General features: G+C 65.3%; 36 protein-coding genes (1 of these 36 only partly in view). 22 read left to right on the forward strand and 14 right to left on the reverse strand.

What is annotated here, in order from left to right; translation table 11 throughout:
- Window positions 1-1,592 carry the 3' portion of a serine hydrolase gene (locus LK539_RS22725; RefSeq protein WP_227803346.1) on the forward strand. Its footprint begins 1 nt before the window's first position, so 1,592 of the gene's 1,593 nt are visible here — the last part of the coding sequence; the start codon is cut by the window's left edge — 2 of its three bases fall inside, at window positions 1-2; it ends in the stop codon at window positions 1,590-1,592.
- A 109-nt stretch (window positions 1,593-1,701) separates the two neighbouring features.
- Here the strand turns inward: LK539_RS22725 and LK539_RS22730 are convergent, their stop codons facing one another.
- Both LK539_RS22730 and LK539_RS22735 read right to left on the reverse strand, forming a co-directional pair.
- On the reverse strand, window positions 1,702-3,273 hold the full coding sequence (locus LK539_RS22730; protein ID WP_227803347.1) for a S1C family serine protease: 1,572 nt from the start codon (window positions 3,271-3,273) through the stop codon (window positions 1,702-1,704).
- Window positions 3,274-3,381: 108 nt separating this feature from the next.
- Window positions 3,382-4,176 (reverse strand): class I SAM-dependent methyltransferase, encoded by a 795-nt coding sequence (locus tag LK539_RS22735; protein ID WP_227803348.1) that lies wholly within the window; start codon window positions 4,174-4,176, stop codon window positions 3,382-3,384.
- A 392-nt stretch (window positions 4,177-4,568) separates the two neighbouring features.
- Between LK539_RS22735 and LK539_RS22740 the strand changes: the two genes are divergently transcribed.
- From LK539_RS22740 to LK539_RS22800, 13 genes are all read left to right on the forward strand, one after another.
- Window positions 4,569-6,203, forward strand: coding sequence for a TldD/PmbA family protein (locus LK539_RS22740; RefSeq protein WP_227803349.1), 1,635 nt, complete (start codon window positions 4,569-4,571; stop codon window positions 6,201-6,203).
- A 13-nt stretch (window positions 6,204-6,216) separates the two neighbouring features.
- Entirely contained in the window at window positions 6,217-7,551 is a 1,335-nt protein-coding gene (locus LK539_RS22745; protein ID WP_227803350.1) for a TldD/PmbA family protein, read from the forward strand.
- A 184-nt stretch (window positions 7,552-7,735) separates the two neighbouring features.
- Window positions 7,736-9,373: a TldD/PmbA family protein gene (locus tag LK539_RS22750; RefSeq protein WP_227803351.1), complete on the forward strand. Its 1,638-nt coding sequence runs from the start codon at window positions 7,736-7,738 to the stop codon at window positions 9,371-9,373.
- A 13-nt stretch (window positions 9,374-9,386) separates the two neighbouring features.
- Window positions 9,387-10,724 (forward strand): TldD/PmbA family protein, encoded by a 1,338-nt coding sequence (locus LK539_RS22755; protein ID WP_227803352.1) that lies wholly within the window; start codon window positions 9,387-9,389, stop codon window positions 10,722-10,724.
- Window positions 10,725-10,738: 14 nt separating this feature from the next.
- Entirely contained in the window at window positions 10,739-11,359 is a 621-nt protein-coding gene (locus LK539_RS22760) for a DUF4159 domain-containing protein (protein ID WP_227803353.1), read from the forward strand.
- Between the two features lie 3 nt (window positions 11,360-11,362).
- A complete protein-coding gene (locus LK539_RS22765; RefSeq protein WP_227803354.1) occupies window positions 11,363-12,367 on the forward strand; it encodes an AAA family ATPase in 1,005 nt (334 codons plus the stop codon).
- Between the two features lie 2 nt (window positions 12,368-12,369).
- Window positions 12,370-13,260 (forward strand): DUF58 domain-containing protein, encoded by an 891-nt coding sequence (locus LK539_RS22770; RefSeq protein ID WP_227803355.1) that lies wholly within the window; start codon window positions 12,370-12,372, stop codon window positions 13,258-13,260.
- On the forward strand, window positions 13,257-14,228 hold the full coding sequence (locus LK539_RS22775) for a BatA domain-containing protein (RefSeq protein WP_227803356.1): 972 nt from the start codon (window positions 13,257-13,259) through the stop codon (window positions 14,226-14,228). The genes LK539_RS22770 and LK539_RS22775 overlap by 4 nt, the downstream gene beginning before the upstream one ends.
- Window positions 14,212-16,203, forward strand: a complete 1,992-nt coding sequence (locus tag LK539_RS22780) for a DUF4175 family protein (RefSeq protein ID WP_227803357.1) — start codon at window positions 14,212-14,214, stop codon at window positions 16,201-16,203. The genes LK539_RS22775 and LK539_RS22780 overlap by 17 nt, the downstream gene beginning before the upstream one ends.
- The gene (locus LK539_RS22785; protein WP_227803358.1) at window positions 16,200-17,738 is read left to right on the forward strand and encodes a hypothetical protein; all 1,539 of its coding nucleotides are present in this window, start codon (window positions 16,200-16,202) and stop codon (window positions 17,736-17,738) included. The genes LK539_RS22780 and LK539_RS22785 overlap by 4 nt, the downstream gene beginning before the upstream one ends.
- Before the next feature lie 210 nt (window positions 17,739-17,948).
- Window positions 17,949-18,674, forward strand: a complete 726-nt coding sequence (locus LK539_RS22790) for a MotA/TolQ/ExbB proton channel family protein (protein ID WP_227803359.1) — start codon at window positions 17,949-17,951, stop codon at window positions 18,672-18,674.
- A complete protein-coding gene (locus tag LK539_RS22795) occupies window positions 18,664-19,083 on the forward strand; it encodes a biopolymer transporter ExbD (RefSeq protein WP_227803360.1) in 420 nt (139 codons plus the stop codon). Before LK539_RS22790 ends, LK539_RS22795 begins: the two co-directional genes overlap by 11 nt.
- Entirely contained in the window at window positions 19,080-20,438 is a 1,359-nt protein-coding gene (locus LK539_RS22800) for a hypothetical protein (protein ID WP_227803361.1), read from the forward strand. The genes LK539_RS22795 and LK539_RS22800 overlap by 4 nt, the downstream gene beginning before the upstream one ends.
- Before the next feature lie 31 nt (window positions 20,439-20,469).
- Here LK539_RS22800 and LK539_RS22805 read toward each other — a convergent pair whose 3' ends face one another.
- Entirely contained in the window at window positions 20,470-20,895 is a 426-nt protein-coding gene (locus LK539_RS22805) for a hypothetical protein (protein WP_227803362.1), read from the reverse strand.
- 102 nt (window positions 20,896-20,997) lie between these two features.
- Here LK539_RS22805 and LK539_RS22810 point away from each other — a divergent pair, with 102 nt between their 5' ends.
- Window positions 20,998-21,399: a DUF2750 domain-containing protein gene (locus LK539_RS22810; RefSeq protein WP_227803363.1), complete on the forward strand. Its 402-nt coding sequence runs from the start codon at window positions 20,998-21,000 to the stop codon at window positions 21,397-21,399.
- Between the two features lie 45 nt (window positions 21,400-21,444).
- On the opposite strand, the gene LK539_RS22815 is transcribed toward LK539_RS22810, so the two are convergent.
- Complete coding sequence (locus LK539_RS22815; RefSeq protein WP_227803364.1) at window positions 21,445-23,874, reverse strand: TonB-dependent siderophore receptor; 2,430 nt, start codon at window positions 23,872-23,874, stop codon at window positions 21,445-21,447.
- 262 nt (window positions 23,875-24,136) lie between these two features.
- Here LK539_RS22815 and LK539_RS22820 point away from each other — a divergent pair, with 262 nt between their 5' ends.
- The gene (locus LK539_RS22820) at window positions 24,137-25,366 is read left to right on the forward strand and encodes an alpha/beta fold hydrolase (RefSeq protein WP_227803365.1); all 1,230 of its coding nucleotides are present in this window, start codon (window positions 24,137-24,139) and stop codon (window positions 25,364-25,366) included.
- Between the two features lie 6 nt (window positions 25,367-25,372).
- On the opposite strand, the gene LK539_RS22825 is transcribed toward LK539_RS22820, so the two are convergent.
- From LK539_RS22825 to LK539_RS22865, 9 genes are all read right to left on the reverse strand, one after another.
- Window positions 25,373-26,149, reverse strand: a complete 777-nt coding sequence (locus LK539_RS22825; protein WP_227803366.1) for a spermidine synthase — start codon at window positions 26,147-26,149, stop codon at window positions 25,373-25,375.
- 156 nt (window positions 26,150-26,305) lie between these two features.
- On the reverse strand, window positions 26,306-26,914 hold the full coding sequence (locus LK539_RS22830; protein WP_227803367.1) for a glutathione S-transferase family protein: 609 nt from the start codon (window positions 26,912-26,914) through the stop codon (window positions 26,306-26,308).
- Between the two features lie 16 nt (window positions 26,915-26,930).
- Window positions 26,931-28,301 (reverse strand): PAS domain-containing sensor histidine kinase, encoded by a 1,371-nt coding sequence (locus LK539_RS22835; protein WP_227803368.1) that lies wholly within the window; start codon window positions 28,299-28,301, stop codon window positions 26,931-26,933.
- Window positions 28,298-29,635: a sigma-54 dependent transcriptional regulator gene (locus tag LK539_RS22840; RefSeq protein WP_227803369.1), complete on the reverse strand. Its 1,338-nt coding sequence runs from the start codon at window positions 29,633-29,635 to the stop codon at window positions 28,298-28,300. Before LK539_RS22840 ends, LK539_RS22835 begins: the two co-directional genes overlap by 4 nt.
- Before the next feature lie 26 nt (window positions 29,636-29,661).
- Window positions 29,662-30,894 (reverse strand): ABC transporter permease, encoded by a 1,233-nt coding sequence (locus LK539_RS22845; protein ID WP_227803370.1) that lies wholly within the window; start codon window positions 30,892-30,894, stop codon window positions 29,662-29,664.
- A 26-nt stretch (window positions 30,895-30,920) separates the two neighbouring features.
- Window positions 30,921-32,231: an ABC transporter permease gene (locus LK539_RS22850; RefSeq protein WP_227803371.1), complete on the reverse strand. Its 1,311-nt coding sequence runs from the start codon at window positions 32,229-32,231 to the stop codon at window positions 30,921-30,923.
- A gap of 12 nt (window positions 32,232-32,243) precedes the next feature.
- On the reverse strand, window positions 32,244-32,954 hold the full coding sequence (locus tag LK539_RS22855) for an ABC transporter ATP-binding protein (RefSeq protein ID WP_227803372.1): 711 nt from the start codon (window positions 32,952-32,954) through the stop codon (window positions 32,244-32,246).
- Between the two features lie 29 nt (window positions 32,955-32,983).
- Window positions 32,984-34,252, reverse strand: a complete 1,269-nt coding sequence (locus LK539_RS22860) for an efflux RND transporter periplasmic adaptor subunit (protein WP_227803373.1) — start codon at window positions 34,250-34,252, stop codon at window positions 32,984-32,986.
- Between the two features lie 154 nt (window positions 34,253-34,406).
- Window positions 34,407-36,182: a YbhB/YbcL family Raf kinase inhibitor-like protein gene (locus tag LK539_RS22865; protein ID WP_227803374.1), complete on the reverse strand. Its 1,776-nt coding sequence runs from the start codon at window positions 36,180-36,182 to the stop codon at window positions 34,407-34,409.
- Between the two features lie 157 nt (window positions 36,183-36,339).
- On the opposite strand from LK539_RS22865, the gene LK539_RS22870 reads away from it, so the two are divergent.
- Window positions 36,340-37,314 carry a hypothetical protein gene (locus LK539_RS22870; protein WP_227803375.1) on the forward strand — a complete coding sequence of 325 codons (975 nt, stop codon included), beginning with the start codon at window positions 36,340-36,342 and terminating at the stop codon, window positions 37,312-37,314.
- Window positions 37,315-37,385: 71 nt separating this feature from the next.
- Complete coding sequence (locus tag LK539_RS22875; RefSeq protein WP_229520915.1) at window positions 37,386-37,916, forward strand: hypothetical protein; 531 nt, start codon at window positions 37,386-37,388, stop codon at window positions 37,914-37,916.
- Here the strand turns inward: LK539_RS22875 and LK539_RS22880 are convergent.
- The gene (locus tag LK539_RS22880; protein WP_227803377.1) at window positions 37,903-39,615 is read right to left on the reverse strand and encodes a phosphoethanolamine transferase; all 1,713 of its coding nucleotides are present in this window, start codon (window positions 39,613-39,615) and stop codon (window positions 37,903-37,905) included. The two genes, LK539_RS22875 and LK539_RS22880, sit on opposite strands and share 14 nt — an antisense overlap.
- Before the next feature lie 364 nt (window positions 39,616-39,979).
- Here LK539_RS22880 and rpsL point away from each other — a divergent pair, with 364 nt between their 5' ends.
- The 4 genes from rpsL to LK539_RS22900 all read left to right on the forward strand — a co-directional run.
- The gene (gene rpsL, locus LK539_RS22885) at window positions 39,980-40,366 is read left to right on the forward strand and encodes a 30S ribosomal protein S12 (protein ID WP_027867278.1); all 387 of its coding nucleotides are present in this window, start codon (window positions 39,980-39,982) and stop codon (window positions 40,364-40,366) included.
- Between the two features lie 132 nt (window positions 40,367-40,498).
- Entirely contained in the window at window positions 40,499-40,969 is a 471-nt protein-coding gene (gene rpsG, locus LK539_RS22890) for a 30S ribosomal protein S7 (protein ID WP_159698381.1), read from the forward strand.
- A gap of 117 nt (window positions 40,970-41,086) precedes the next feature.
- The gene (gene fusA / locus LK539_RS22895; RefSeq protein WP_227803378.1) at window positions 41,087-43,192 is read left to right on the forward strand and encodes an elongation factor G; all 2,106 of its coding nucleotides are present in this window, start codon (window positions 41,087-41,089) and stop codon (window positions 43,190-43,192) included.
- Between the two features lie 90 nt (window positions 43,193-43,282).
- Window positions 43,283-43,406: GTP-binding protein (locus LK539_RS22900; RefSeq protein ID WP_227803300.1), on the forward strand; the 124-nt coding region annotated here is incomplete at its 3' end.

Here is a 43,406-nt window from a genome sequence, read left to right on the forward strand (position 1 = left end):
TGAACCGAATTGCAGCTGCGGTCCTGATCGCGTTTTCTACAGCCGGCGCAGTGTATGCGCAGGAAGCGGCGCCTACCGCCGCCGTACAAGCGCCGGCCTACAACCTGAAAGCCGATGTCGAACGCGTCATGAAGGAATTCGACGTCCCTGGCATCGCCATCGCCGTGGTCAAGGATGGCAAGGTCCTGGCCGCCGAAGGCTTCGGCGTGCGCAAGCGCGGCGAGCCGGCGCCGGTCGACGGCAAGACCATCTTCGAGATCGCCTCGAACTCCAAGGCCTTCACCGCCGCCGCCCTGGCCATGCTGGTCGACCAGGGCAAGCTGGCCTGGGATGACCCGGTGATCAAGCACCTCCCGGATTTCCGCATGTACGACGCCTACGTCACGGCCGAGATGACCATCCGCGACCTGCTGGTCCACCGTAGCGGCCTGGGACTTGGCGCGGGTGACCTGATGTGGTGGCCGACCACCAACTTCAGCACCGACGAGATCATCCACAACCTCCGCTACATCAAGCCGGCTACCAGCTTCCGTAGTGCTTACGCCTACGACAACCTGCTGTACATCGTCGCCGGCAAGATCATCGCCGCCAAATCCGGTAAAAGCTGGGGCGAGACCATGCATGAGTGGATACTGAAGCCAGTCGGCATGGCGAACACCACCACCAGCCTGGACGAGAACAAGCAGCTCGCCAACGTCTCGGCGCCGCACAGCAAGATCAATGGCAAGGCGGTGCCCGTGAAACCGATGCCGGTCGCGAACGCGGTCGGCGCGGTCGGCATCAACACCAATGCCGAGGACATCGCGCGCTGGATGCAAGTGCTGCTCGATAACGGCAAGATCGGCGGGGACAAGCGCCTGTGGTCGGACAAGCAGGCGCGCGAGATGTGGACCGCGCAGACCCCGATGACCATCAGCACGCCGCGCCCGCCGCTGGCGGCCACCAGGCCGAACTTCTACGCCTACGGCCTGGGCTTCCAGCTGCGCGACTACCAGGGCAAGCTGGTCGCCATGCACGGCGGCGCGCTGCAGGGCTTCTACACCCGCGTGCTGCTGGTGCCGGAAGCGAAGCTGGGCATCGCGATCTTCACCAATGCCGAAAGCGGCCCGTCGCTCAACGCGCTGCAGTACCGCCTGCTCGACCAGCACCTGGGGGCGGCGCCGACCGACTGGATCGGACGCATCGCCGACATCGACCGCGAGAACCAGGCCAAGGAAGCGGCCCGCGTGAAGGGCGAGGCGGCGTCGCGCGCGGCGGCGTCGAAGCCCTCGCTGCCGCTGGCCTCGTATGAGGGAGAGTATGAGGATGTCTGGTACGGCAAGGCGAATATCAAGCGCGTCAACAACAAGCTGGTGCTGTCGTTTGCAAAGACGCCGGACCTGACGGGGGAGATGGAGCACTTCCAGCACGACACCTTCATCGTGCGCTGGAAGGAGCGCAACTTCAACGCCGACGCCTACGTAACCTTCTCGCTGGACCACGACGGCAGCATCGAACGGGTGCGCATGAAGCCGGTGTCGACGGAGACGGACTTCAGCTATGACTTCCAGGATTTGCTGTTTGTGCCGGTGAAGAAAGAGAAGAAGAGCTGATGTGAAGCTGGTTGCCCGCGTGGGCAGGAGACCGTAATCTGGTCCACAGGACCAGATTACCCCTACGTAGGGTGGGCGGGTTTCCCGCCCACGCAGACACCGAAACGCCTTACTTCCCGCCCCACACCTTCATCATATCCTCCGACCCCTGCGTCCGAATCCCGTTATCCGACAGGATCCCTTCGGTCGCATCCAGCGCCGCCTTGCGCGGCAGGATCAGGTTCTCGCCGAAGCGCTGGTCGAACTTGAACACCACGAATTCATCCTTCAGGTCGCGCAGCACCGTCACCAGGTGGGCCAGGCTGCGGATCCTGGTGCCGTTCACCGATTCCACCACCGAGCCGAAGCGGTTGCTGTAGCCGGTCACCAGCTTGTGCGGGAAGAACGGGCCGCTGATCACCACCAGTTCCTCGCGCGCCGCATCGGGCGAATCGCCGCGCTGCGTCATCAGGGGGCTGTCGTTGAAGGCGTAGACGTTGGCCATCGGTGCGCTCGAGGCCAGGAAGGACAGGAACTCGTTGGTCGCGCGGGTGAACACCACTGGGCCGTACACGAAGTAGGACGGGTAGCCGCCGTTCAGGTCCGGAATCAGGAGCGGACGCGGGCCGCTGGTCGGCACCTCGATCTTGACCGGCTTGCCGCCGCGGATGACCGTCATCGGCACCTTGCCGTTCTTTGCCAGCTGCTGGATGCGGTACTGGAAGCGCACGCGCAGGTTCGCGCCCAGCTTGACCATGCCCTGGTTGTCGATCGGGTACTCGCCGATGTGGGTGATGATGTCGCCTTCCTTCAGCGGCCAGCTGGCGTCCGTCTTGTACGGACGGTGCACCAGCGCGCCTTCCACCGACTTGTCGATCTTCAGGTACTGGCGCAGGGCCGGGTTTTCCAGCGTCTGCACGCTGTCGTGCAGCAGCGGCTTGCCGTCGTAGCGGCCATCGGCCACGTCTTTCAGGAACAGCTCGATCTCTTCGTTCGGGATCACGTAGCCGATGTTCTGGGCATTGGCCGCCATCGAGAAGGCCAGGCCGATCATCTTGTCGCCCGCGATCACCGGGCCGCCGCTGTTGCCCGGGTTGATCGGCGCGTCGATCTGGATGCGCAGGCCCGAGCTGAACGAGCCGTAGCCGACGAACTCCACGCGCGAGACGATGCCGCGGGTGGTCGACAGCGAGTTGCCGCCCACCGGGTAACCGTAGGCGAACACCGCTTCGCGTACGTCCGGCAGCACGGCGGCGCGCTGTACCGGCGGACGCTTGTCGAAGAAGGATGGATCGTCCAGTTCCAGCACGGCCAGGTCAAGGCCGCGCGCCAGCGCGATCACCTTGGCCGACACCTTGTCGCCCGACTGGCTGGCCTGCACCTCGACCTGGCTGGCATAGCCAACCACGTGGGCGTTGGTCAGGATGCGCTTGCCCTCGATGATCACACCGGAGCCGGTCACGTCGGCCGGCGACTGCTTGGACCAGGGCTTGTATGGGTCCGGACGGCGTACGGTGGCGAAGATCTTGACCACCGAGTTCTCGATCGCCGGCAGGGCGGGCGCGGTGGTGGCGGAAGGCGTTGCGACGGCGGGTGACGGCGGGGTGCCCGGCGTCGGGCTTGGCGGCGGGGTGGTGTCTTGTGCGTGGACGAGGCCGGCCAGGGCGAATGCCACGGCGGCGGCGAGGCGTGCGGTTTTCATGGGTTCCTTCGGTCGGTACAAATAAGCGAGTGGCAAGAATATACACGCTCGCCGCCGAAGGAAATACACAAAATTTCACGATGGGGGAGGGCGACTCCCCCGCTGTGCTTACTGCTTGACGAACTTGAGCGTCATACGGTCGCTCTCGCCGATCGCCATGTACTTCTCGCGGTCCTTGTCCTTGTTGGCCAGTACCGGCGGCAGGGTCCATACACCCTTCTCGTGATCGGCCTTGTCCTTCGGGTTGGCGTTCACTTCCGACTTGCCCGCCAGCTTGAAGCCCTGGCCTTCCACCAGCTTGATCACCCAGGCTTCATGCACATAGCCGCTCGAGGCCTTGGCGTCCTGCGTCATCGCTGCCGGCAGGCGGTGGTCGACGATGCCCAGCACGCCGCCCGGTTTCAGGACCTTGTGGATTTCCTTGAAGGTGTTCTTCAGGGCGTCTTCGCCGTTGCCGACCCAGTTGTGCAGGTTGCGGAAGGTGAGCACCATGTCGACGCTGTTCGGAGCCGCGATCTGGTAGGTGGCCGGCGGTTCAAACACGGCTGGGACCACCTTGTCGTAGAGGGCCGGGGCCGCATCGAACTTCGCCTTGAGCGCCATGCCGCCGCGCTTTTCCGGCACGAAGGCCTGGCCTGCTGCGATCAGCTTGCCGTTCTGGCGCAGGTAGGGCGCCAGAATCTCGGTATACCAGCCGCCGCCCGGCGCCAGCTCCACCACCGTCATGTTCGGTTTGATACCGAAGAAAGTCAGGGTTTCGTAGGGGTGGCGCGCGGCGTCGCGGGCCTTGTTGGCGGCGCTGCGGTGTTCGCCCGCGATGGCGGCTTTCAGGGCATCGTCGGCCTGTGCTGCGCCGCCGAACAGGGTCGCGGCGATGCCAGCGGCCAGGATCAGTCGTTTCATCGGTTCGAGGTCTCCATGGTGATTGTGCGCGGACGGGCGGAACGCCGCCGCCGCGCTGATGATCGGTCAGGCTTTGCGGACAGTCAAGCGTTCGTCGCATATGCATATATCAGTCGTCGAGCTGTCCAGACAAGTGTCCGCCTTGGATGCCCGGACAGGTGTCCGGACACTTTGCGCGGACATCGGACGTCCACGAAAACAAACACTTGGAAAATGCTTTGACATGGCACAACAATTGCCTATTCAAAACGTCAAGTTACTGCTAAGGTTGGCAAGTTTGCCGAGGCCGCATCCAGCCCGGCAAAGACCCTTCATTGCGCCGTAAATACAAGAGCGGGCCGTGTTGTTGACTGGACCGCTGCCCCAGAAACAGGTTGATTTCAGGAGACACGATGGAACGCCGTACCTTTCTCAATTTCAGCAGCATGGCCCTCGCCTCGACGCTCGTGCCGTTCTCGCGCGCGATCGCCGCTGAAGAACTGCTCAGCTCCATGCCGACGGCCGCCAAGAAGGCGCTGGCCGACGTCGCGCTGAACGCCGCCACCAAGGCCGGCGCCAGCTACGCCGACGTGCGCATCGGCCGCTACCTGAACCAGTTCATCACCACCCGCGACCTGAATGTCGAGAATGTGGCGAATACCGAGTCGGCCGGCGTCGGCGTGCGCGTGATCGCCAACGGCGCCTACGGCTTCGCCGCCACCTCGGACATGTCGAACGACGGCATCGCCAATGCGGCGCGCCAGGCGGTCGCCATCGCCAAGGCCAACGCCAAGCTGCAGTCCGAACCGGTGCGCCTTGCACCAGTCAAGGGCGTCGGTGAGGTATCGTGGAACACGCCGATCAAGAAGGACTGGCGCACGGTGCCGATCAAGGAAAAGGCCGACCTGCTGATCGCGGCGAACAAGGCCGGCATCGAAGGCGGCGCGGCCTTCATGAATTCGATGCTGTTCCAGGTGAACCAGCAGAAGTACTTCGCTTCCACCGACGGTTCCTACATCGAACAGGACCTGCACCGCCTGTGGGCCCCGTTCCAGGCTACCGCGGTCGACAAGGCCACCGGCAAGTTCCGTTCGAGGTCTGGCTTAGGAGCTCCAGTCGGCATGGGCTACGAGTACCTGGACGCGCGCAAGGAGCACAAGCTCAAGGCCGCCGGCGGCGTCGCCACCCTGTACACCGGCTCCTACGACATCATCGAGGACGCGCGCGCCGCGGGCCGCGATGCCAAGGCCAAGCTGACCGCCAAGTCTGTCCTCCCGGGCAAGTACGACCTGATGCTGTCGCCGGAACACCTGTGGCTGACCATCCACGAAAACGTCGGACACCCGACGGAACTGGACCGCGTGCTCGGCTACGAAGCCAACTACGCCGGCACCAGCTTCGCCACCCTGGATAAATGGGAGTCGAAGAAGTTCAAGTACGGTAACCCGATGGTCAACCTGTACGCCGACAAGATCACCCCGGGCTCGCTCGGCTGCGTCGGCTACGACGACGAAGGCGTCAAGACCAAGAAGTGGGACATCGTCAAGGACGGCATCCTGGTCAACTACCAGGCCACGCGCGACCAGGCCCACATCATCGGCGAGAAGGAATCGCACGGCTGCTCGTACGCCGACTCCTGGAACTCGGTGCAGTTCCAGCGCATGCCGAACGTCTCGCTGGCGCCCGGCAAGAAGCGCCTGACCCCGGACGAGATGGTCAAGGACATCAAGAAGGGCATCTACATCGTCGGCGACGGCTCGTTCTCGATCGACCAGCAGCGCTACAACGCCCAGTTCGGCGGCCAGCTGTTCTACGAGATCAAGGACGGCAAGATCGGCCAGATGCTGGAAGACGTCGCCTACCAGACCAATACCCAGGAATTCTGGGGCAACTGCGCGGCCATCTGCGACGAGCGCGACTGGCGCATGGGTGGTTCCTTCTTCGACGGCAAAGGCCAGCCGCCGCAGATCAGTATCGTCTCGCACGGTTCCTCGACCACGCGCTTCAACGGCGTCAACGTGATCAACACCGCCCGCAAGATCGGCTGAGGAAGGGACCTTCATGAGCATCCTGACCCAAGACCAGACCAAGCGCATCACCGAGCGCGTGCTGTCGCTGTCGAAGGCCGACGAGTGCATCGTCGACATCAGCGGCAGCCGCATCGGCAACATCCGCTTCGCGCGCAATGCCGTGTCGACCGCCGGATTCGCCGACGACACCCGCATCCAGGTGCAGGTCGCCTTCGGCAAACGCCAGGGCACCGCCACCATCAACGAGTTCGACGACAAGTCGCTCGAGCGCGCCGTGCGCCGCGCCGAAGACCTGGCGCGCCTGGCGCCGGAGAACCCGGAGTTCATGCCTGCGATCGGCAAGTCCGCGTTCAAGCCGTCCGAGACTTTCTTCCAGCGCACCGCCGACATCGACCCGGAATTCCGCGCCCAGGCCGCCGCCTATGCGATGGAAGCCTGCCGCAAGAAGGGCCTGGTCGCCGCCGGCTTCTTCACCGACCGCGCCTCGTTCCAGAGCGTCGCCAACTCGAACGGCCTGTTCGGCCACCAGGTCGCGACCTCGCTCGACTTCACCTGCACCGTGCGGACCGAAGACGGCCGCGGCTCGGGCTGGGTCAAGCGCTCGGCGCGCGATGTGGCCAGGTTTGACGCCCGTGAGGCCGCCGACGTCGCCATCGAAAAGGCGCTGCGTTCGGTGGACGCCAAGGCGATCGAGCCGGGCCGCTACACCGTCGTGATGGAACCGGCCGCCACCAGCGACCTCCTGACCTTCATGCTGGGCGGCTTCAACGCCCGCATGGCCGACGAGGGGCGCAGCTTCCTGTCGAAGCAGGGCGGCAAGAACCGCCTGGGCGACAAGCTGTTCGACCAGCAGGTCAACATCTGGTCCGACCCGTGGGACAAGGACGTGCCGGTGCTGCCCTGGGACAGCGACATGCTGCCGCGCGAGCGCCTGCAGCTGGTGAAGGACGGCCGCATCAATGCGCTGAACTACTCGCAGTACTGGGCCAAGCAGAAAGGCCAGCGCGCCATCGGACGTGCCGGCAACGTCATCATGGCCGGCACCGACCGCACGACCGAAGAGCTGATCGCCAGCACCAAGAAGGGCGTGCTGGTGACCCGCACCTGGTACATCCGCATGGTGGACCCGCAGTCGGTGCTGCTCACCGGCCTGACGCGCGACGGCACCTTCTACATCGAGAACGGCAAGGTCAAACACCCGATCAAGAACTTCCGCTTCAACGAGAGCCCGGTGACCATGCTGAACAACATCGAGGAGATCGGCAAGCCGGTGGTGATCGGTGGCGACGAGGCGAACTACTCGATGCTGATCCCGTCGATGAAGGTGCGCGATTTCAACTTCACGTCGCTGTCGGACGCGGTGTAAGCGGGGATCGTTACAACAACCACTACAGCAACCTCCACCTGTAGCCTCAAGACCGTCATTCCGGCGAAGGCCGGAATCTAATTTTTCTCCGCAGTGTTAGCGCGGAACTTGGATCCCGGCCTGCGCCGGGATGACGGCTCAAGGGCTAACACAGGGGCGAACGCTAATGGAAAACTAGACACACATGGAACGTCGTAAATTCCTCCAGATAGGCGCCGGCACTGCCGGCGCCATGCTCGTCCCGGTCTTCGGCAATGCCATCGCCGCCGACGAGCTGATGGCCGCCATGCCGCGCAGCGTCAAGAAGGCGCTGGCCGACATTGCGCTGAACGCCGCCACCCAGGCCGGCGCGTCCTACTGCGATGTGCGCATCGGCCGCTACCTGAACCAGTTCATCACCACCCGCGACCTGAACGTCGAGAACATCAGCAACACCGAGTCGAGCGGTGTCGGCGTGCGCGTGATTGCGGGCGGCGCCTACGGCTTTGCGTCGACCAACGACATGAGCCCGGACGGCATCGCCAACGCGGCGCGCCAGGCCGTGGCGATCGCCAAGGCCAACGCCAAGCTACAGAGCGAGCCAGTGCGCCTGGCGCCGGTCAAGGGCGTGGGCGAAGTGGCCTGGGCCACCCCGATGAAGAAGGACTGGCGCAGCATCCCGGTCAAGGACAAGGCCGACATGCTGATCGCCGCCAACAAGGCGGGCATGGACGCCGGCGCGACCTTCATGACCGCCTCGCTGTTCCAGATCAACCAGCAGAAGTACTTCGCTTCCACCGACGGTTCCTACATCGACCAGGACATCCACCGCCTGTGGGCCCCGATCAACGCGACCGCCGTCGACAAGGCGAGCGGCAAGTTCCGCTCGCGCGCGGGCCTCTCCTCGCCGGTGAGCATGGGCTACGAGTATTTCGATGCCAAGGCCAGCGACAAGGTGCAGGCCGCGGGCGGCGTGACCACGCTGTACACCAACTCCTACGATATCGTGGAAGATGCGCGTCTCTCAGGAAAGCAGGCGCGCGAGAAGCTGACTGCCAAGTCGGTCGAGCCGGGCAAGTACGACCTGGTGCTGAGCCCCGAACACCTGTTCCTCACCATCCACGAAAACGTCGGACACCCGACGGAACTGGACCGCGTGCTCGGCTACGAAGCCAACTACGCCGGCACCAGCTTCGCAGGTCTGGACAAGTGGGAAACGAAGAAATTCAAGTACGGCTCCGAGCGCGTGAACTTCGTTGCCGACCGCACCACCCCGGGTTCGCTCGGCCTGGTCGGCTACGACGACGAAGGCGTGCGCGCCAAGAAGTGGGACATCATCCGCAACGGCATCCTGGTCAATTACCAGGCCACGCGCGACCAGGCCCACATCATCGGCGAGAAGGAATCGCACGGCTGCTCGTATGCGGACAGCTGGAGCACCATCCAGTTCCAGCGCATGCCGAACGTGTCGCTCGAAGCAGGCAAGGCGCGCCTGACCCCGGACGAGATGGTCAAGGATGTGAAAAAGGGCATCTACATCCTGGGCCGCGGTTCGTACTCGATCGACCAGCAGCGCTACAACTTCCAGTTCGGCGGCACGCTGTTCTACGAGATCAAGAACGGCAAGATCACCGGCCCGCTGGAAGACGTGGCCTACCAGGCCAACACCCAGGAATTCTGGAACGCCTGCTCGGCCATCTGCGACCAGCGCGACTGGCGCATGGGCGGCTCGTTCTTCGACGGCAAAGGCCAGCCGAGCCAGGTCAGCGCAGTCTCGCATGGTTCGAGCACCGCGCGCTTCAATGGCATCAACGTCATCAACACCGCACGCAAGATCGGTTGAGGGGGAGAACATCATGAAACAGCTGAACCAGGAACAAGCAAAACGCATCGCCGACCGCGTGATCGGTTTCTCGAAAGCCGACGAGTGCAGCGTCTCGATCGACGGCAACCGCACCGGTAACATCCGCTTCGCACGCAACAGCGTGTCGACCGCGGGCCTGACCGAAGACACCCAGCTGGCCGTGCGCGTCGCCTTCGGCAAGCGTACCGGTACCGCCGTCATCAACGAGTTCGACGACAAGTCGCTGGAAAAGGCCGTGCGCCGCGCCGAGGAACTGGCGCGCCTGGCGCCGGAGAATCCGGAATTCATGCCGGCCGTTGGCAAGCAGGAATACCTCACCACCAAGACCTTCGTGAGCTCGACCGCCGCCATCGATCCGGACTACCGCGCCGAAGTGGCCGCCGCCTCGATCGGCCAGGCGCGCGCCAAGAAGCTGGTTACCGCCGGCTTCTTCACCGACAGCACCAGCTTCTCCTGCGTGGCCAACTCGAACGGCGTGTTCGGCTTCCAGGAATTCACCGACCTGTCCTTCACCTGCACCGCGCGTACCGAAGACGGCCGCGGTTCCGGCTGGGTGACCCGCTCGGCCGTCGACGCGCGCCGTTTCAACGCCGCAGAAGCCGCCGAAATCGCGATCGACAAGGCCCTGCGTTCGGTCGACGCGAAAGCGCTGGAGCCGGGCCGCTACACCGTCATCCTGGAGCCGGCAGCGACCTCGGAAATCCTGGGTAACATGTTCAGCTCCTTTGGCGCGCGCGCCGCGGACGAAGGCCGCAGCTTCCTGGCCAAGAAGGGCGGCGGCAACCGCCTGGGCGAGAAGCTGTTCGACCAGCAGGTGAATATCTGGGCCGACCCGTGGAACCCGGACGTGCCGGTAGCGCCGTGGGACGGCCAGACCATGATCGCCCGCAAGCGCACCGACCTGATCAAGGACGGCCGCGTCGCTTCGCTCGGCTACTCGCCCTACTGGGCCAAGAAGACCGGCAACGTCGCTACCGCGAATCACGGCAACATGATCATGGCGGGCGGCACCAAGTCGCTGGAAGAGCTGATCGAAGGCACCAAGAAGGGCATCGTGGTCACCCGTACCTGGTACATCCGCATGGTCGACCCGCAGTCGCTCCTGATCACGGGCCTGACCCGCGACGGCACCTTCTACGTCGAGAACGGCAAGATCAAGCACCCGGTGAAGAACTTCCGCTTCAACGAGAGCCCGGTCACCATCCTCAACAACATCGATGAGCTTGGCAAGCCGCAAATCATCGGTGGCGACGAAGTGCCGTTCCAGATGGTGTTGCCGCCAATGAAGGTGCGCGACTTCAACTTCACCTCGCTGTCCGACGCGGTCTAAATGGCGCGCATTTGATGGCGAACTACGATTTCTACTTCACGCGCCTGAGCTACGAGTCGGGCGACTGGGACGTGGATATCCGTATGCCCAGCAACGTGCTGAACTCGCTCGTCGAGTACACCACGCTGCGGGTGGATCCGGCCGAGCGCGTGGTCGCCCTGTCGGATCCGAAGATGCTCCAGGCGCCGTTCTGCTACTTCGCGGGACACAAGCTGGTGCAGTTCACCCCGGCGGAGCGGCGCAACCTCGAAAAATACGTGCGCGGCGGCGGTTTCGTGTTCGTCGACGACTGCAACCACGACATCGACGGCCTGTTCGCGAAATCGTTCGAGGCCGAGATGGCGAAGATTTTCGGTGTGTCCGCGCTGAAGAAGATCCCGAATACGCACCCGCTGTATTCGTGCTTCTTCAAGTTCGACGGACCGCCTACCACCGGCGGGGAACTCAATGGCTGGGGCGACGACCTGGTGCACGAGTACCTGAAGGCGATCGAGTTCGGCGGGCGCATCCGCCTGCTGTACTCGAACAAGGACTATGGATGCGAGTGGGACTACGACTTCCGCAACAAGCGGTTCCTCGCGGTCGACAACACCCGCTTCGCAGTCAACATCATTCAATATGCGTTGGGAGCCTGAGCAGTGTCGGAACGTGATGCGGTAGCGTGGAGTGAGAAGGAAATCGCCGACCTGACGGCGAAAGTGGGCGCGCTGAAGGCAAGCATGGCGCGCGTGATCATCGGCCAGGAAGACGTGGTCGACCTGCTGGTGACCTGCCTGCTGGCCGGCGGCCACGCGCTGGTCGAGGGCGTGCCGGGCCTGGGCAAGACGCTGCTGGTGAAGTCGCTGGCGCAGGCCACCGACATGGAGTTCCGCCGCGTGCAGTTCACGCCGGACCTGATGCCCTCGGATATCGTCGGCACCGAGATCCTGGAAGAAGACACCAGCACGCGCCAGCGCGTGTTCCGCTTCCAGCAGGGCCCCGTGTTCACCCAGGTGCTGCTGGCGGACGAGATCAACCGTGCACCGCCCAAGACGCAATCGGCCCTGCTCGAAGCGATGCAGGAGCGCGCCGTCACCTTCGCCGGCACCACCCATAAACTGCCGCGCCCCTTCTTCGTGCTGGCCACGCAGAACCCGATCGAGCAGGCCGGCACCTATCCGCTGCCGGAAGCGCAGCTCGACCGCTTCCTGCTGCGCATCGACGTGGTCTACCCGACCGAGGACGAAGAAGTGCTGATGGTCTCGCGCACCACCCACGCGGGCCTGGACGACGCCCAGCCGGCAATGGATGTCGCCACCCTGCTGCGCCTGCAGCAGCTGGTGCGCGACATCGAGATCGGCGAGCACCTGCTGCGCTACGCGACGCGCCTGGTGCGCAACACCCGTCCAGCCCTCACCACGGTGGCGGCGGTGAAACAGCACATCGGCTGGGGCGCCGGCCCGCGCGCCGGCCAGGCGCTGGTGCTGGCCTCGAAAGCCCGCGCCCTGATGCAGGGCCGCCTTGCGGTTACCCGCGACGACATCCAGGCCATGCTGCTGCCGGTGCTGGCGCACCGCGTGCTGCGCAACTTCGAAGCCGAAGCGGACGGCATCGCCATCGCCGACATCCTGCAATCCCTGCGTAACGAGATCCGGATCGATTAATCTTGTCGCTGGCGAAGACCGCGCTGATCGCGCACACGCAGAAGCTCGACCTCGTGATCCGCCATGTGCTGGCGGGGCTCGGCCACGGTATCCATGCCGGGCGCGAGCGCGGGGCGGGCGTCGAATTCTCGGAATACCGGGCTTATGCGCCAGGGGACGAGTGGCGCCGCGTCGACTGGAAGCTCTTGGGGCGCGCCGACCGCTATTTCGTGCGCGAGGCGGAGCGCGACAGCCACGTGGCGGTCTGGCTGGTGCTGGACGCCAGCGCCTCGATGCTGGAACCGAGCCGCGAGGTCGAGGGCGTCGACAAGCTGGCCTATGCGCGCACGCTGCTCGGCTGCGTCGCCGCCATCGCCCAGCGCCAGGGCGACGCCTTCGGCCTGGTGATCCTGAACGAGGGCAAGGTCCAGTTCATGCCCGCCCTCCGTGGCCCGCGCCAGTTGCAGCGCGTGCTGCTGCAACTGAGCCGCGTGCAGGCGGCGGGCGAACTGCCGGATGCCGACACCTTGCGCGCCAGCCTGCACTTTGCCCAATCCCCCAGCGTCATCTTCGCCGCCAGCGACCTGCTGGACTGGCCGTCACCGCTGTCGCAGGCCCTGGTCCGCCTGCGCGGCATGCGCCACGACGTGCGCGTGCTGTGCCTGCAGACCCAGGCGGAAGTCGACGCCAGTTTCGCTTCCAACCTGGCCTATCGCGACCCCGAGCAGGATGCGGGCGTCTATCGCTTCGGCGCAGATCTGAAAGAGGGCTACCGCCACAACCGCGAGCAGCATTTCGCAGAAGTGAAGGCGAGCTGCCGCAAGAGCGATATTCCCTTCGTCGCGGCGCGCATCGAGCAGGCGCCGGGTGAAGTCCTGCGCCTGTGGTTGCGCCGTCCGGGGAGCCGTCCATGAACGCCATGTGGTGGTTTGCTCTGCCGATCCTGCTGCTGCCGATCTGGTGGCACCGCCGCAAGCGCGAGCAGCACAAGGCCGAGGTACTTGCAACCAGCCGTTTCCTGCCACGCGCCGAACCGCGCCAGACGCGCGCCTGGCGTTGGAAGGACGTCATCCTGCTGCTGGTGCGCTGCCTGCTGCTGGCGACAGCCATTGCCTGGCTGGCCGACCCGGTCATGCCCTGGCGCGGCGATACGGTGATCGTTGCTGCCGGTACCGATGCCAAATGGGTTGAGCAGCAGGCTGCCCAGGCGGGCCTGGCCAAGGCCGACCGCTTGAGCATGCCGGCCGCGCAGACGATCGGCTGGCTGCGCGCCCACGAACGCGAATGGCGTCCGGAGGCCCGTCTGCTGGTGCTGGGCGACGTGTCGATGCCGGCCCTCGTGCCGGAGTTCGGGCGCCGGATCGAACTGCGCACGCTGGCACGCCCGCCTGAGAAAGCCGAGCGCCGCGTCCACATCGCCAGCGAGCGTCCGGACCAGTGGCGGCGCGTGTTTGCTGCCGAAGGGATCGCGATCGACGAGGCACCGGGCGCGACAACTTCGCTGATCGTCTGGGACCGCAGGGATGCGCCGCCACCGTCGCTGCGCGCGCCGCTGTGGCTCCTTACCGATACCGCCGCCTTCCCCGAACTGGCCAAGGCGCCGCAAGTGGATGGCCTGCGCTACGCCGACAGTGCGCGTGGCCGTCTGTGGCATTCGGAAGCGTGGCCGCCGAAGAACCCCGATGCCGCCCGCGCCCTGCTGGACAACTGGCAACGCCTGCACGCTGGGCCGCCGGCCTACACGGCGCCGTCACGCTTGTTCGAAGCGTCGCGTTCCATCCATGCGCCCGAACCGAGCGGTGCGCTGCGCGGCATCCTGATGGCGCTGCTGGTGGCATTGTTCGTACTCGAAAGGATCCTGACGCATGCAAGAAGGCGCTGAGATCGTCCGGCGCGTCTGGCGCGCCGCCCAGCTGCGCCGGCTGCCGTTGTGGATCGCCGGGGCCCTGCCGTGGCTCGTCATCCGATCCGCCCCGGGGCTGATCGCCTGGGTCATGTGGTGCGCCTGGGACTGGGCTGTCCTGCGCCGCCGCGTCAGCTTCGAATGGACGGCCTGGCTGGACAGCGCCGTGCCAGAGATGGAAGACAGCAGCGCGCTGATCGAGCACGCGGCCACGCCCGTGGCCCAGCTGCAGCGCCGCCGCCTTCTCGATCGCCTCGACGCCAGCGTGAGCGCCCCGCAGTTGCGCACCATCGCACGCGAGCGCGTGAAGCTCGGCGCGCCGTGGCTGCTGGGCAGCCTGGTAGCCGCCGCTGTGGTCTGGTACGCAACGGCTGCGTCCTCGCAGGGCGGTGTCGCTGCCTCTCCTGGCAAGGCGCAGGCCGCGGCTGCGGCGCCTGCCGCCGCACAGCTCGTCGTGCGCACCGCGCCACCGGGCTACACCGGCGTCGCTGCGCTGGAAACCGCACCGAAGGACCTGCAAGTGCCGGAGCAGACTGTCGTCACCTGGTGCCTGAAAGACCCTTCCAGCGCCGAGCAAGCGATCGAGGTCAGCAACGGCCAGGTGCTCAAGCCGGGCAAGGAATGCGCCCGCTGGACCGCCACGGAATCGGTGTTCTGGCGCTGGCAAGGCAAGCGCTACACGATCAAGGTCATTCCCGACCAGCCGCCGGAGATCACCATCACGGCGCCGACCCAGATGGTGCAGGAACTGCCTGAAACCGCCACCAATGCCCAGATGGGCGTGAAGGTGACGGACGACTACCTGATCACCCGCGCCACGCTGCACATGACGCTGGCGCGCGGCAGCGGCGAGAACATCCGCTTCACCGACCGCGAAATGCCTCTGCCGGCATCGCCCGGTCCGAAGCAGCGCAACTGGGCCAAGAACTGGTCGATCGCGGAGCTGGGCATGGAGCCGGGCGACGAACTGTACTTCTTTGTGCGCGCGACGGACAACGCGGCGCGTGCGCACACGGTGCAGTCACCGACCTACACGCTGCGCCTGCCGGCGCCGCCCGAGCAGGCGGAAGAAGAGAGCGCCGCGATGCCGGTGCTGGTCAAGCCGCAGAGCCTGCGCAGCCAGCGCCAGATCATCATCGATACCGAGCAGCTGGTCGCCGACATGCGCAGCACGAAGATGAGCGAGGAAGCGGTCCGCGACCGCAGCCAGAAGATCGCCAACGACCAGGGTGCGCTGCGCCGCCGCTACGGCCAGTTCCTGGGCGAGGAATCCTCGCTGTTTTCGGACGGCGAGGACGATCACGACGACCACGGCGGCCAGGAAGGCGGTGGTAGCAACCAGGACATCCTGCACCAGTACGGCCACGCCCACGACGAGGCGGAAAACGCCACGCTGTTCGACGAAGAGACCAAGAAGGTGCTGCGCCGCGCACTGTCTGCAATGTGGGACGCCGAAAAGGCCCTGCGTGCGATCACACCGAAGGTGGCGCTGCCGCCCGAGCACAAGGCCCTGGAGGCGATCAAGGAACTGCAACAGGCCGAGCGCGTCTACCTGCACAAGACCGCCTTCGTGCCCCCGCCGATCAAGGAAGAAAAGCGCATGAGCGGAGACATGGACGGCACCGCCAGCTATCGCCGCGAGCAGGGCGGCCCGGATAAACGCGTGCCGGAAGACGTCAGCCTGCTGGTCCAGGCACTGAACGGCGACGGCCCGTTGCCGGCCCTTTGGACCCGCACTGCGCACGACTGGGTACGCAGCCGCCTGCAGGACGACGACCAGCGCCTGGCGGCCCAGACCGCAATCCAGGACGTGGCTGACGGCTGCGTCCCCTGCCGCCCGGTGCTGCGCGCCTGGCTGCGCCAGGGAGCAGGGCAGGGCCAGGTACTGCTGCAGGCCAGGCCGACCGTGGAGACGCCGTTTGTGCGCGCATGGCGTGAAGGAGTCAAGCCATGAATGCATGGATGAGTACCGATGTGTTGCTGGCGCTGATCGGTGTCGCCGGCGTGGCCAGCGCCGCGCTGTATGCGCGCCGCCGCCAGTGGATCGATGCGCTGCTGGTGCTGGTCGCCGCGGTGGCGCTGGGCCTGTTCGCAGCCGGCATCCGCTTGCCGGGCGATGCCGGCCGCACCCTCACCCTGGACCCGGACGCACCTGCGCCCATGCTGGAAGGGGTGCGCGCGTTTGCGGTGAAGGGCGATGGCCTGCGCGCGGCGCAGTGGAATGACCTGCCGGCGCTGCCACTACAATGGCAGCGTCCCGAGGGTGGCACCCTGCGCCTGCACTACCCGCGCCAGCTCGCGCTCGGCCGTAGCTTCACGCTGCGCGTGCAGCGCGACGACAAAACGGAAGCACGCCTGCAGCTGCTGGGCGAGAATGGCCAGGTCATCGCGGATGCGCGCGGCACCGGCGACCTGAGCGTCAGCTGGACGCCGCCGCTGGCCGAACGCCTCGTGCTGAAGGCACGCCTGCAGGACGCCGCCGGCAAGACCATCGCCGAAGGCCCGGTGCCTTTGACCATCCATGAACCGAGCATCCTGCAGGTACAGGGCCGCTTCGGCGCGCCTTCTTTCGACCTGCGCACCCTGAACGAACTGCTGGCCGGCAGCGGCGCGCTGCTCGACTGGCAGGTGGTGCTGGGCCGCGCCATCACGCGCACCGAACTGCCCTTGGAAGAGATGAAGGCGCCGAACCTGCTGGTCATCGACGCCGCCTGGTTCGAACGCGCGAGCAGCGCCGAGCGTTCCGCGCTGCTGGGCCGCGTGGCAGGCGGCCTGCCCTTGCTGGTGCTCGGCGCGAACGCCAACGATCCTGGCGTCTGGTCGCGCACGCTGGGCCTGCAGCTGCAGGCGCAGCCGTCGGACAGGAAGATCGACACGCCCTTCGAATTGCCGGTAGCGCCGCTGAATCCGGCCGCACGCGAAGCGGGCGAGTGGAGCGGCACCGACAACCTGGTCTGGACGCGCAACTGGCAGAAGGGCCGCATCGCCTGGCTCGGCGCCAGCGAATGGCACCGCCATGCGATCAGCGAGCCGCAGGCGCTGGCGCTGTGGTGGCAAGGCGTGCTGGACCGCGTCGGCATCGACGTTTCGAAAGAAATCGAATGGTTGGAGCCGGAAGAACTGCCGCTGCCGGGACAACGCATGGAGCTGTGCGCCCGCGGCGTGAAAGGCGATGTCAGTTTCCCTGAGCTGAAGCTCACCCGCACCTGGGCTGCGCGTACCGATAGTGCCTGCGTCGCCGTGTGGCCGGAGAAGGCGGGCTGGCTGCAGGTGAAGGATGCAAAGGCGGGCACACACGCCGTCTACGTCTACGCGCTGGGCGACTGGCCGCAGTGGCAGGCCGCCCAGCGCCGCGACGCCACGGCCCGCTATGCGGCCCGGACGCCGGACAAGGCATTGGAAGGCGTTGCACGCGCCTTCCCGGCCTGGCCCTTCGCGTTCGCCTTCGTTCTGGCGATGCTGCTGCTCTGGTGGCGCGAACGCCGCTGATCGGCTATCGGCCAAAACGCCTCTCTCTCCTATTTTCGCGAAAGTCCCGTCTCAAGGCCGACAGGTACACCTTTTGCGCGCGTTGCCTCCCGGTCGACTTGACGGGGGCAGGACAACTCATCCCTACTGGGTAGAAATTTTGCTACTTCAAGGAATGATATGATGCTAGGATGTGGAAATGATAATTGCTTGATATAGGAGTATGCAGCGATGCTCAGGACCATTCTTGCGTTGTCGGCCTTGCTGGGCACGGCCTCCACGGCTCATGCGGCGGAGATCAACTTGATCGAACAATTGCAGGAGGGCGGCGCGGCGATTGTCGTGACACTGGGCCTGTCGGTGCTGTTTGTCGCGGTCAGCATCGAGCGCTTGCTGCACCTGCGCACCAGCGCTGTCGTGCCAAGGGGCCTTGCCGAGAATGCCCGCGCATTGTCGGCATCGCTGGATACGGCAACGCTGCAAGCCACCGCGCAAGAGAGCAACAGCACGCTGGGCCGGATCATTGCGTACATGCTTGCGCATCGCGGCCAGTCCCATGCCTGGGTCAGCAGCGGGGCGGGCGACATCGCTTCCCTGGAACTGCGTCATCACCAGCAGAAGTTCTATGCCCTGTCGATCGTTGCCACCGTGGCGCCCATCGTGGGCCTGCTCGGGACCGTGCTGGGCATGATCGATTCCTTCAATGTGATCGCCTATGCGGAAGGGATGGGCAATCCCGCGCTTCTTGCGGGCGGCATCTCGAAAGCCTTGATCAACACGGCCGCCGGACTGGCCGTGGCACTGCCGGCACTCGGCATGCACCACTTCTTCAAGCACCGCCTGGCTGTCCTCAGCCTGGAGCTGGAGAAGCAGGTGAATGGCTTGCTGCACGAATGGTTTGCCCCGGCCGCCGTGGCGGGAGCTCCCAGCCTGCAAGTGGTGCAGCATGCGCATTGACCTGGGCGCGGATGATCCGCCGGAGATCGGGCTGATCGCCCTGATCGACTGCATCTTCTTCCTGCTGATGTTCTTCATGATTGCGACCTCGTTCAAGCAGCCGGAAGCCGAGAAGCAGATGGAATTGCCGGTGGTGCTGCCGGCTGCCCAGATGAGTCTTGATCGCGCGAGCGCGGCGCCGGCCCCGCTGGCGATCGGCGTCGACAGCAAGGGCAAGCTCTACCTCGACGGGAAGAAGGTCACGGTGCAGGAATTGCATGATCGGCTGAAATCGGAAGCGGCCGCCAATCCGGCGCGCCCCATCCGCATCGACGGCGACGAAATGGCGCGCTACCAGGACATCATCCACGTCCTCGACCTGTGCCAGTTCGAAGGCTTTACCAAGATCGCCATGCACACCCGCCAATGACGACCGGCTTCAGGATGGGTTCATCCCGCTGGTGCCTGCTGGTGTCGGTCGGCGTGCATGCAGCCCTGGCGGCCTGGCTCTACCATGTGGGCAATGTGGAGCTCGTGCGGCGCCAGGATACCGAGGTGGCGGAAAGTGTCCGCGCCACGGCGCAGGCCCGCATGGCCCGGCGCGTGGACGACCTCCGGAAGATCAAGGAGCTGCTCGAGCAGTCCGCCAATCGTGCGCCCGAGCCGGTGCCGGCGCAGGAGCCCGCGGCGGCAGCGGCGGCACCGGCCGAGACAGCGACGCAGGCGGACCGGATGCTGAAGCAGGCACGCGAGATGTCGCGCGCCATCGACGAGCTTGACCGCGAGCTGAAGGCGGAAGAGCTCGCGCGCCTGACAGACAAGACGAAGGAAGAGGCGCGTGCGGAACTGGACGCGGCGGCGCCGGCCGATCCTCCTGCCGACAGTTCGGGAAAAGGCGACCCGGCGGCGGAACTGGCTGCCCTGGAAGAGAAAGCCCGCGCCGTGCTGGCTAGCCGCGCCGAGCAGCTGGCGCGTGAGTACCAGGGCATCCAGGTGGAGCGCGGCGACGGCATTGGCAGCGGCAGTGGCAAGGGCAGCGCGTCCGGACAAGGCGGCACGCTGGCACTGTCATCAAGCTTGAACAAGCGGACGCTCGAGGAAATCGCGCGCTTCATGCGCGAGGGCCGGGCGCCGGAAGCAGATTGGACGAGCCCCCTGTACAGGAATGCAGGCCGCGACATTTTTGCGGGCGGCAAGGGGCAAGTCCCTGCCATCGATGCGGCGCGGATGGTCAAGGGGCGCGGCCGCATACTCGGCGCGGACGGACAATACGCCAACCGTATTTATCTCAACAGCTGGTACATCATCGGCCCTTTCCAGGGGCGCCATAGTTCGGGCTTGTTCAACAACCCGAAGTATCCACCGGAAGACGCAGTGCTCCTCGATGCGGTGTATCACGGCAAAAACAGGCGTGTCGTGAAATGGGAATATGTGAACGAGGCGCGCTATCCGCTGGTTCCGCCCGCAGCGGAAGAGAATTCGGTCTATTACGGCTACACGGAAGTGTTCATGGACCAGGAGCGGGACATGCTGGTCTGGATTGGCGCCGACGACAATGCATCGGTCAAGGTGAACGACCGGCTGGTCTGGAAGGGAGGGATTGCGGCCAAGCGCTGGTTCTACCAGAGCGTCTACAGCAGCAGGAATACCTACGAACGCGATTACAACCGCACCGAAGGTCAACGCCTGGTCCGTTTTCGCAAGGGGCGCAATACGGTCTTCTTCAAGCTGTCGAACGGACCGACGCGGATGTTCTTTTCGATGGTGCTGACGCCCGTGAAATGAAGCGTTGCCGACATTCCTTCGACCTGAGCTGCTATCCTCGATCCGCAGCTTGCAAACCGTTCTCTTCGCACCATCGCCGCAGCGCAGTCCGGGTGGTTTCGTCGTGAAAGCGCTCCCACGCTTCGCCCGCACCGCGCTCTTGCAGCAGGCGAGCAAAGCCTTCGGTGTTGCGGTCGCGGAACTGGTCGCGGACAGTATCCTGATCGTCAGCCAAATGGATGGCGGCGAAGCGAAGGATGAGCCCGTCTCCGATGCCCAGCGTGCCCGCGGACGGCACCGAAACGTAGCCCTCGTCGGCACCTGACGCCGATGGCATGGGCGCTTCCTCGTCCATGTACTCGTCATTCAGGAGGTGGATCATGCCGGTTTCGCGCGACACCAGGGCGGTCACCGACCCGTCGCCGTCTTCCACCATCATGGCTGCCCGTTCTAGTTCATCCAGATCGACTGTTGACATGGCTGATCCTGTGCAAGTAATCGGAACAAGGCAGTATGAAGCGCCTGCACGTGACGGGCGCACGGTTGGCAGGGATTGCACAGTTTCCAAGGAGGAATAACAGTGGCTCCAGCATCTGATTTAAACGAATCGCAGCGCAATGCATTACTGTCCTCACCCGGACCTGCGCGATTCAAGCATTTCATTGGGCGTGCAGCAGACTGCGAACGTCTGTGGGGCCTGCGCGATGCAGACGCTTGGGTATTCCTGGCGGACGACACCGGCGCACCAGGATTCCCTGTCTGGCCGCATCCAGACTACGCGACTGCTTGCGCCACCGGAACGTGGGCCGGATGCTTTCCTGCCGAGATCGACGTTTACGCGTTCACTGAAAAGTGGCTGCCCGATATGGCGGCACGGGAGGTTTCGGTAGCGGTGTTCCCTACGCCGACAGCGAGCGGCGTATGGATCAAGTCGGAAGAATTACGACAGTACCTGGTCGACGAGTTGGAAAAGTACGAATAAGCGCTCCCGCAACCCGCGCCAGGCGCAGGTTGCGGGCCTGGAGGATCAGAACGCGTAATCCACCTTCGCGTACATCGACCGTCCGTTAATGCCGAACGGGCAGGTCTCCCAGCAGTAGGTAAAGCCCAGTTGTGGGAACGGCGCCGCTTTCACCGGATCCCACTTGGTCGGGTAGGTGTCGAACACGTTGTTGACGCCCGCCGTCAGGCTCAGCTTCCTGGTGAAGTTGTAGCGCGCGGTCAGGTCGACGATCCACTTCGCATCCCAGGTCTGGATGAAGCCCGGCGTGAAGCCCTGGCCTTCGACTTCGCCGAAGTAGTTGGCGCGCGCCGTCGCGTTCCACTGTCCCACCGTGTAGTCGGCCGCCACCACGTGGTGCTGGCGCGGCTGGCCCTTCTCGATCAGCGTCACCTGGGTGTCGTCGAACAGCTGGGCGCCGCTCAGGACCGAGGACTGCGAGTGGCGGTCCTTCACCTTGGTGCGGTTGAAGCCCAGCTGGCCGGACAGCACCAGGGTCGAGCCTTGTCCGCGCGTGGTGTGCTGGGCCACCAGGTCGAAGCCGGTGGTGGTGGTGTCGATCGCGTTGGTGAAGAACTGGGCCTGGCCCACGCGCAGCGGATCGAGGATGGCCTTGATCGGGCAGGCCGCGGCGGTGGGGCAGGCGCCGGATTCCGGTGCGATGTTCGACGAGAACACGATGCGGTCGTCGATGTTGGTGCGGTACAGGTCCGCGGTCACCGAGAAGTTGCTGGTCGGGCGCAGGATCATGCCGACGCTGGCGCTCTTCGACGTTTCTTCCTGCAGCGGCGCGATGCCGAAGGCGCGGGTGACGGCACTGTTCTCGCGCGCGGTGAGCGTTTCGGTCAGCACGCCGGCGGCGTTCAGGTTGGTCGACACCGAACTGTAGAACTTCTGCTGCACGCCCGGGGCACGGAAGCCGGTCGACCCGGATGCGCGCAGGCCGACCAGGCGCGAGGGATCGTAACGGACACTCAGCTTGCCGATGGTGGTGTTACCGAAGTCGGAATAGCGTTCATGGCGCACCGCCGCGCCGAGCGACAGGGCGTCGCCCACCTTGCGTTCGAGGTCGACGTAATAGGCGGTGTTGTGGCGTCCGTCGTCCACTTCGGTGCCCGGGGTGTAGCCGGGGAAGCCCTGGATGCCGGAGGCAGCGATGCCGCCCGACTGGTCGCGGATGATCTTGCGCGGGTCGTTGGTGCGGCCGTACTGGTAGGAGACCGGGTCGCCCGCCACGATCTGGTAGTTATCCCGGCGCCATTCGAAGCCGGTGCCGATGTAGAGCGGCGCGCCGGCGAAGTCCACCGAGCCCTTGAAGTCGAGGTTGAGGGTGGTCTGGTCGAACTTCAGCTTGCCGGTGTCGGCCTCCAGCGGCGAGCTGCCGTTCTCGTAGTAGTAGCTGACGTTGATCGAGTTACTCTCGTGGAAACCGAGTTCGCTGCGGCCGTGGTTCAGGCTCAGGTCCACGCTCCAGTCGTTCGCCAGGTCGTGCTTGTAGCCGACCGCCAGCGAGGCATCCTTGACGGTGGTGTTGATGTTCGGCAGGAAGCCATTCGGATACACGGCCGGTACGTTGCGCGCGTCGCCGGCCGAGCGGAAGAAGCCGGCCGCGTCGCCCGTGCGTTTGGATGCGCCGCCGAAGGCATAGAGCTCGCCGCCGCCGACCGGGAGGCCCGCGTTCAGCCACAGGTAGCCGTCCTTGGCCAGGCTGTCGCCGATGCGCTGGGTCACGCGCGGCGGGTTGACGCGGGCGGTGTCCACTCCTGCGCGGTTGGTCTCGTTGCGGCGCCGCCCTTCGACCGACAGGTTCAGGTAGCCGCCATCAAGCCCCAGCGGCATGCCCTTGTGCGCACTGGCGGTATAGGTGTCGCCGTCGCCTTCGCTGGTGGTGCCGGCGCTGGCGCTCAGCTGGGTGTCGGTGACGCCTTTTTTCAGCACGATGTTGATCACGCCGGCGATCGCATCCGAGCCGTATTGGGCGGCGGCGCCGTCGCGCAGCACTTCGATCGACTGGATGGCGGACAGGGGAATCGCATTGATGTCGGTGCCGGCCGAGCCGCGGCCGATGGTCTGCTGCACGTTGACCAGGGCCTGCTGGTGGCGGCGCTTGCCGTTCACCAGCACCAGCAGCTGGTCGGGGCCGAGGCCGCGCAGGGTGGCGGGGCGGATGATGTCGGTGCCGTCGCTGATAAACGTCGTCGTGAAGTTGAACGACGGGTCGAGGTCTTGCAGCACCTTGCCGAGTTCGAGCGAACCGGCCGACTGCAGGTCCTTCGCGCTGATCAGGCCCACCGGCACCGCGGTGTCGAGCGCCGTCTTGGCCTGGGTACGCGAGCCCAGCACGACCACGGTGGCCGGCTCTCCCTGGCTGTTCCGCGCTTCCTGCGCGAACGCCGATGCCATGGCCGATACCAGCGCAGTCGCCAGCAATACCCGTTTCTTCGGTTGATTCACCATCTTGTCCCCTTGGTTGATTAGTCCATCACGAAAACTATTTCTCCTATAACTACAGCGAATTGATTTTGATTAAACCTTTCCGTAAGTACAAGTGTCAACTGTGCAAAATGCAACACTTTTAGATGATTCGCTCTATTCACAAACGATGGTTTGCACCCATGGCGGGTAATCGTCGAAGTGCATACCAAATTGGCTTTTTCAGCCTCGCAAGCCTTGCCTACAATGGGTTTCCGGCCGATGGCCGCCACTTCTGGAGCATCGATTGACGCATGCATTTGCCCTTCACGGCCGTATGGCCGCCGCCCTGCTCGCGTTCGCACTGTCCGGTCCGACCCATGCGTCGGTCCCATCGGACACCATCAAGGTCGGCGACTACCGGGTGGAAGCGGGGACAGCGGGTTCGGGCCGCTACACGGTGATCCTGGAAGCGGGCTTTGGGCGCAACAAGGACGTCTGGAGCAGGGTGACGCTCCCCCTGGCCAAGTCGGCGAAGTTGATGAGCTACTCGCGTGCGGGGCACGGCAACTCGGATCCGCGCCCGGAGGCGCCGACCATCGCGGCGCGCACCAATGAACTGGAACAGCTGATCGCCAAGCTGGATCTCAAGCCGCCCTTTGTGCTGGTCGGGCATTCCTATGGCGGCTTCCTGATCCGCAGCTACGCCGCGCGCCACCCGGAGCAGGTGGCGGGCATGGTCTTCGTCGATCCGAGCGACGAGCAATTCAATGTCGAGCTGCGCAAGCTCGATAGCGCCGCCGTCGACAAGGACACCAAGCTCACCGAGCAGTTCATGCCGCCCAGGTTCCACCCCGAGCTGCGCAGCGTGCAGGCGGTGCTGGAGACCGGCAAGCTGCCCTTCGCCGGCGCGCTGCCCGACGTGCCGGTGGCGGTCCTGACCTCGGTGCAGAAGCGCGAGCAGCCGCAGCTCTTCCTCGAAACCCCGGCAGCGGTGCAGGTGTGGCGCGGGCTGCACGAACGCTTCTTCCGCAACTTCAGCAACGGCAGCCACATCGTGACCGCCGAGAGCGGCCACAACATCCACCAGGAGCAGCCGCAACTGGTCGTGGCGGCGGTCGAGGGCGTGATCGCCGCTGCTGAAGGCGTGCGCGTCAAGCGCGAGCGCGAACAGGCGCGCGCCGGGTTGCTGCGTCATCTGGAGCTGGGCGGTTCCGATGCGGCGATGGTGGCGGCGCTGGAAGCGAGCGGCCTCTCGGAATGGGATGCCAACCGTCTGGGCTACGAGCTGCTCGGAGCGCGCAAGCAGCCGGTGCTGGCGGAGCGCCTGATGCGCGCAGGCGCCAGCCGCTTCAACACCTCGGACAACATGCAGGACAGCTACGGCGAAGTACTGCTGGCGACGGGCAAGCCGCTGGAGGCCAGGCTGCAGTTCATGAAGGCGATCACGCTGGCCGAGGCGCAGGGCAAGGGCGACAAGGTGCTGGCGGGCTACCGCGCCAACCTGGCCAAGGCCGAGGGCGCGATGGCGCGCTGAAGCGCGCTATGCGTGGTCGCGCATCCACTCCTTGAGCCCATCGACCCACTTCTTGGCCGGCAGGTTGAGATGGCGACGGATCTCGCCGGCGCGTTCGTACAGCAGCGAGAAATCCAGCTGCGGCGCGTTCTTGAAGGCCAGGACTACGATGTTCGCGTCGTGCACCTCGGGCAGCCAGACCACGGCGTCGAACACCTGCTGCATGGTGAGCAGGTTCTTGTCGTAGCTGCTGACGTCGCCGAACACGTTGGCGGTCATGATCCCGTCCTCCTTCAGGCAGTCGTGGCAGCCCTGGTAGAACTCGTGCGAATCGAGCACCGGGCCGCGCGCGTCGTGGTCGTAGAGGTCGACCTGCAGCACGTCGACCTGGCCGTGGTTGCCGGCATCGAGCACGAAGTCGAGCGCATTCATTTCGCGCACGTCCAGCCGGCCGTCGTTCTCGGGCAGGCCGAACAGCGCACGGCAGATCGCGATCACGTTCGGATTGAGCTCGGCAGTCGTCACGCGCGCCTGCGGGAAGCGCCGGTAGCAGAACTTGGTCAATGCCGCGCTGCCCAGTCCCAGCTGGACGATGCGGCGCGGGTCCTGGATGAACAGCGTCCACATCATCATCATCTGGACGTATTCGAGTTCGATCGCATCCGGTTTCGACAGGCGCATGGCGCCCTGCACCCAGGAGGTGCCCAGGTGCAGGAAGCGCACGCCATCGAATTCGTCGATGGTGGCGGGCGGGTGGCCGGGCTGGGCGAAACGGGGATCGATGCGGGCGTAGGAAGGGGGCATGGCAGCCGAATGATACCGTAGGGTGGTCGGCTTCGCCGACCGCGCGTCCAATCGGAACGGGCGCTGCCACAATGCGTCCGGGAGTTGAACGCGCGGTCGGCAGAGCGTGATCTGGTCCACTGGACCGTAATCTAGTCTACTGAACTAGATTACCCCCTACGCGACGCCGTTGCGCCCGAACTCGCGGAAGCCCTGGCGTTCGCCCAAGCAGTCGTAATAGGCCGCCACGTGGCGCAGGTCCGGCCGGTCCATCGGCGTCATCATCCAGCGGTTGACCGACAGGCCGAGCACTACGTCCGCCAGGGTAAAGCTGCTGCCCGCGGCATAGGCGCCGGTGGCGCGCAGCTGGGCGTCGAGGATGCCGATGTGGCGGTTCCACGCGGCGATGCTGGCTTCGATCTGGGCCGCGTCGCGGTGCGCGGCGCTGCCCCGGACCAGCGCCATGAAGGCGTAGCGCCAGGCCGTGTTCAGGTCGGTGGCCTGCCAGTCCATCCATTGCTCGACGCGGGCGCGGTCGCGTGGCCCGGCCGGCAGCAGGGCGCCTTCGCCCTGCTCGCCGTAGCGGTTGCAGAGGTAGCGGCAGATCGTGTTCGATTCCCACAGCACGAAGCCTTCGTCCACCAGCACCGGCACCAGCGCATTCGGGTTCAGGCCGGCGTGCTGCGCGTTCCAGTCCTCGCGTTCGAAAGGCAGGCCGAGTTCCATGCAGGTCCACAGCACCTTGCGTACGTTGATCGACGTGTCCTTGCCGATGATCTTCAGCATATGCGTCCTTTCTTGGTCATGGTGGCGGCATGCCGGGCGCCGCCGGCAGCGCTGGAAGGATGAGGGTGACGGCCAGGCCGCCGCCGTCGCGGTTCGACAGCAGGATGCGGCCGCCGTGGGCTTCGGCGATCTCGCGCGCCAGCGCCAGCCCGAGCCCGGTGCCGCTGCGCTTGGTGGAATAGAAGGGCACCAGCGCATTGGTGAGCACGGCCTCGCTCATGCCGGTGCCGCGGTCCAGCACGTCGATGCGGATGGCGTCCTGCACGCGCCGCACCTGCAGCTCGACGGCGTCGGGACTTGACCCGGATTCATGGGCGTTCTTGAGCAGGTTGAGCAGGGCCTGCTCCATCTGGGCGGCATCGATCCAGGCAGCTTCCTGGGGCAGTTCGCCAAGCTGGCGGAAGGCCACCTGGTCGGCCAGCCGGCCGACAAAGGCGCCCCAGGGCACCGCTTCCAGGCGCGGCGTGGGCAACTTGGCGAAGCGCGCGTAGCCGAGGATGAAAGTCTCCAGATGGCGGGTGCGCTCGCCGATGGTCTGCAGGATCTGCGGCAGGCGCTCGGTCTGGCCGCGCCGCACCAGTTCCGTGCCCGAGTGCGCGAGCGATGCCAAGGGCGCGAGCGAATTGTTCAGCTCATGGCTGATCACGCGGATCACCTTTTTCCAGGTCTGCACCTCCTGGCGCCGCAGTTCGGTGGTGAGGTGGCGCAACAGCAGCAGTTCGTGGCGCCGGCCGTTCAGGGTGAAGGCGCTTCGCGCCAGGTGATAGACCTCTTCTTCTTCCGACTCGCCGGCGGTGAACAGGCCGTCGCCGCCGCGCGCCAGCGCTTCCTTCAGGGCCGGCGAGGCGGTTTCCAGCACGGCGCCCAGCGCGTGGCCTTCGAGCTTGCGGCCTTCCGACAGCAGCTGGCGCGCCGCCAGGTTGGCGTAGACGATGGTGCCGGTGTTGCTGGCGAAATCGGTAATCAGGAGCATGGCCACCGGCGTGTTCTGCACCATGGTGTCGAGCAGCAGCTCGCGCTGGACCAGGCCGAGGCGCTGCTCGCGCAGCACCTGGCCGAGTGCATTGTGGGCGGCGATCAGGTCGGCCAGCTCGTCGTTCTGCGGCCAGTGCAGGCTGAAGGAAAAGTCGCCGTCGCGGTAGCTCGTCACCGTGCCCTCTAAGGCGCGGAACAGCGACAGGATCGGCTGGATCTGGGAGCGGATGGTGATGATGGCGATCGGGACGATCGCCGCCAGGCAGGCCAGGAAGACCAGGACCGGTTGTCCGGGGAAGAAGTGGTCCAGGCCGAGCGCGATCAGGATGCCGAGGGCGAGCAGGGTGCCGACCAGGGCCGACCAGCGCGTGACCAGCGAGAGGCGAAACCCGCGGCGCTCCTCCGCGCTCATGTCGGCCTGGCGATGCCGAGCCGTTCCATGCGCCGGTACAGGGCCTGGCGCGACAGGCCCAGCTCCGTGGATGCCTGGGACACCACGCCGCCGGCGCGCGCCAGTGCCTGCACGATGGCGTCGCGGTCGGGTTCCGCGTCGCCCGACTGCACCGCCGCCGCGGCGAGGGGCAGGCCGAGATCCGGCGCCTTGATGATGTCGCCTTGCGCCAGCAGGCTGGCGCGCGCCATCACGTTCTTCAGTTCGCGCACGTTGCCGGGCCAGGTATGGGCCAGCAGCGCGGCTTGCGCAGCCGGATGCAGGGTCTTCCCGCGCAAAAAGGAGAGCGCCAGCGGCAGGATGTCGCCCGGGCGGGCCGCGAGCGGCGGCAGGCGCAGCTCGATCACGTTCAGGCGGTAGAACAGGTCTTCGCGGAAGGTCCCGGCGCGGATCATGGCGCCGAGGTCCGCATTGGTGGCGCTGATCACGCGCACCTTGACCTGGCGCTCGCGGTTGGAGCCGAGGCGCTCGAAGCGTCCGGTTTCCAGCACGCGCAACAGCTTCATCTGGCCGGCCAGCGGCAGGTTGCCGATCTCGTCGAGGAACAGGGTGCCGCCGTCGGCCGCCTCGAACTTGCCTTCCCGCGCTTTCGAGGCGCCGGTGTAGGCGCCGGCGTCGGCCCCGAACAGTTCCGCCTCGATCAGCTCCGAGGGCAGGGCGCCGCAGTTGAGCACCACGAAGGGGCCATCGGCCACCTGCGAGTTGGCCTGGATGATCTCGGCGATGCGCTCCTTGCCGGTGCCGTTCGGGCCCGTGATCAGGACCGGCACGTCGGCGCGCGCCACCTGGCAGGCCAGGGTGAGCACGCGTTCGGTGGCCGGGTCCTGCCACACCAGGTTGCGCAGGTCGAAGTTCTGCTCCAGCTCACGCTTGGCCTTGCGTTCGCGCTGCAGGCGCTGGTTCAGGGCGCGGTTGGCCTGGCCCAGCTCGATCAGGTTGGTGACCGTGGTGAGCAGGCGTTCGTCGTTCCAAGGCTTGGACAGGTAGTCGGCGGCGCCGGCCTTGATCAGTTCCACCGCGGCGTCGAGGTGGGTCCAGGCGGTCAGCAGGATCACCGGCAGGTCCGGATGGCGCTTGCGGATCTCGCGGAACAGCGCCACGCCTTCTTCGCCCGAGGTGGTCTCGAGCGTGAAGTTCATGTCCTGGATGACCAGGTCCACGTGTTCGCGCCCGAGCACCTCCAGTCCTTCCTCGGGCGAGGCCGCGCGCAGCGAGGCGATGTCGTGGAGGGAGAACAGGACCTCGAGCGCGATCGTGACCGCGGCGTTGTCGTCGATGATCAATACAGTGGGCATGACGGCAAGTTTAGCACTGGTTTCTGTCAGGCACTACGCGTTGCCGTCGCCGGCGAGATGCTGGCCGCGCGCCATGCCGGTCCGTAGGCCGCCAGGATGCCGAGCGCCCAGAACACCACCGCGCCGCCGATCAGGTAGTGCGCCGGCAGGCGCGTCATCTCGAGCTTCGTCACCAGGAGGTGATTCAGGCTCAGGCCGACCAGCACGCCGCCGAACACGCCGGCGCTGGTGATCATGAAGTTCTCCATGATGAAGTAGCGCAGGATGTCGAGCTTGCGGGCGCCGAGGGCGCGGCGCACGCCGATCTGCTTGCGGCGCTGGGTGACCCACAGGCTGGCCATGCCGACGATGCCGCTGCAGGTGACCAGGAGCAGCAGCACGCTCACCGCGATCAGCATCCACGACAGCGCGACGTCCTGGCGGTAGCGGTTCTTGCGGTCTTCCTCGACCGTCTTGGCCTGCAGGATGAGCGGGGTCGCCGAGGACTTGCGCAGCGCTTCTTCCGCTTCCTTCATCACGCGGTCGCGCTGGCCGGCTTCGGTGCGCAGCGCATACAGGTTGCCGGGCGTGCCGTACAGGCGGGCCGGGACGATGGTGGCGAATTCGCCGCGCTCGCCCACTTCGCCATGGGCCGATTGCAGGCGCTCGACCACTCCCACCACCTGCGAGGACAGTGCGCTCGGGCCGGTGCCGAACCAGACCGGCTTGCCGATCGCCGAGGCGCCCGGCCACATCTTGTCGGCCAGCGCCTTGGTGACGAGCACCTGCTTGGGCAGCTCGCGCTGCTCGTTCTCGTTGACATCGACGATCTCGCCCGGTGCAAAGTCGCGTCCCTCGACCAGCTTCAGGCCGAAGGTCTTGACCAGCGAATCGCCCGACACGTACTGCGAGGCGACCGCGGTCTCGCGCTCCTGGCGCTGGTCGACAGCGACGCTGTTGTTGCTGCCGCTGCGCGACAGCGGCATCTGCGACACCTGCGCCACCGAGACCACGCCCGGCACCGCGCGCAGGATGTCGGTCTCGCGCTTGATCGTGGCCAGCATCTGCTCCGGGCCGTCGGTGTTCAGGTTGCGCACCGTGAAGTAGAAGGTGGAGGCTTCATCCAGCAGTCCGGACGGACGTGCCGCCACGGCGCGCCGCTCCTCGACGATGTGCAGGGCATTGGCCAGGATGCCCAGGCTCAGGCCGACCTGCAGCGCGACCAGGATCGGACCGGTTTTACTCCGCAGCAGGGCGGAAAAGATGGGACGGATTTCCATGTTGGTGTCTCGTAGTTGTCAGGACATTACTGCGATTTGAGTTGGATCGCCGGCGTCACCTGGCAGGCGCGCCAGGTCGGCAGCAGGCCGGCCAGCAGGGCGGCGGCGATCGACATGATGAAGGTCAGGATCAGCATTTCCCAGTCCATGCGGGCGATGGTCGCCATGCCCTTGCTCTGCATGCCGATCAGCGCCAGCGCGCCGAAGGCCAGCACCAGGCCGAGCACCCCGCCGACCAGGCCGACCACGCCGGTCTCGATCAGGAACTGCTTGAATACGTCGCTGCGCGAGGCGCCGAGGGCCCGGCGCACGCCGATCTCGGCGGCGCGCACCGAGAACTTCGCCAGCAGCAGGCCGATGGTGTTCACCAGGCACAGGATCAGGAAGCCGAACGCCAGCCAGGCCTGCAGCTTGCTGTCGTTGCCGACGACCTTCAACTCTTCCATCCATTCCATCACGTTGTACAGCTTGTTCGGCGCGTTGCGCTTCAGGCGGCCCAGCTTGCGCTGGTCGTTCGCATAGTTGTCGAGCCAGGACTGCAGCTCGGCGCGGTCGGAAGCGCTACGGGTCTCGAACCAGAACTGGATCCAGGTGCATTCCGAAGTCAGGAGGTTGGCAAAGCCCGGGTCGCGGTTGGCGCTGCAGTTCATGTTGCCGGAGTGGGACATCTCGTGGCGGATCGCGTTCGCGAAGGGAATGATGAATTCCTCTCCCTGGCCGAAGCGGCTGCCGCCGATCAGCTTGTAGTAGCGCGGCAGCGGATTCCATTTATCGATCACGCCGACCACGGTGTAGGGGAAGCCGCCGATGCGCAGCTGCTTGCCGACCGGGCTGGCTTCCCCGAACAGCTTTTCGGAGGTCTCGCGGCCCAGCACCACGACGTCGGCGCCGCGCTGGTCGTCCCCTTCCGTCCACGGCTGGCCATGCAAGAAGGGCACCTTGAACATCGCGAAGAAGTCGCGGGTCGGTGCGATGCCGCTGGCATTGAAGGCCGGGATGTCGGTGCGCGGCGGTTCGATCGGGCGCTGCATGCCGTACATGGCAGTGCGGCGCTCGCCCTGGCCGCTCTTGAGGAAGTTCATGCTGTCGATATAGCCCAGCTGGTCGTCGTTGGGGCCGTCGCTCGGCACCCAGCCTTCGACCGGGCCGTTGTCCACGTGCGGCACGAACAGGCGGTCGCTCTTTTCGGGGATCGGGTCGCCCGACATCATGTGCAGGATGGTGAGCGTGGAAACGCTGGCGGCCACGCCGATGGCCAGGGTCAGCACCATCAGGGCGGTCAGGGCCGGGTTGCGGCGCAGGCTGCGCACGCCCAGCTTGAAGTAGTAGGAGAACATGGCTGGGCGTCCTTATGCGTTGGCGGTGGCCTTGTCGACCAGGGTCGGGCCCTTGCGCACCAGGTCCGAGACCTGGCCGTCGATGATGTGCACGTTGCGGTGGGTGCGCACCGCCAGTTCCGGGTCGTGGGTCACCATCAGGATGGTGGTGCCGGCCGCGTTGATCTCTTCCAGCAGCTCCATCACGCCGCGCGCCATTTGCGTATCGAGGTTACCGGTCGGTTCGTCGGCCAGCAGCAGCTTCGGACTACCGGCCAGCGCGCGTGCGATCGCGACGCGCTGCTGCTGGCCGCCGGACAGCTCGGCTGGGTAGTGCTTCATGCGCGAGGCCAGGCCGACTTTCGACAGCGCGTCCTCGATGCGCTCCTTGCGCTCCTTGGCGTTGAAACCGCGGTAGCGCAGGGGGACGTCGACATTGTCGAACAGGTTCAGGTCGGGGATCAGGTTGAAGCCCTGGAAGATGAAGCCCAGCTTTTCGTTGCGCAGGCGCGAGCGGGCGCTGTCGTCCAGGCCCTTGACGTTGACGCCGTCCAGGATGTACTCGCCCGAGGTGAATTCCTCCAGCAGGCCGGCGATGTTCAGGAAGCTGGTCTTGCCGGAACCGGAAGGACCGGTCACGGTGACGAACTCGCCCGGCTTGACTTCGATCTCGAAGCCGCGCAGCGCGTGGGTCTCGATCATGTGGGTGCGGTACACCTTGCTCAGGTTGGTCATGCGCAGCATGGGATTCTCCTAGTTTCTGTTGGTCTTGTTCAGCGGTTGATGGAGACGCGCTCGGCGTTGTTGAAGCTGTCGGTGCCGGCGATGACGACCTTGTCGCCGGGCTTCACGCCCGACAGGATCTCGACGGCGGAAATGCTGGTGGCGCCCAGCTGTACCGGGGTGCGCACGGCGATGCCGTCACGCACCACGTAGGCATGGCGTCCGCCTTCGCTCTCGACGAAAGGCCCGCGCGGCAGCATCACCACGTTCGGCTTCTCTTCGATCAGGAGGCGTGCGGTCACGCGCTGGCTCTGGCGCAGGCCCTTGGGCTGCTCACCGTCGAAGCGCACGCGCGCCAGCACCTGGTTGCGCACCACTTCCGGCGACAGCGCCGACAGCTTGCCGGTCGCTTTCCCGCTCGGCAGGGTGATCTCGGCGTTCATGCCGAGGCCGATGTCGGCCACATAGGTTTCCGGAACCTCGACCTCGACTTCGAGCTTGGACAGGTCGACCAGGGTCATCAGGGGCGCGTTGGCGGCGACCACCATGCGGTTCTGGACGTTCAGGGTGCCGATGAAACCGTCGACCGGCGCGCGCACGGTCAGCTCGTCGACGCGGCGCTGGGCGTTGGCCAGCGACAGACGCTGGCGTTCCAGCTCGTTGATCTTGGTCTTCAGGGCCAGCTGGACGTCGTCGCTTTCCAGGCCGGCGGCCTGCGAAGCGTGGCGGGCGCGGATCTCGGCCGAGCTCAGGGCGTCCTTGGCGCGCTGGTAGTCGATCTTGGCGATGATGCCCACCTGGGCCACGCTCTCGTAGCGCTCCAGGGTGCGCTGGGCCGACAGGCGGTCGATCTCGGCGGTGTCGGCATCGCGCTTGGCCAGCAGCTTCTGCTTGCGCGCCAGGATCTGCTGGCGCGCCACCTCGGCCTTGAGCTGCTCGTAGCTCGAGGTCTCGCGCTTGAGTTCATCGGTCAGGTCGGGCGACTCCAGCACGGCCAGCACGTCGCCCTTCTTGACGGTGTCGCCGGCGGCGACCTTCAGGTTGACGGTGCTTGGTGCGGTCGAATACAGGGTCGGGCTGACGGCGGCCACGATGCGGCCGTTGACCGAGGCGTCGCGCACCAGGGTGCCGCGGGTGACTTCGGCGATGCGCAACCTGGCTTCGCTGACGGAGTGATCGCTGCTGGTCCAGGCGCCGAACACGGCGGCGCTGACGCTGAGAATGGCAACCGCGCCGCCTACCCATAGCGCACGGCGCTTGAGCTTGTGGACCGGTGCCGGAGTGAGGACGGCGTCTTGGTGTGAGGTATCGCGGATCATGGCATCTTCTAGTGACAACATTGGACGATGTTGTCAATGCACAATCCGTGCCAAGCACCAAGTGCTTGATTTTGCTGAGAATGTTATTGCTGCGTCCGGTGTCCGGACTGTCCGTCAATACATATGACGGACAGTCCGGCCGGACACCCGGTCTTCACTTTGGCGGTTTCTGCTTCTGCGCGTAGGTGCCCACGATCTCGCCCTTGCCGATCACATGGCCCTGCATCGCCTGCAGCAGCTGGTCGCGGTCGGCGCCGAACGGCACATCCAGCATGGTGTCGAGCGCATATACCTGGAAGTGGTAGTGGTGCGGCTTGTCGCCCACCGGCGGCTTCGGCCCGAAATAACCCATCGAGCCGCGCGTGTTGCGGCCCTGGAGCACGCCTTCCGGATCGGTCAGGCGCGGCTGTTCCTGCAGGCCTTCCGGCAGGCTGGTGACGTTCGCCGGGATGTTCCAGGCCAGCCAGTGCACAAACGGCGTGACCGGCTTCGCGTCCGGGTCTTCCATGACGATGGCGTAGGACTTCGCGTTCGGCACGGCGCGCCAGGCCAGGGCCGGCGAGACGCCATCGGCATACTCGCTGTATTTCTGGTCCATCGCGGCGTTCGCCTTGAAGCTGGGTGAGCTGACCGTGAGCGTGCCCTGCGACTGGGTCTCGGGACGCTTGTTCGCCAGCGGCACGCCATTGCCCTTGTTGGCCTGCTGCTGCATCGCGGCCGCCGGGGCCATCGCAGTCAGGTTGCCGGGCTTGCCGGCGCTGTGAGCGATGCGGTAGATGACGCCGTTGCCGTCGTCCGCCATCAGCAGCGAGCCGTCCTTGGCCCAGGCCAGGCCGACCGGGCGGGCGATGTGGGTTTTTCCGCCATCGGTCAGGAAGCCGGTGACGAAGGGCTCGACCGACTTCGGCTGGCCACCCGCGAAGCGCACCCGGACGATCTCGTAGCCCGAGGCCTGGGCGCGGTTCCAGGAACCGCGCATGGTGACGAACGCGTCGCCGCTGTATTGCGCCGGGAAGCCGCCGCGATGGCCGAACACCATCTGCATCGGCGCCGCATGGGCGGTGTAGCCCAGCACCATCGGCGTGCTCCGCGCCTTCCATTCTTCCTTCTTGATCTCGCCCACCGGGGTGCTCTGCGGGTAAATCTCGCCGGCGCCGTAGACGTGCGGCCAGCCGTACATCTTGCCCATCTCGATCTTGTTGATCTCTTCCTGCTGCTGCTCGTCGCCGAGGAAGTCGATGCCATGGTCGAAGGACCACAGCTCGCCGGTCTGCGGATGCCAGTCGAAGCCGATGGTATTGCGCAGCCCGGAGGCCCAGATGCTGCGCTGCTGGCCGTCCGGCGAGACGCGCAGGATGGTGGCGTTCTCGGGATTGCTCTCGTTGCAGGCATTGCAGGTGCTGCCCACGGTGATATACAGCATGCCGTCGGGGCCGACCGCGATGGTGCGGTTCGGGTGCTGGCCCGAATCCGGCAGGTCGCCCAGCAGGAGCTTGAGTTCGCCGAGGCGGCCATCGGGCCGGATGTCGGCCACGAACAGTTCCTTGACGGTGACGAGATAGAACTTGTTGTCCTTGATCGCCATGCCGTGGGCGCCGGCGCGGTTGGCCACCTCCAACGGCGCGCCATCAGCCTTGCCGTCGCCGTTGGCATCCTTCAGCAGCAGCACGTCGCCCTGGTCGCGCCGGCTCACATAGATGTCGCCGTTCGGCGCCACCGCGATGATGCGGACGTTCTTCAGGCCGGTGGCGAAGGGCGTGACCGTGAAGCCCTGGGGCGCGCGGATGCCCTTCATGCGCTCCGGCGTCGCTTCCACCTTGGCGGGCTTGAAGACGTTGGCGGTGGCGCTGGCGCGGGTGCCGTCGCCCTGCTGGGCGCAGGCGCTGCCAACTGCCATGGCCAGCACCGTCGTGGTGAGAACGCGTTTCATGAAGCGGTCCTTTCTTGTCATTCGTTATAGGGATACTTGTGCTCACTCATCCTGACATTTCCGGACTCGTCTGTATGTGGGGGAACGAACGCAGTTCGACGCCGCTGCGTGACAAAGCTTGAACATTCACGGGCAGGGTGGCTGTTACGATCACCGTATGCCCGCCATCCCTGCTTCGCTCCTGCGTCTTCTCCCCGACCGTCTCAATCCCGCCGCCGATCGCGAGCCGCCGGCGCACTTCTTCACGCCCGAGGAAATCGGCCGCCTGCACCGCGCAGGCGCAGACCCCGATACCGCGCTCGACGACCAGACCTGGCACGATCTGCTGCTGGAAGACTGGGAAGAGCGGCTGGCGCAGGGCAGCAGCATCTTTGGCCGCCAGATGCTGCATCGGCGCCTGCGCGCCGGGCTGGGTGACGCCGACTGCGCCGCCCTGACGGGACGCCTGCGTGGACTGCTGGACGATCCGGCGCGGCTCGACGCCCTGACTATGGCGCTGCGCCCGCTGCGCCATGCCGAAACCGAGGTCGCGGGCCTGCTGTTCGGCGACGAGGCGTTGCCGCAGGCGCCGGCATGGGTCCGATGGCTATGGGCGCTGCCGCTGTTCCTGCTGCTCTCGCTCGGCCTGCTGATTACCCAGCCGCTCGGCTGGATCGCCACGCTGGCCGCGGTCGCGCCCCTGATGGCGCTGCAGATTCGCTACCACCACCGCATCGACGCCTGGAAGAACACGCTGGAGAGCCTGAATGCGCTCCTGGCCGGCAGCCACGCGCTGGCGCAGCTGGGCGGCCCGCTGCTGGAAGCTTTCGTTGAAGCGCGTATGGAAGCGACGCGCCTGCATAAGCGCCTGGCGCGCCCGCTGCTGCTGCGCATGATCCCCGGCGGCGACGCCTACCTGAACTGGTTCGCTGCCCATAACGTCAGCCGCTACTGGAAGACCATCCGCATCGTGGAGGCGTCGCGCGACTTCCTGCGTGCCTGCTACCTGCAGGGGGCCGAACTGGAAGCCGACGTCACGCTGGCGCGCCACCTGCGCACCCGGGCGCACTGGTGCTGGGCCGAGCGCTCGGCGCCGCGCGCCCTGGTGCTGGCGGACGGCATCCACCCGCTGATGGACGGGCCAGCCCGCTGACGGTTGGCCTGGACGGGCAGGGCGCCTTCATCTCCGGCCAGAACGCCTCGGGCAAGAGTACATTTTTACGCATGGTGGGCCTGAACCTGGTCGCGGCGCGCGCCTTCGGCTTCTGCTACGCGAGAGAGGCGCGCCTGCCGGCGCTGCCGGTGCGCGCCAGCATGCAGAACGAGGATTCGCTGCTGGGCGGCGAAAGTCTCTATATGTCGGAGCTGCGCCGGGCGCGCGAACTGCTGGAAGCCGGCCGCCGCACGGCCGGCATCTGCCTGATCGACGAGGTCTTCCGCGGCACCAACCACCTGGAATCGGTGTCCGCCGCCGCTGCAGTGCTGGAAGCGCTGTGCGAGCGCGACCTGGTGCTGGTGTCCTCGCATAACCTGGTGCTGGCGCGCATCCTGGCCGGCAAGCTGGATGCCTTCCGCATCGACACTACAAGCGGTGCGCCGGTGCTCAAACCGGGCGTGCTGCGCGAACCGAACGGCATCGCCCTGCTGTCTACCCAGGGCTTCGGCGCCCGCATCGAGGGTAGGGCGGCCGAGGTGGCGCGCTGGTTGAGCACGCACCTGGCGGAGCCGGAGCCGGCTGCCGTCAACGCCGCTTGAGCGGCTTGCCGTTCGCGATCACCTCGCGGCAGTCGCCGCGCATGGTGGCGTCGTCGTAGTCGGTCCAGCCGTAGCTGTCGACGTAGCGCTTGTGGCGCTTCAGCGCCGGGTTGACGAAGCTGCGGTCGAGCTGCTCGCCGGGGTAGCGGATGTCGGCCATGTCGAGCAGGGTGTGGAACATGTTCTCGGTCGAGAGCCGGGCGCCGCGGTGGCGGCGCAGCTGCGCGACCTTGTCCGGGAAGCGCTCGCCATAGCTGCCTGAATACCAGACAAAGGCCGGCACGTGGAATTCGTACTGCGTGTTGTGGCCGTGGAAGCCCAGCGTGCACGACTTGTCGTATAGCGTCTGGCCATGGTCGGCCACGTACAGCATGGAGGCCGGCAGGCCGCTGTCCTTCAGCACACCAATCACGTTGGCCAGGAACCAGTCGGTGTACAGGATGGCGCTGTCGTAGCTGTTGTTGATCTGCGGTTCGATGCGCGGGTCGGTGTAATTGGGCTTCTCCATCTGCTGGAGCGACGGGAGCCAGCGGTCGAATTCCTTTGGGTAGCGGTGGCCGTAATTCCAGTGGCTGCCCAGGGTGTGCAGCACCACCAGCACTTTCTGGGCCGGATCGGCGACTGCGCGCCGCAGCGGGTCGAGCAGCACCGCGTCCAGGTTGGAGGCGCCCGAAACGCCGCCCAGGTTCAGGAACAGGACCTCGTCGGCCTCCTGTGCGAACACCGACACCGGGGTGTCGAACTTGCCGAACGAGACCTGGTTCGAGATCCAGAAGGTCTTGAAGCCGGCTTCCTTGAAGGCCGAAAGGAAGGATTTTTCCGAGAAGCCGTCCTTCAGGCTCTGCATCGCGGGCTTGCGCGAGATGATCACCGGGACCGACAGGCGCGTGGCCGACACCGGCGTGATCACGTCCTTCAGCATGACCAGATTGTCTTCCTTGCCGAGCAGCGGATTGGTCTCGCGCGTGTAGCCGTTCAGGCTCCAGCGGTCGAAGCGCGAGGATTCGCCCAGCACCAGCACCACGACCTGGGGGCCGTGCTCGTCGCCCGACTGCGTCGCATGGAAACGGAAGGCGGCGCTGCGCCGGTTCAGCTCGGCCAGGTAGACCCGCTCCTTATAGAAGTCGACGCCGCGCGCGCTCAGGCCGAAAGGCCAGGAGCGGGAGACCAGCGCCAGGTCGACCGGCGGCCTGGCCCAGCCGGGCAGGGACGGCCAGGCCAGCGCCACCGCGCAGGCGCCGAGCGCTGCCAGGACCGCCCAGCGCGAGCGGTCGGCCCAGTCGAAATCGCGGCTGCGCCAGGCCACCGCCCAGGTCGAACCGAACCACAGCAGCACCCCCAGCAGCACGGCGCCCAGCAGCCAGGCTTTCCCGCCCAGGAATTCCAGCGCCTCGCTGGGACTGGTCTCGGCGATGACGCCGAGGTGGTGGGTCGAGATGCCCTGTCCATAATAGACAAGCAGGTAGAGCTCGACCGGCAGCGCCAGGAAGGCCGGCAGCAGGGCCCAGTGGAACCAGGCCGGCCGCTTGCACAGGGCCCAGGCCGCGATCCAGGAGAAAATGCCGGCGCCGAACAGCTGCCAGGCACTGCCGTCCTGCGCGCCGCCCGTGCCCAGCAGGCGGGCGGCGAAGGGCATGCTCGAGAGCAGCGCATAGCTCAGCAGCAGGTAGAGGTTGGCGGGACGCAGGAGGCGGGACATTCGGCTCGGTTGGCGGGGAAATCGGCTATTATCCCGTCTTTATCGCCGGAAATACACTGTCTTGCCAGCATCGAACCAGGCTGGTTTGTCGCAAGCTTGCCACATCTGCCACGGTAAACCGCCGTTAACCCCGGCCGCGGGCTTGACCGGCGGGCAAAGCGGTTGACCCACTTGCGCATCGGGTCTATACTCGCGAGTTCTCGATTTATTCTGCACATGGTATACGCATTCGCGGCCGCTCCTTCGGTGAGTGGCTTTCGTCGCCTCTGCTGTGGGGGAGAATCCGGGACTAGGTTTCAGTCCCCGGGCCAGCGCAACACCGGCCTGGGTCATCAACGTAGTAACTTTGTTGGATTTTTGAACGATGCCAACCATCAATCAACTGATTCGCAAGCCGCGTGAAGCCGCGGTTGTGAAGAGCAAGTCGCCGGCACTGGAAAACTGCCCGCAAAAGCGCGGCGTTTGCACCCGTGTCTACACCACGACCCCGAAGAAGCCGAACTCGGCACTGCGTAAGGTCGCTAAAGTTCGCCTGACCAACGGTTTCGAAGTCATTTCGTACATCGGCGGTGAAGGCCACAACCTGCAAGAGCACAGCGTCGTCCTGATCCGCGGCGGCCGTGTGAAAGACTTGCCGGGTGTGCGTTACCACATGGTCCGCGGCGCACTGGATACCCAGGGCGTGAAAGACCGTAAGCAGGCTCGCTCGAAGTACGGTGCAAAGCGCGCCAAAGCTGGCGCCAAGAAGTAATCCTGCCCTGTCACAGACAGGTCACATTAAAAAGTTAAGTTGAGCCGGCCGGAAGGCCGAGTAAGTGAAAGATCATGAGGGTCTTTCGCGAGTGCGGACCCCGCACTCAACTGAAGATAGGAAGGAATTGAAATGCCACGTCGTCGTGAAGTACCCAAGCGCGAAATCCTGCCGGATCCAAAATTCGGCAACACCGATGTCGCCAAGTTCGTCAACGTTCTGATGCTGTCCGGTAAAAAATCGGTCGCTGAAAACATCATCTACGGTGCGTTCGAATACATCCAGTCCAAATCGGGCAAAGACCCGCTGGAAGTGTTTACGACCGCGATCAACAACGCCAAGCCGATGGTGGAAGTCAAGTCCCGCCGCGTCGGTGGCGCCAACTACCAGGTGCCAGTGGAAGTTCGTCCGGTTCGTCGTATGGCGCTGTCCATGCGTTGGTTGCGCGAAGCCGCAAACAAGCGCAGCGAAAAATCCATGCCGCAACGCCTGGGTGGTGAACTGATGGAAGCGGCTGAGATGCGCGGTGGCGCAATGAAGCGCCGTGACGAAGTGCACCGCATGGCAGAAGCGAACAAGGCGTTCTCGCACTTCCGCTTCTAAGCACATGGCCAAACCCCTTCGGGTGGTGCGGCCTGCAGTATCCGTTGTTCAGGCCGGGCGCGTTTTGATCCTCAAAATGTTGCCCGGTTTTGTCCATTCAAAGATTTAGGAAAAATTATGGCACGCACTACCCCCATTGAGCGCTACCGCAACATCGGTATTTCCGCTCACATCGACGCCGGTAAAACGACGACCACCGAGCGCATCCTGTTCTACACGGGTGTGAACCACAAGATCGGTGAAGTGCACGACGGCGCCGCTACCATGGACTGGATGGAGCAGGAGCAAGAGCGCGGTATTACCATTACCTCGGCAGCGACGACCTGCTTCTGGAAGGGTATGGCCAACAACTTCGAGCCGCACCGCTTCAACATCATCGATACCCCGGGCCACGTCGACTTCACCATCGAAGTGGAACGTTCGATGCGCGTCCTGGACGGCGCATGCATGGTCTACTGCGCAGTCGGCGGCGTGCAGCCGCAGTCGGAAACCGTGTGGCGTCAGGCTAACAAGTACAAGGTTCCGCGTCTGGCGTTCGTCAACAAGATGGACCGTACCGGTGCGAACTTCTTCAAGGTGTACGAGCAGATGCGCGCCCGCCTGAAGGCCAACCCGATCCCGCTGCAGATCCCGATCGGCGCCGAAGACAACTTCAAGGGCGTGGTCGACCTGGTCAAGATGAAGGCGATCCTCTGGGACGACGCTTCGCAGGGCATGAAGTTCGACTACGTCGACGTGCCGGCCGAGCTGGTCGCTTCGGCCAACGAGTGGCGCGAGAAGCTGGTCGAAACCGCCGCTGAAGCGTCGGAAGACCTGATGAACAAGTATCTCGAAGAAGGCGAACTGTCGGAAGCCGAGATCAAGAAGGCGCTGCGCGAGCGCACCATCAACGGCGAAATCGTCCCGATGATGTGCGGCACCGCATTCAAGAACAAGGGCGTGCAGGCAATGCTGGACGCGGTCATCGAATACCTGCCGTCGCCAGTGGACATCCCGCCGGTCGGTGGTACCGATGAAGACGACCAGCCGGTCACCCGCAAGGCTGACGACAGCGAGAAGTTCGCTGCGCTGGCATTCAAGATCATGACCGACCCGTTCGTCGGCCAGCTGATCTTCTTCCGCGTGTACTCGGGCGTCATCAATTCGGGCGACACCGTCTACAACCCGATCAAGGGCAAGAAGGAACGCGTCGGTCGTATTCTGCAGATGCACGCCAACCAGCGTGAAGAGATCAAGGAAGTCCGCGCAGGCGACATCGCCGCAGCAGTCGGCCTGAAAGAAGCAACCACCGGCGAGACCCTGTGCGATCCGTCGGCACCGATCATCCTCGAAAAGATGGTGTTCCCGGAGCCGGTCATCCAGCAGGCAGTCGAGCCGAAGACCAAGGCTGACCAGGAAAAGATGGGCCTGGCACTGAACCGTCTGGCTCAGGAAGACCCGTCGTTCCGCGTGCGTACCGACGAAGAATCGGGCCAGACCATCATCGGTGGTATGGGCGAGCTGCACCTGGAAATTATCGTTGACCGCATGAAGCGTGAGTTCAACGTGGAAGCAACCGTCGGCAAGCCGCAGGTTGCATACCGCGAAACCATCCGCAAGGCAGTCACCGACGTCGAAGGCAAGTTCGTCAAGCAGTCGGGCGGTCGCGGCCAGTACGGTCACGCTGTCCTGTCGATCGAGCCGCAAGAGCCGGGCAAGGGCTTCGAATTCGTCGACGCCATCAAGGGCGGTGTGGTTCCTCGCGAATACATCCCGGCAGTCGAGAAGGGTGTGCGCGAAACCCTGACCGCCGGCGTGCTGGCTGGTTACCCGGTGGTTGACGTGAAAGTCACCCTGACCTTCGGTTCGTACCACGACGTCGACTCGAACGAAAACGCGTTCCGCATGGCGGGCTCGATGGCGTTCAAGGACGGCTGCCGTAAAGCGAATCCGGTCATCCTCGAGCCGATGATGGCCGTGGAAGTGGAAACGCCGGAAGACTACGCCGGTTCCGTGATGGGCGACCTGTCGTCCCGCCGCGGTATGGTGCAGGGCATGGACGAAATCCCGGGCGGCGGCGGCAAGATCATCAAGGCCGAAGTCCCGCTGTCGGAAATGTTCGGTTACTCGACCTCGCTGCGTTCGGCGACCCAGGGCCGTGCGACCTACACGATGGAGTTCAAGCACTATTCGGAAGCTCCGAAGCACGTGATCGACGCTATCGTGACCGCGAAAGCCAAGTAATAAAACAATCGGAAACGGGCGCCACCTGGCGTCCGTTTCCAGGCAAGCTTAAAACACAAATAAATCGTTTCTTTTAAAGGAAGATAGGAAATGGCAAAGGAAAAATTCGAACGGACCAAGCCGCACGTCAACGTCGGCACCATCGGTCACGTTGACCACGGCAAAACCACCCTGACGGCTGCAATCGCAACCGTTCTGTCGAAGAAGTTCGGCG

Source organism: Massilia sp. IC2-476 (genome assembly GCF_020707295.1).
GTDB lineage: Bacteria > Pseudomonadota > Gammaproteobacteria > Burkholderiales > Burkholderiaceae_D > Telluria.

Coding starts and splice junctions, on each gene's coding strand:
- LK539_RS22730 (WP_227803347.1), bottom strand. CDS start 3,273: ATGAAAACCGCACGCCTCGCCGCCGCCGTGGCATTCGCCCTGGCCGGC.
- LK539_RS22735 (WP_227803348.1), bottom strand. CDS start 4,176: ATGAAACGACTGATCCTGGCCGCTGGCATCGCCGCGACCCTGTTCGGC.
- LK539_RS22740 (WP_227803349.1), top strand. CDS start 4,569: ATGGAACGCCGTACCTTTCTCAATTTCAGCAGCATGGCCCTCGCCTCG.
- LK539_RS22745 (WP_227803350.1), top strand. CDS start 6,217: ATGAGCATCCTGACCCAAGACCAGACCAAGCGCATCACCGAGCGCGTG.
- LK539_RS22750 (WP_227803351.1), top strand. CDS start 7,736: ATGGAACGTCGTAAATTCCTCCAGATAGGCGCCGGCACTGCCGGCGCC.
- LK539_RS22755 (WP_227803352.1), top strand. CDS start 9,387: ATGAAACAGCTGAACCAGGAACAAGCAAAACGCATCGCCGACCGCGTG.
- LK539_RS22760 (WP_227803353.1), top strand. CDS start 10,739: ATGGCGAACTACGATTTCTACTTCACGCGCCTGAGCTACGAGTCGGGC.
- LK539_RS22775 (WP_227803356.1), top strand. CDS start 13,257: ATGAACGCCATGTGGTGGTTTGCTCTGCCGATCCTGCTGCTGCCGATC.
- LK539_RS22780 (WP_227803357.1), top strand. CDS start 14,212: ATGCAAGAAGGCGCTGAGATCGTCCGGCGCGTCTGGCGCGCCGCCCAG.
- LK539_RS22785 (WP_227803358.1), top strand. CDS start 16,200: ATGAATGCATGGATGAGTACCGATGTGTTGCTGGCGCTGATCGGTGTC.
- LK539_RS22790 (WP_227803359.1), top strand. CDS start 17,949: ATGCTCAGGACCATTCTTGCGTTGTCGGCCTTGCTGGGCACGGCCTCC.
- LK539_RS22795 (WP_227803360.1), top strand. CDS start 18,664: ATGCGCATTGACCTGGGCGCGGATGATCCGCCGGAGATCGGGCTGATC.
- LK539_RS22800 (WP_227803361.1), top strand. CDS start 19,080: ATGACGACCGGCTTCAGGATGGGTTCATCCCGCTGGTGCCTGCTGGTG.
- LK539_RS22805 (WP_227803362.1), bottom strand. CDS start 20,895: ATGTCAACAGTCGATCTGGATGAACTAGAACGGGCAGCCATGATGGTG.
- LK539_RS22815 (WP_227803364.1), bottom strand. CDS start 23,874: ATGGTGAATCAACCGAAGAAACGGGTATTGCTGGCGACTGCGCTGGTA.
- LK539_RS22825 (WP_227803366.1), bottom strand. CDS start 26,149: ATGCCCCCTTCCTACGCCCGCATCGATCCCCGTTTCGCCCAGCCCGGC.
- LK539_RS22830 (WP_227803367.1), bottom strand. CDS start 26,914: ATGCTGAAGATCATCGGCAAGGACACGTCGATCAACGTACGCAAGGTG.
- LK539_RS22835 (WP_227803368.1), bottom strand. CDS start 28,301: ATGAGCGCGGAGGAGCGCCGCGGGTTTCGCCTCTCGCTGGTCACGCGC.
- LK539_RS22840 (WP_227803369.1), bottom strand. CDS start 29,635: ATGCCCACTGTATTGATCATCGACGACAACGCCGCGGTCACGATCGCG.
- LK539_RS22845 (WP_227803370.1), bottom strand. CDS start 30,894: ATGGAAATCCGTCCCATCTTTTCCGCCCTGCTGCGGAGTAAAACCGGT.
- LK539_RS22850 (WP_227803371.1), bottom strand. CDS start 32,231: ATGTTCTCCTACTACTTCAAGCTGGGCGTGCGCAGCCTGCGCCGCAAC.
- LK539_RS22855 (WP_227803372.1), bottom strand. CDS start 32,954: ATGCTGCGCATGACCAACCTGAGCAAGGTGTACCGCACCCACATGATC.
- LK539_RS22860 (WP_227803373.1), bottom strand. CDS start 34,252: ATGATCCGCGATACCTCACACCAAGACGCCGTCCTCACTCCGGCACCG.
- LK539_RS22865 (WP_227803374.1), bottom strand. CDS start 36,182: ATGAAACGCGTTCTCACCACGACGGTGCTGGCCATGGCAGTTGGCAGC.
- LK539_RS22870 (WP_227803375.1), top strand. CDS start 36,340: ATGCCCGCCATCCCTGCTTCGCTCCTGCGTCTTCTCCCCGACCGTCTC.
- LK539_RS22875 (WP_229520915.1), top strand. CDS start 37,386: ATGGTGGGCCTGAACCTGGTCGCGGCGCGCGCCTTCGGCTTCTGCTAC.
- LK539_RS22880 (WP_227803377.1), bottom strand. CDS start 39,615: ATGTCCCGCCTCCTGCGTCCCGCCAACCTCTACCTGCTGCTGAGCTAT.
- rpsL (WP_027867278.1), top strand. CDS start 39,980: ATGCCAACCATCAATCAACTGATTCGCAAGCCGCGTGAAGCCGCGGTT.
- rpsG (WP_159698381.1), top strand. CDS start 40,499: ATGCCACGTCGTCGTGAAGTACCCAAGCGCGAAATCCTGCCGGATCCA.
- fusA (WP_227803378.1), top strand. CDS start 41,087: ATGGCACGCACTACCCCCATTGAGCGCTACCGCAACATCGGTATTTCC.